39 protein-coding genes are annotated in these 52016 nt (G+C 67.6%); 20 read left to right on the top strand and 19 right to left on the bottom strand.

Features of this window, described 5'->3' with window-relative positions; translation table 11 throughout:
• Positions 1–33: 33 nt before the first annotated feature.
• Entirely contained in the window at positions 34–1221 is a 1188-nt protein-coding gene (locus AAHM44_RS15045; protein WP_342250497.1) for an acetyl-CoA C-acyltransferase, read from the bottom strand.
• A gap of 105 nt (positions 1222–1326) precedes the next feature.
• Here AAHM44_RS15045 and AAHM44_RS15040 point away from each other — a divergent pair, with 105 nt between their 5' ends.
• The 7 genes from AAHM44_RS15040 to AAHM44_RS15010 all read left to right on the top strand — a co-directional run bounded on the left by AAHM44_RS15040 (position 1327) and on the right by AAHM44_RS15010 (position 14678).
• Positions 1327–2139 (top strand): prepilin peptidase, encoded by an 813-nt coding sequence (locus AAHM44_RS15040; protein WP_342250496.1) that lies wholly within the window; start codon positions 1327–1329, stop codon positions 2137–2139.
• Positions 2140–3546 (top strand): coniferyl aldehyde dehydrogenase, encoded by a 1407-nt coding sequence (locus AAHM44_RS15035; RefSeq protein ID WP_342250495.1) that lies wholly within the window; start codon positions 2140–2142, stop codon positions 3544–3546.
• Between the two features lie 416 nt (positions 3547–3962).
• A complete protein-coding gene (locus AAHM44_RS15030) occupies positions 3963–4412 on the top strand; it encodes a MarR family winged helix-turn-helix transcriptional regulator (protein WP_269575519.1) in 450 nt (149 codons plus the stop codon).
• Between the two features lie 79 nt (positions 4413–4491).
• Positions 4492–6525 (top strand): malate synthase G, encoded by a 2034-nt coding sequence (locus AAHM44_RS15025; RefSeq protein ID WP_342250494.1) that lies wholly within the window; start codon positions 4492–4494, stop codon positions 6523–6525.
• A 110-nt stretch (positions 6526–6635) separates the two neighbouring features.
• Positions 6636–8936 (top strand): autotransporter assembly complex protein TamA, encoded by a 2301-nt coding sequence (locus tag AAHM44_RS15020; protein WP_342250493.1) that lies wholly within the window; start codon positions 6636–6638, stop codon positions 8934–8936.
• Positions 8936–13162, top strand: a complete 4227-nt coding sequence (locus AAHM44_RS15015) for a translocation/assembly module TamB domain-containing protein (RefSeq protein ID WP_342250492.1) — start codon at positions 8936–8938, stop codon at positions 13160–13162. The genes AAHM44_RS15020 and AAHM44_RS15015 overlap by 1 nt, the downstream gene beginning before the upstream one ends.
• 52 nt (positions 13163–13214) lie before the next feature.
• Positions 13215–14678 carry a flavin-containing monooxygenase gene (locus AAHM44_RS15010; protein ID WP_342250491.1) on the top strand — a complete coding sequence of 488 codons (1464 nt, stop codon included), beginning with the start codon at positions 13215–13217 and terminating at the stop codon, positions 14676–14678.
• Here the strand turns inward: AAHM44_RS15010 and AAHM44_RS15005 are convergent.
• The 5 genes from AAHM44_RS15005 to AAHM44_RS14985 all read right to left on the bottom strand — a co-directional run bounded on the left by AAHM44_RS15005 (position 14675) and on the right by AAHM44_RS14985 (position 19319).
• On the bottom strand, positions 14675–15886 hold the full coding sequence (locus AAHM44_RS15005) for a flavin monoamine oxidase family protein (protein ID WP_342250490.1): 1212 nt from the start codon (positions 15884–15886) through the stop codon (positions 14675–14677). The two genes, AAHM44_RS15010 and AAHM44_RS15005, sit on opposite strands and share 4 nt — an antisense overlap.
• A complete protein-coding gene (locus tag AAHM44_RS15000; protein ID WP_269575513.1) occupies positions 15883–16338 on the bottom strand; it encodes a MaoC family dehydratase in 456 nt (151 codons plus the stop codon). Before AAHM44_RS15000 ends, AAHM44_RS15005 begins: the two co-directional genes overlap by 4 nt.
• A 113-nt stretch (positions 16339–16451) precedes the next feature.
• Positions 16452–18377: an acetyl/propionyl/methylcrotonyl-CoA carboxylase subunit alpha gene (locus AAHM44_RS14995; protein WP_342250489.1), complete on the bottom strand. Its 1926-nt coding sequence runs from the start codon at positions 18375–18377 to the stop codon at positions 16452–16454.
• Between the two features lie 124 nt (positions 18378–18501).
• Positions 18502–18810 carry a DUF3088 family protein gene (locus AAHM44_RS14990; RefSeq protein WP_269575511.1) on the bottom strand — a complete coding sequence of 103 codons (309 nt, stop codon included), beginning with the start codon at positions 18808–18810 and terminating at the stop codon, positions 18502–18504.
• Positions 18807–19319, bottom strand: a complete 513-nt coding sequence (locus AAHM44_RS14985; protein WP_342250488.1) for a hypothetical protein — start codon at positions 19317–19319, stop codon at positions 18807–18809. The genes AAHM44_RS14990 and AAHM44_RS14985 overlap by 4 nt, the downstream gene beginning before the upstream one ends.
• Positions 19320–19395: 76 nt before the next feature.
• Between AAHM44_RS14985 and AAHM44_RS14980 the strand changes: the two genes are divergently transcribed.
• Entirely contained in the window at positions 19396–19827 is a 432-nt protein-coding gene (locus tag AAHM44_RS14980; RefSeq protein WP_269575509.1) for an endonuclease domain-containing protein, read from the top strand.
• Between the two features lie 20 nt (positions 19828–19847).
• On the opposite strand, the gene AAHM44_RS14975 is transcribed toward AAHM44_RS14980, so the two are convergent.
• A complete protein-coding gene (locus AAHM44_RS14975; RefSeq protein WP_342250487.1) occupies positions 19848–21449 on the bottom strand; it encodes a carboxyl transferase domain-containing protein in 1602 nt (533 codons plus the stop codon).
• Between the two features lie 127 nt (positions 21450–21576).
• Between AAHM44_RS14975 and AAHM44_RS14970 the strand changes: the two genes are divergently transcribed.
• Both AAHM44_RS14970 and AAHM44_RS14965 read left to right on the top strand, forming a co-directional pair.
• Complete coding sequence (locus AAHM44_RS14970) at positions 21577–23646, top strand: M13 family metallopeptidase (RefSeq protein ID WP_342250486.1); 2070 nt, start codon at positions 21577–21579, stop codon at positions 23644–23646.
• A 124-nt stretch (positions 23647–23770) separates the two neighbouring features.
• A complete protein-coding gene (locus AAHM44_RS14965; RefSeq protein ID WP_342250485.1) occupies positions 23771–24475 on the top strand; it encodes an alpha/beta fold hydrolase in 705 nt (234 codons plus the stop codon).
• 35 nt (positions 24476–24510) lie between these two features.
• Here AAHM44_RS14965 and AAHM44_RS14960 read toward each other — a convergent pair whose 3' ends face one another.
• The 4 genes from AAHM44_RS14960 to hmgA all read right to left on the bottom strand — a co-directional run bounded on the left by AAHM44_RS14960 (position 24511) and on the right by hmgA (position 27741).
• On the bottom strand, positions 24511–24879 hold the full coding sequence (locus tag AAHM44_RS14960) for a hypothetical protein (RefSeq protein ID WP_269575505.1): 369 nt from the start codon (positions 24877–24879) through the stop codon (positions 24511–24513).
• Positions 24876–26027: an isovaleryl-CoA dehydrogenase gene (locus AAHM44_RS14955; protein ID WP_342250484.1), complete on the bottom strand. Its 1152-nt coding sequence runs from the start codon at positions 26025–26027 to the stop codon at positions 24876–24878. The genes AAHM44_RS14960 and AAHM44_RS14955 overlap by 4 nt, the downstream gene beginning before the upstream one ends.
• 80 nt (positions 26028–26107) lie before the next feature.
• Positions 26108–26464, bottom strand: a complete 357-nt coding sequence (locus AAHM44_RS14950) for a Rieske (2Fe-2S) protein (RefSeq protein ID WP_269575503.1) — start codon at positions 26462–26464, stop codon at positions 26108–26110.
• The gene (gene hmgA / locus AAHM44_RS14945) at positions 26461–27741 is read right to left on the bottom strand and encodes a homogentisate 1,2-dioxygenase (protein WP_269575502.1); all 1281 of its coding nucleotides are present in this window, start codon (positions 27739–27741) and stop codon (positions 26461–26463) included. Before hmgA ends, AAHM44_RS14950 begins: the two co-directional genes overlap by 4 nt.
• A 161-nt stretch (positions 27742–27902) precedes the next feature.
• Here hmgA and AAHM44_RS14940 point away from each other — a divergent pair, with 161 nt between their 5' ends.
• A complete protein-coding gene (locus tag AAHM44_RS14940) occupies positions 27903–29246 on the top strand; it encodes a dicarboxylate/amino acid:cation symporter (RefSeq protein ID WP_342250483.1) in 1344 nt (447 codons plus the stop codon).
• A 184-nt stretch (positions 29247–29430) separates the two neighbouring features.
• Here AAHM44_RS14940 and hppD read toward each other — a convergent pair whose 3' ends face one another.
• The 3 genes from hppD to AAHM44_RS14925 form a co-directional block, all read right to left on the bottom strand.
• Positions 29431–30468, bottom strand: coding sequence for a 4-hydroxyphenylpyruvate dioxygenase (gene hppD / locus AAHM44_RS14935; RefSeq protein ID WP_184165644.1), 1038 nt, complete (start codon positions 30466–30468; stop codon positions 29431–29433).
• A 170-nt stretch (positions 30469–30638) separates the two neighbouring features.
• Positions 30639–31985 (bottom strand): FAD/NAD(P)-binding protein, encoded by a 1347-nt coding sequence (locus tag AAHM44_RS14930; RefSeq protein WP_269575499.1) that lies wholly within the window; start codon positions 31983–31985, stop codon positions 30639–30641.
• An 18-nt stretch (positions 31986–32003) separates the two neighbouring features.
• Positions 32004–32270, bottom strand: coding sequence for a DUF6356 family protein (locus tag AAHM44_RS14925; RefSeq protein ID WP_184165650.1), 267 nt, complete (start codon positions 32268–32270; stop codon positions 32004–32006).
• Positions 32271–32550: 280 nt separating this feature from the next.
• Between AAHM44_RS14925 and AAHM44_RS14920 the strand changes: the two genes are divergently transcribed.
• Together AAHM44_RS14920 and AAHM44_RS14915 are read left to right on the top strand one after the other, a co-directional pair.
• Positions 32551–34116 (top strand): MFS transporter, encoded by a 1566-nt coding sequence (locus AAHM44_RS14920; RefSeq protein WP_269576465.1) that lies wholly within the window; start codon positions 32551–32553, stop codon positions 34114–34116.
• A complete protein-coding gene (locus tag AAHM44_RS14915; RefSeq protein WP_342250482.1) occupies positions 34113–34577 on the top strand; it encodes a YbaK/EbsC family protein in 465 nt (154 codons plus the stop codon). Before AAHM44_RS14920 ends, AAHM44_RS14915 begins: the two co-directional genes overlap by 4 nt.
• A 154-nt stretch (positions 34578–34731) precedes the next feature.
• Here the strand turns inward: AAHM44_RS14915 and AAHM44_RS14910 are convergent, their stop codons facing one another.
• From AAHM44_RS14910 to AAHM44_RS14900, 3 genes are read right to left on the bottom strand one after another with little or no spacing between them, the layout of a single operon-like run.
• Positions 34732–36210, bottom strand: a complete 1479-nt coding sequence (locus AAHM44_RS14910) for an amidohydrolase (RefSeq protein WP_342250481.1) — start codon at positions 36208–36210, stop codon at positions 34732–34734.
• 16 nt (positions 36211–36226) lie between these two features.
• Complete coding sequence (ggt, locus tag AAHM44_RS14905; RefSeq protein WP_342250480.1) at positions 36227–37960, bottom strand: gamma-glutamyltransferase; 1734 nt, start codon at positions 37958–37960, stop codon at positions 36227–36229.
• Positions 37960–41337, bottom strand: coding sequence for a TonB-dependent receptor (locus AAHM44_RS14900; protein WP_342250479.1), 3378 nt, complete (start codon positions 41335–41337; stop codon positions 37960–37962). The genes ggt and AAHM44_RS14900 overlap by 1 nt, the downstream gene beginning before the upstream one ends.
• Before the next feature lie 211 nt (positions 41338–41548).
• Between AAHM44_RS14900 and AAHM44_RS14895 the strand changes: the two genes are divergently transcribed.
• The 7 genes from AAHM44_RS14895 (at position 41549) to copD (ending at position 49025) form a co-directional block, all read left to right on the top strand.
• On the top strand, positions 41549–42055 hold the full coding sequence (locus AAHM44_RS14895) for an RNA polymerase sigma factor (RefSeq protein ID WP_342250478.1): 507 nt from the start codon (positions 41549–41551) through the stop codon (positions 42053–42055).
• Positions 42052–42972, top strand: coding sequence for a FecR family protein (locus tag AAHM44_RS14890; RefSeq protein WP_269575493.1), 921 nt, complete (start codon positions 42052–42054; stop codon positions 42970–42972). The genes AAHM44_RS14895 and AAHM44_RS14890 overlap by 4 nt, the downstream gene beginning before the upstream one ends.
• Before the next feature lie 41 nt (positions 42973–43013).
• A complete protein-coding gene (locus tag AAHM44_RS14885; RefSeq protein ID WP_342250477.1) occupies positions 43014–43346 on the top strand; it encodes a hypothetical protein in 333 nt (110 codons plus the stop codon).
• Between the two features lie 54 nt (positions 43347–43400).
• Positions 43401–44528 (top strand): efflux RND transporter periplasmic adaptor subunit, encoded by a 1128-nt coding sequence (locus AAHM44_RS14880; RefSeq protein ID WP_342250476.1) that lies wholly within the window; start codon positions 43401–43403, stop codon positions 44526–44528.
• Positions 44529–44530: 2 nt separating this feature from the next.
• Positions 44531–47716, top strand: a complete 3186-nt coding sequence (locus tag AAHM44_RS14875; RefSeq protein ID WP_342250475.1) for an efflux RND transporter permease subunit — start codon at positions 44531–44533, stop codon at positions 47714–47716.
• 66 nt (positions 47717–47782) lie between these two features.
• On the top strand, positions 47783–48157 hold the full coding sequence (copC, locus tag AAHM44_RS14870) for a copper homeostasis periplasmic binding protein CopC (protein ID WP_342250474.1): 375 nt from the start codon (positions 47783–47785) through the stop codon (positions 48155–48157).
• 4 nt (positions 48158–48161) lie between these two features.
• Positions 48162–49025, top strand: a complete 864-nt coding sequence (gene copD / locus AAHM44_RS14865) for a copper homeostasis membrane protein CopD (RefSeq protein ID WP_342250473.1) — start codon at positions 48162–48164, stop codon at positions 49023–49025.
• Positions 49026–49092: 67 nt separating this feature from the next.
• Here the strand turns inward: copD and cueR are convergent, their stop codons facing one another.
• Both cueR and AAHM44_RS14855 read right to left on the bottom strand, forming a co-directional pair.
• Positions 49093–49482, bottom strand: a complete 390-nt coding sequence (gene cueR, locus AAHM44_RS14860; protein ID WP_342250472.1) for a Cu(I)-responsive transcriptional regulator — start codon at positions 49480–49482, stop codon at positions 49093–49095.
• 16 nt (positions 49483–49498) lie between these two features.
• Positions 49499–51859 (bottom strand): heavy metal translocating P-type ATPase, encoded by a 2361-nt coding sequence (locus AAHM44_RS14855; RefSeq protein ID WP_342250471.1) that lies wholly within the window; start codon positions 51857–51859, stop codon positions 49499–49501.
• Positions 51860–52016 lie beyond the last annotated feature (157 nt).

Raw genomic sequence — 52016 nt, 5'->3', positions numbered from 1 at the left:
CCCCCCCCCCCCCCCCCGGGGAGCAGTTCAAGTTCAGTCCAGCAGCTCCACTGCCATCGCGGTGGCTTCGCCGCCGCCGATGCAGAGCGAGGCGAGGCCGCGGCGGGCGCCGCGCGTCTCCAGCGCCGAGAGCAGGGTGGCGAGGACGCGGGCGCCGCTCGCGCCGATCGGATGGCCGAGCGCGCAGGCGCCGCCATTCACGTTGAGCACGGCGTGATCGAGGCTCAGCTCCTTCATCGCGATCATCGCGACCGCCGCGAACGCCTCGTTGACTTCGAACAGGTCGACATCGCTGATCGCCCAGCCGGCCTTTGCCAGCGCCTTCTTCATCGCGAAGACCGGGGCGGTGGTGAAGCGGGCCGGTGCATGGGCATGGGCGGCATGCGCGACGACGCGGGCGACGGGCGTGAGGCCGAGCTTCTCGGCGACGCTCAGCCGGGTCATCACCAGCGCGGCGGCGCCGTCGGAGATTGACGAGGCGTTGGCGGCGGTGATGGTGCCGTCCTTCGAGAAGGCGGGCTTGAGCGTGGGGATCTTGGCCGGATCGCCCTTGGCGGGCTGCTCGTCGGCGGCGACCTGGACCACGCCCTTGCGGGTCTTCACCTCGACCGGCACGATCTCGCGATCGAAGGCGCCGCTCGCCTGGGCGGCCTTGGCGCGCTCGAGGCTGGCGATGGCGAAATCGTCCTGCGCCTGACGGGTGAACTGATATTCCTGCGCCACTTCCTCGGCGAAATTGCCCATCAGCTTGCCGGGTTCATAGGCATCCTCGAGCCCGTCGAGGTACATGTGGTCCTTGAGCACGTCATGGCCGATGCGCGCGCCGGCGCGGTGGCGCAGCGAGAGATAGGGGGCGTTGGTCATGCTCTCCATGCCGCCCGCGATCAGCATGTCGACCGAGCCGGCGGCGAGCGCCTCGGCGGCCATGATCGCCGCCTGCATGCCCGAGCCGCACATCTTGTTCACCGTGGTCGCCTCGATGTGATTGGGCAGGCCGGCCTTGAGCGCGGCCTGGCGCGCCGGAGCCTGGCCGAGGCCGGCGGGGAGGACGCAGCCCATGTAGATCCGCTCGATCGCCTCGCCCTTCAGCCCCGCGCGCTGGACCGCGGCACCCACCGCGGCGGCGCCCAGATCGGTGGCGGAAGCCTCGGTCAGCGCCCCCTGGAAGCTCCCCATCGGGGTGCGGGCATAGGAGGCGATGACGACGTCGTCGGCGGACATTTGGGATCCTCTCATTGGTTTGGGTCCATCTAGTATCGGAAGTGATCGTTTGCAAAAGTGACACGCTGCGGCATGACGGGGCCATGGAGCGGATCGGGGTGGCGAATGACGATTGACCCGGTCTGGGGATGGGCCGTGCTGCTGGGGGTGCTGGGGCTGGTCTTCGGCAGCTTCATCGCGACGCTGGCGATACGCTGGCCCGCCGGAAAAGCGATCACTACCGGACGCTCTGCCTGCGATGTTTGCGCCAAGGGGCTGCGCGCCGGTGAGCTGATCCCGGTCCTGAGCTATCTTCTCCAGCGCGGGCGCTGCCGGGGATGCGGTGCACCGATCCGCGTACAACATGTCCTGACCGAGCTGGTGGGGGGCGCAATCGGCGTTGCCGCGGCCATCGCCTCGCCCGATCCGGCGGGAGCCGCCGGTGCCGTGTTCGGCTGGCTGCTGCTGACGCTGGCGGCGCTCGACATCGAGGCATTGTGGCTGCCCAACAAGCTGACCGCGACCCTCGCCATCGCCGGATTGGCTACGGGATTCATGGGGTTACAGCCGGCGTTACAGGACCGGCTGATCGGCGGCGCAGCGGGCTTCGGGGTGCTGTGGATCGTCGCCTGGAGCTACCGGAGACTGCGCGGACGCCAGGGACTGGGCGGCGGCGACCCCAAATTGTTCGGCGGCATCGGGCTGTGGCTCGGATGGCAGGCGCTACCTTTGGTGTTGCTTGCAGCCTGTTTGATCGGACTGGCGGGCGTGCTGGGGCTGATGCTGGGCGGACGCAGGATCACCGCGACCGACCGGCTGCCCTTCGGCGTGATGCTCGCGGCGGCCGCATTCGCGGTGTGGCTGGGGCAGGCGATCAACCCGCCGCCACCATCCGCCGTTAGTGTCATACTGCAACACGATAAAGGGGAGGATCGATAGATGCGCGACCTGCTTGACGCCCAGCGTGCGGCCTTCATGGCCGAACTGCCCGTTTCGCTCGACAGCCGCCGCGACCGGCTGAAGCGCGCGATCGCGATGGTCTCCGACAATGCCGACAAGCTCTGCGACGCGCTGAGCGAGGATTTCGGGCATCGCAGCCGCGAGCAATCGATGATCACCGACATTGCCGCCTCGGTCGGGCCGCTCAAGCATGCGCTCAAGCATCTGGCGCGCTGGGCGAAACCGCAGCGCAAACCAGTGCTGTTCCCGCTCGGGCTGCTCGGCGGGCGCGGGCATATCGAGTACCAGCCCAAGGGCGTTGTGGGGATCATCGCGCCGTGGAACTTCCCGGTGCAGCTGGTGGTGAGCCCGCTGGCCGGCGTGTTCGCCGCGGGCAACCGGGCGATGGTGAAGACCAGCGAATACACGCCGGTGACCAGCGAAGTGATGGCCGAGCTGGCGGGGCGCTATTTCGACGCGACCGAGCTGGCCTTTGTCAGCGGTGGGCCCGAGGCGGGCAAGGCCTTTGCCGAGCTGCCGTTCGACCACCTGCTGTTCACCGGCGCGACCGGGATCGCCAAGCACATCCTGCACGCGGCGGCGGATAACCTCGTGCCGGTGACGCTCGAGCTGGGCGGCAAGTCGCCGGTGGTGGTGAGCCGCTCCGCCGACATCGCACAGACGACCGAGCGGGTGGCGCTGGGCAAGATGCTCAACGCCGGCCAGATCTGCCTGGCGCCCGACTATATGCTGGTGCCCGAGGAGAAGGAGGCCGAGGTGGTCGACGGCCTCGTCGCCGCGGCCACGCGCATGTATCCGACTTTGCTCTCCAATCCAGACTATACCGCCGTCATCAACGACCGGCATTATGAGCGGCTGACCGGCTGGATCGAGGACGCCCGGGCCAAGGGCGCCGAGGTGATCGCGGTCAATCCGGCGAACGAGGATCTGGGAAGCTCCAATTCGCGCAAGCTGCCGCTCCACATCATCCGCAACCCGACCGACGACATGACGGTGATGCAGGAGGAGATCTTCGGGCCGGTGCTGCCGGTGCGGCGCTACGTGAAGGTCGAGGACGCGATCGGGGAGGTCAACCGGCGCGACCGGCCGCTGGCGCTCTATTATTTCGGCAAGGATGAGGGCGAGAAGCGCCAGGTGCTCGACCGGACGATCTCGGGCGGGGCGACGATCAACGACGTGATCTTCCATGTCAGCCAGGAAGAGCTGCCCTTCGGCGGCATCGGCCCGTCGGGGATGGGTGCCTATCACGGCGAGATCGGCTTCCGGACGTTCAGCCACGCCAAGGCGGTGTACAGCCAGCCGAAGCTGGACGTGGCCGGGCTGGCGGGGCTCAAGCCGCCTTATGGCAAGAAGACGCGGGCGGCGATCGCGCGACAGATGAAGTAGGCGAATCCAATCCTCCCCCGGAGGGGGAGGGGACCAGCCGCAGGCTGGTGGAGGGGTATTCTCCACGGGCCATGTCGCTTGAGGCGCGCTACCCCTCCACCACCAGCTGACGCTGGCGGTCCCCCTCCGGGGAAGGATGGGGAATGGTCCACTTCGCCGCGAACTGAAGCGAGAGAGTGCCTTGTGCTATCGATCGGCGCGGGGATGTTGATCCGCCCGCCCGTTACGCGCAAAAAAAAGGCCGCCCCGAAGGACGGCCGTGAAAGTCTTAGGAGAGGATGCCTGAAAGGCCCGATCTTTGTGCATCGCAGCGGTTCATATCGCAAGTGCGTAATGTTACCGGTAGCATTGCAAAAAATGCAATTGGCCAACGTTGTCAGTTGCGAAAGCAGAAATACGATAAATGAGTGTGCGCCATGACCGTGCTTAAGCTGGACGACTTTCTGCCCTATCGCCTGTCGATCGCTTCGAACGCGGTGTCGGACGCAGTGGCCAGCGCCTATCGCGCGCTGTTCGGGCTCAAGATTCCCGAGTGGCGACTCGTGACGATCCTGGCCGAGGGCGGGGCGATGAGCCAGCAGGCGCTGTGCGGGCGGACGCGGATGGACAAGGTGACCGTAAGCCGGGCGGCGATCGCGCTGTCCGAGCGCGGGCTGATCAGCCGGGCGAGCAATCCGGGCGACCAGCGTTCCCATCTGCTGACGCTGAGCAAGGCAGGCTGGGAACTGTACGAGGAAGTGGCGCCCAAGGCGATCGAGCTGGAGAAGCAGGTGTTCGCCGGGTTCACCCCGGAGGAGCGCGTACTGCTGCGCGCGATGCTGGACCGGATCGAGGGCGCGGTGCAGGATCTGGAGCATAAGGCTTGATCCGGGGGACAGCTATCGCCTAAGCCGGGCGGGCCCTCCCCAGGCGAACACTTGAGTATCGTGTCGCAGGAGGATTTTCATGACCGTCATTCGTTCCGGCCTGTCCGTCGCCGAGCCGCTCGCGCGCTTCGTCGAGGAGCAGGTGCTGCCCGGGCTCGACATCGCGGCCGAGGGGTGGTGGGCCGGCGTGGCGGAGATCTTCGCCCGGTTCGCGCCGGAGAACCGGGCGCTGCTGGCCAAGCGCGATGCGCTGCAGGCGATGATCGACGTGAATCCGGGGCTGTCGGGCGACGAGAAGTTCCTGCGCGAGATCGGCTATCTGGTCGACGAACCGGCGCCGTTCGAGATCGGCACGCGCAACGTCGATCCCGAGATCGCGACCATGGCCGGGCCGCAGCTGGTGGTGCCGGCGCTCAATGCGCGCTTCGTGCTCAATGCGGCCAATGCGCGCTGGGGCAGCCTGTATGACGCGCTGTACGGGACGGATGCGCTGCCGGGCGCGGCGAAGCCGGGCGGCTATGATGCGGCGCGCGGGAGCGAGGTGATCGCCTATGCCAAGGCGTTTCTCGACAAGGCGGTGCCGCTGGCGAACGGGAGCTGGGCGGAACTGAGCGGAGAGCCGGTACTGGCCGATCCGCTGCAGCAGGTCGGGCCCTGGCTGTTCCGGCACAATGGCCTGCACATCGAAGTGGTGATCGACCGGGAGCATCCGATCGGGCGTGACGATCCCGCCGGCATCGCCGATGTCGTGCTGGAAAGTGCGCTGACCGCGATCGTCGACCTGGAGGACTCGATCGCCGCGGTCGATGCCGAGGACAAGGCTGCCGCCTATGCCAATTGGCTGGGGCTGATGCGCGGCGACCTGGAGGAAAGCTTCGACAAGGGGGGGCGGACGCTGACCCGGCGGCTCAATCCCGATCGCGGCGCGCTGCCCGGCCGGGCGCTGCTGTTCGTCCGCAATGTCGGGCATCTGATGACTACGCCGGCGCTGCATCTTGCCGATGGCAGCCAGGCGCCCGAGGGCGTGCTCGACGCGATCCTGACCAGCACGATCGCGCTCTACGACATTCGCGGCATGGGCCGGTATCGCAACAGCCGGACGGGCTCGATCTACATCGTGAAGCCCAAGATGCACGGGCCCGAGGAATGCGGCTTCACCAACGATCTGTTCGATGCGGTCGAGGACCTGCTCGTGCTGCCGCGCCACACGATCAAGGTGGGCGTGATGGATGAGGAGCGGCGGACCTCGGCCAATCTTGCGGCGTGCATCCATGCGGTGAAGGACCGAATCGTCTTCATCAACACCGGCTTCCTCGATCGCACCGGCGACGAGATCCATACCAGCATGCGCGCCGGGCCGATGATCCCCAAGGGCGAGATGAAGGGGGCGGACTGGATCAAGGCCTATGAGGACCGCAATGTCCGCATCGGGCTGGCGTGTGGGCTGAGCGGCAAGGCGCAGATCGGCAAGGGGATGTGGGCGGCGCCGGACCGGATGGCCGACATGCTCGCCCAGAAGATCGCGCATCCGATGAGCGGAGCCAACACCGCCTGGGTGCCGAGCCCGACCGCGGCTACGCTGCATGCGCTCCACTATCACCAGGTCGATGTCTTCGCCCGGCAGGAGGCGATTGCCGGCGAGGCGATCCCGCCGCTGGCGCCGCTGCTCAGCGTGCCGCTGGCCGAGGGGCGCAACTGGCAGGCCGAGGAGGTGACGCAGGAGCTCGACAACAACGCCCAGGGCATCCTTGGCTATGTCGTGCGCTGGATCGATCAGGGGGTGGGGTGCTCCAAGGTGCCCGACATCCATGACATCGGGCTGATGGAGGACCGGGCGACGCTGCGCATCTCCTCGCAGCACATGGCCAACTGGCTGCTCCACGGGGTGGCGCAGGCGGCGGATGTCGATGCGGCGCTCAGCCGGATGGCGGCCAAGGTCGACGCGCAGAATGCGGGCGATCCGCTCTACCTGCCGATGGCGGGGAACGAGGATACGAGCCTTGCCTTCCAGGCGGCGCGAGCGCTGGTCTTCGAGGGGCTGGAGCAGCCGAACGGCTATACCGAACCACTTCTCCACAGGTTTCGCGCCGAAGCGAAGGCTGTAGCGCGCTGAAATCGCTCGCTATTCGCAAAAAGGGGGACCCAAAGCGCATTTGGGTCGTTACGCTTGCGAGAGGGCCGGGGTAGGAACGCGGCTCGAAAGGGAGCGCGTTGCGTAGAGGGGTGAAGCGGATTTGGCTGGCGGCGCTCGCCGGTACGGCATTCGTGCCGGGGCTTGCGCATGCGCAGATCTCCGATCCGAAGCCGGGCCAGGGTGCACCGCCCTCCGGCCCCGCACCTGCGCCTTCGGCAAGCCCGACGCCTGCGCCGACTCCCGGGCAGAGCGGAACGGTCGTCGTCGCGCCGGTGGACGAGAGCCCGATCGTGCCCGATGCCGATTTCGAGGCGGCGATGCCCAAGATCGGGGGCGACATCAACGCGCCGCTGGAAGCGATGCCGTCGCCGACGGGTGGAGAGGCCAAGCCCGTGCCGACGACGCAGGGCCAGGCTACCCAGCAGATCCAGCAGCAGGCCGAGGAGACGTTCGCGGCGGCGCCGGCGGAAGATCCCGAATTCGCCAAACCGCTGCCGCCGCTTGCCGAGTTCAAGGTCGAGCCCGCGCCCGAGGACAAGGTCGCCGACAAGAAGTCGGTGACGATCCGCTATGTGACGCGCGAGGAAGGGCTGTCGGCGGTCGGGCTCGAGGGGCTGTTCGAGGATCTGTCGGCGCTGGAGAATGGCGGCGGGAAGGCGGCGAACACCGCGATGGTCGCGGCGCGGGCGCGCGAGGACGAAAGGCTGGCGATACGGCTGCTCAATTCGCGCGGCTATTATGACGCGACCGCGCTCTCGACGATCGACCAGAACCCGAAGACCCCGGGCACCGTGACCGCGACGATCAGCGTGACGCCGGGGCCGCTCTACCGGCTGGGCGATGTGAAGGTGCAGAGCGATCCGACCATCCCGCCGGGACTGCTGCTGCGCGAGCTCAACCTCAATCCGGGCGATCCGATCGAGGCGGAGCGTGTGCAGGGCGCCGAGGCGAATGTGGCGCTGCGGCTGCCGCAACAGGGCTATCCCTTCGTCAAGGTCGGGCAGCGCGACATCCTGCTCGATGAGGAAAGCCATATCGGCGACTATACGCTGCCGGTGTCGCTGGGGCCGCGGGCGGTGTTCGGCGATATCCGCACCGAAGTGGGCACCGGCACGCTGGCCGAGCAGGCGGAGCGGCGGGCGCAGCGCGGCGAGGGCAGCGGGGCGAATGGCGAGCGGCGGCAGCGGCGCCAGCGCCGGGCGCGCAAGGTGGTGTTCGACACCAAGCACATCGAGGTGCTGCGCCGCTACAGGCCGGGCGACCTGTACGACGTGCGCGCGGTGGACGACCTGCGCGAGGCGATGATCGCGACCAGCCTGTTCTCCACCGTCTCGGTCGAGCCGGTGCGGACCGACAAGGCGGGGCCGGACGGGACCGAGGTGGTCGACCTGCTGGTGCGCCAGAACCCCGGCCCGGCGCGGACGCTGGCGGCGGAGCTGGGCTATTCGACCGGGCAGGGCATCCGCCTGACCGGCAGCTGGACGCACCGCAACCTGTTCCCACCCGAAGGCGCGCTGATCGTCGCGGGTGTGCTCGGCACGCAGGAACAGGGGCTGACCACCACCTTCCGCCGATCGAACGCCGGGCAGCGCGACAGGACCTTCCAGATAGCCGCGCAGCTCAACCACCAGGATTATGACGCGTACGAGAGCTACACCGGCACGCTCTCGTTCCGCTATTCGCGCGATTCCACGCCGATCTGGCAGAAGCGCTGGACCTATTATTACGGGGCCGAGCTGGTCGGATCGAACGAGGATCGCTGGAACTACAACAGCAACCAGCGCGACCGCGGCACCTGGCTGATCGCCGCCGCGCCGCTGTTCCTCGGCTATGACAGCTCGGACAATCTGCTGAACCCGACGCGAGGCTTCCGGATCAAGGGGAATGCCAGCCCCGAGACCTCGGTGCGCGGTGCGGCGCGGCCCTATGCGCGGTTCATGCTGGAAGGGACCTATTACCAGCCGGTTTCGACCAACATCGTGGTTGCCGGGCGGGCGCGCGTCGGCTCGATCGTGGGCATCGCACGCGACGACCTGCCGCCCTCGCGGCGCTATTATGCAGGCGGCGGCGGATCGGTGCGCGGCTTCGGCTACCAGGAGCTTGGCCCGCGATCGCCCGACGGCAAGCCGGTGGGCGGGCGCAGCTTCAACGAGTTCGCGATCGAAGCGCGGTACCGCTTCGGCAATTACGGCATCGTGCCGTTCATCGATGCCGGCCAAGTCTATGAGGGCATCTACCCGACGGGGCAGAATATCCGCTTCGGCGCGGGTATCGGTGGGCGGCTCTACACCAATTTCGGCCCGATCCGCGTTGATGTCGCCACGCCGATCAAGCGCAAGCCGGGTGAATCGAAGATCTCGCTCTACATCTCGATCGGGCAGGCCTTCTGATGGCGGAGGATACGCCCGAGGCTGTGGTGACGGCTGAGCCCGAGGTCTTGGTGGTTCGGCGGCCGCTGTGGCAGCGCGTGGTGAAATGGACTGGGATCGCGCTCGCCGGGCTGGCATTGGCTGTGGGCGCGCTCGTGCTGGGGATCAACACCCAGCCGGGCCGGCGCTTCGTCGCCGACCAGATCGCCAGGCTGACCCTGGGATCGGGGCTCAATTTCCGGATCGGGCGGATCGACGGATCGCTGTATGGCGCGATGATTCTGCGCGACGTGCAGGTGCGCGACATCAAGGGCGTGTTCGCTACCACCCGCGAGATCCGGATGGACTGGCGGCCGTTCGCCTATCTCAATAACCGCGTGGATATCCGCAGCCTCACCAGCCCCGAGCTGAAGCTGCTGCGCATGCCGGCGCTCAAGGCCTCGGGCGACCCCAACGCGCCCCTGCTGCCTGACCTCAACATCGATATCGGCCGGCTCGACGTGGCGCGGATCGACATCGCCAAGGAAGTCGACGGGCGTGCCCGCTATCTCGGGCGGCTGGCGGGCAAGGCGCATCTGGCCGATGGCCGCGCACAGCTGGTGCTCGACGGCGCGACGCTGACCGCGCCGGGCGTGGCCGGCGGCGACAAGCTGGCGCTCCGGCTCGACGCGACGCCGGACAAGAACCGGTTCGACATCGACATGAAGCTCGATGCGCCGGCCAAGGGGCTGGTCGCCGGGCTGGCGGGGCTTGAGGCGCCGCTGGGGCTGACGGTGAACGGCAAGGGCGACTGGGCGCGCTGGCAGGGCAAGGCACTGGGCACGCTGGGTGGCGCACAGCTCGCCAATCTCGACCTGATCGCGACCAATGGCCGCTTCCAGCTGCGCGGGCCGCTGCATCCGGGCGTGTGGCTGAAGGGGCCGGTCGAACGGCTGGCCTCGCCGCAGCTCGATCTCGACATCGACGCCAAATGGGCAGACCGCATCGCGGACGGCGTGGTCAAGCTCCACTCCGATGCGCTGTCGGTGGAGGCCAAGGGCAAGATCGACCTGGGGCATAACCAGTTCGATGACTTCAAGGTGGATGCGATCCTGCTCAAGGCCGGGGCGATCGCGCCGAACCTGGTCGGGCGATCGGTGCGTGCGTCGCTCGCGCTGGACGGCGCGTTCAATCGGCCGGTGGTCGACTACAAACTGAGCGCGGGTGCGATCGGCTTTGGCGAGACGTTGGCCGAGCAGCTCTATGCCGAGGGCCGGGCGCAGGTGGATGCCAATCGCATCCTCGTGCCGGTGCGGGCGCGGGCGAAGCGGGTCTCCGGACTGAACGCCGCGGCGGGCGGGCTGGTGACCAACCTGACGGTGAATGGCGATCTCGCGATCTCCGGCCAGCAGGTGCTGTCCGACAATCTCCGCATCCGATCGGACAAGATCGATGCGACCGCGATCATCGCCGCCGATGTCGGCAAGGGCCGCTATACCGGTGCGCTCAAGGGGCGAGTGAACGACTATCAGATCGACGGCGTCGGTATCGTCGACCTGAAGACCGATGCCGAACTCTATGCCGCGCCGGGCGGCGGCTGGGGCATCAAGGGCCATATCGCCGGCAATTCCCGCAAGATCTTCAACGATGGCGCGCGCGAGTTCCTGGGCGGCAACGCCGTCGCCTCGGCGCGGCTGGTGCTCGATCCCAAGGGCGTGATCAGCATCAGCGACGTGAAGATGAAGGCGCCCAAGTTCCGCGTGCTGCGTGGCTCCGGGCGCTATGATCCGGCGGGGCCGATCCTGATCAATGCCGATGCGGTTTCCGACGATTACGGTCCGCTGACCGCGCGGGTTACCGGCACCCTGAACGCACCGGTGGTGCTGTTGAAGGCGGCCAAGCCGGGGCTGGGCATCGGGCTCGCCAATCTCGAGGCGCAGGTGCGCGGGCGCGGCAATGCCTGGGCGGTGCTGGCCAGGGGCGACACCGATTACGGGCCGTTCAACGCCGATGTGTTGGTGCGCACCGGCAACCGGCTGGCGATCGACATCAATTCGGGCCGCTTCGCCGGCATGGATATCACCGGCAAGATCGCGCAGACCGCCGCCGGGCCGTTCGAGGGCGCGCTGGCGTTCAACGGATCGGGCGTGGTCGGCCGCGCGGCGCTGTCCGCGCAAGGCAAGCTGCAGCGGGCGGACGTGAAGGCGACGGCGTCCAACGCGAAGATACCGGGGGCTGCCGGGCTGACGATCGGGCGCGCCCTGATCGACGGCAATATCGTGCTGGCCGATACGCCGGAGATCAACGGCGACGTGCAGGTGGCGAATCTGCGCCAGGGCAATTTCGTGCTCAAGACCGGGCGGGCCAAGATCGCCTATGCCGGCGGCAACGGCACCGCGCAGCTCTTCGCCAATGGTTCGACCGGCGTGCCGTTCCAGATCGCCGCGAACGCGAAGCTGGCGCCGGATGACTGGCTGGTGGCGGTGCAGGGGCAGGGCAGCGGGATCGGCTTCAAGACCGCCCAGCCGGCGCGGATCGAGCGGCGCGACGGCGTGTATCACCTGCTGCCGACCAAGCTGGATTTCGACAAGGGCAGCGCGCGCATCGCCGGCAGCTATGGCAAGGGCATGGTGCTGCAGGCGCGGCTCGACAGTCTCGATATTTCGGTGGTCAATGCCTTCGTTCCCGATCTGGGTATCGGCGGCACCGCGACCGGCAGCCTGGATTTCGCCCAGACTTCGCCCGAGGCCTTCCCGAGCGCTGATGCGCGGCTGGAGATCAGCGACTTCACCCGGGCGAGCCTGGCCAGCGTGTCAACGCCGGTGAACGTCAGCTTCGTCGGCAAGCTGCTGCCCAATGGCGGGGACGCGCGGGCGCTGATCCGCCGGGGCAACACGACGATCGGCCGCGTGATCGCGACGCTGAGCCCGCTCGGGCCCGACGCGGGCAGCTGGACCGAGCGGATGTTCGCCGCGCCGCTCTCGGGCGGCATCCGGTATAACGGGCCTGCGGCAGTGCCTTTCTCGCTGGCGGGGCTTTCGGGCCAGCAGCTCGACGGGCCGATCGGGATCGCGGCGGACTTCTCGGGCAAGGTCGAGGCGCCGCAGCTGGCCGGTGTCGTGCGGGCCAGCAACCTCACCTACGAGAACGAGAATTTCGGCACCCGGCTTACGGGCATGCAGATCGACGGCACCTTCTCGAACGACGAGTTCCTCCTCAATTCGCTGACCGCCAGGGCCGGTGAGGGGACGGTGAAGGCGCAGGGCAAGGTGAGCCTGTCTTCGGCGAACGGCTATCCGATCGCGATCACCGCCGATCTCGATAATGCCCGGCTGGCGCGCAGCGATGCGCTGGGAGCGACCGCGACGGGCCGGATCACGATCACCAAGAACCCGCAGGTCTCGCGGATCGACGGACGGCTGACCGTGCCCGAGGCGCATTACCAGATCATCCGCCAGGGCGCCGCCGAAGTGCCCGAGCTGACCGGCGTGCGCCGCAAGAACCCCAATGGCCAGGAGGATACGCCGGCACAGGTGATCCGCCGCTCCTTCGGCGATTTCGACCTCAACCTGCGCATCAACGCCGACAACCGGCTGTTCGTGAACGGCATGGGGCTGGAGAGCGAGTGGCGGGCACAGGTGACGGTGCGCGGCACGACGCTGGCGCCCGATGTGCGCGGCACGATGGAGATTGTGCGCGGCACCTACAGTTTCGCCAGCCGGCGCTTCGACATCAGCCGCGGCACGATCCGCTTCCAGGGATCGACGCTGACCAATCCCTCGGTCGATATCCAGGCGAGCACGACGGCGGAGGGGATCACCGCGATCCTGACCGTGTCGGGCACCGCGCAGCAGCCGCAGATCGCATTCAGCTCGACGCCGACGCTGCCGCAGGAGGAAGTGCTGGCGCGGCTGTTCTTCGGGACGAACGTGACGAACCTGTCGGCGACCGAGGCGATCCAGCTGGCGGCGGCGCTCCAGTCGCTGAGCAGCACCGGCGGCGGGCTTAATCCGCTCGGCCAGCTCAAATCGGCCACGGGCATCGACCGGCTGCGAATCCTGGGCGCTGATGATGTGACCGGACGCGGCATGGCACTGGCGGCGGGCAAGTATCTGACCGATGACATCTATGTGGAGATCATCACCGACGCGCGGGGCTTCACCGCCACGCAGCTGGAGATCTCGCTGAGCCGCACGCTGAGCCTGCTCTCGCAGGCCGGGTCGTTCGGCGGATCGAGCGTCAGCCTCAAATATTCGCGGGATTATTGAGCCTGCCCGTTTCTCTGCTTACAGTGATGTAAACAGAAGATCGGGAGAGGACATGGCCGAGCATTTCGACGTGGTGATCGTAGGCGCCGGAATCTCCGGCGTCGGCGCGGCCTGGCACCTGCAGAAGAACAGCCCGGACCGCTCCTATGTCGTGCTCGAGGGGCGCGAGCGGCTGGGCGGGACCTGGGACCTGTTCCGCTATCCGGGCATCCGATCGGACTCGGACATGTTCACGCTCGGCTTCTCCTTCCGGCCCTGGACCGAGAGCAAGGCGATCGCCGACGGTCCCTCGATCCTCAACTATCTCGACGAGGCCGTGAAGGACTACGGCATCGACGAGCATATCCGCTATTCGACGCGGGTGACGGGGGCGAGCTGGTCTTCAGCCGACGCATTATGGACCGTCACCGCCGAACGGGGCGGGGAAGCGGTGACCTTCACCTGCGCCTTCCTGTTCCTGTGCACCGGCTATTATAATTACGCGCGGGGCTACACGCCCGATTTCGCCGGCGTGGCAGACTTCAAGGGGCGGGTGGTCCATCCGCAATTCTGGACGCCGGAGATCGACTACAAGGACAAGCGCGTCGTCGTGATCGGCAGCGGCGCGACCGCGGTGACCCTGGTGCCCGAGCTGGCCAAGCAGGCGGCGCATGTGACGATGCTGCAGCGCTCGCCGACCTACATCGTCTCGCGGCCCTCGCAGGACGCGGTGGCGAACTGGATGCGCAGCTGGATGCCGGCGAAGACCGCCTATGGCATCACGCGGTGGAAGAATGTGCTGCTCCAGCAATTCTTCTACGGGCTGGCGCGCAAGAACCCGGACAAGGCCAGGGAACGGATCGTCCAGATGGTCCAGGACGAGCTGGGACCGGACTATGACGTGGGGACGCACTTCACCCCGCGCTACAATCCCTGGGACCAGCGCGTATGCCTGGTGCCCGATGCGGACCTGTTCGCTTCGATCAAGACCGGCAAGGCCGAGGTGGTGACCGACACGATCGATCACTTCACGGCGGACGGGCTCAAGCTCGGCTCGGGCAAGGAGATCGCGGCCGACCTGGTGGTGACCGCGACGGGGCTGGAGATCCAGCTGTTCAGCGGGATGCCGATCCGTGTCGATGGCACGGCCTTCGATCCCGGCAAGGCGATGACCTACAAGGGCATGATGTTCGCGGACGTGCCCAATTTCGCGATCTCGTTCGGCTATACCAATGCGAGCTGGACGCTGAAGAGCGACCTGACCGCGAACTATGTGACGCGGCTGCTCAATGCGATGAAGAAGCGCGGGATGCGCCAGGTGACCCCGCGGATCGCGGCGCCGGTGGAGGAAGTCCCGTTCCTCGACTTCACCTCGGGCTATGTCCAGCGCGCCAACGACAAGCTGCCGCGCCAGGGCTCGCGCAAGCCGTGGCGGCTGAACCAGAATTACGCGCGCGACGTGATGGCGCTCAAGTTCGGCGGGATCGACCAGGAGATGGAGTTTTCCAATCCTGTGGCGCGGGGGAAGGCGGCCTAGAGCAGCGCCTTCGCTGCCGCGACGCCGGTATTGTAGGCGCCGTGGGCGGTGGAGAATTCGCCGTCCGAGGTCGCTTCGCCGGCGAAGCGGATGCGCGGGTCGGCGCCGGCGCGCAGCACCGCGCGCGCGGCGTGCTGGTCGGGGCGGGCGTGGCTGTAGCCGCCCAGGACATAGGTCTCGCGGCCCCAGGCCGAGCCGGCGACGAACCGGAGCTTCCTGCGCCAGTCGCTGCCGAGCAGGTGGACCAGCTCGCCGATCGCGAAATCGGCGGCGCCGTTCAACCCTTCCTTCTCCATCGCCCGCGCGCCTTCGCCGCCGAGCATGCACTCGACCAGCGGCCGGCCGAGCGGCTTGAGCGTATAGGTGCCGGTCAGCGCGCTGCGTGGATTGCCGAGGAGATGGGCGTTGTCGTCGACATCATCCGCGTCCTCCAGCGTGAAGAACAGCTTGTCGGCCAGGCCGAGCGGGAGCTGGGCGGCGGCGTGGAGGATCGCGTCGTGCCCCGGCAGGCGGATCGCGCCGCTGGCGAGGACGTTGCTCGAGACGGTGATGATCGCGGAATTCGCGGTGATGCTCCCGCGCGGGGTCTCGATGCGGAGCTGCCGGCCCGAGGTGTCGATCGCGGTGACCGGAGTGCCGAGCACTACCGGTAGCCAGGCGGCGTGCGAGGAGACCAGCGCGCCATAGCCCTGCTCGACGCGCCAGTTCACGTCGATCGATTCGTTCTCATAGGCCTGCCAGTCGATCGCCGACATCTCGCGCATCGGGGCGCCGTTGATATAGCCGGAGAGCGCGTCGAGCGCGGGGTTCCATTCGCCGTTCGGAGGCAGGAGATCGGCGGCGCAGTCGCTGGGCGGTGGGGTGCGCATCGCCTCCATGAAGGCTTCGAATGCGTGCCACAGCGCCTGCTGCTCGGCCTTGGTCGCGCCGATTTCGCGCCATTGCTCGCCCCAGCGGGCCGGGGCGCGATAGACGGTGAAGCCGCGCGCCTCCGCAATGCCTACCCACGGGTTCTTCGGCGCCGAATGGAGCCAGCCCGCGCCCATGTCGATCGGCATGCCGGCGATATGGACGGTATGGGCGCGGCCGCCGAGCCGGTCCTGCGCCTCGAGCAGCAGCACGTCTCTTCCGGCATCGGCGAGGGTGCGCAGCGCGCCGACGCCCGCCGCACCGCCGCCGATCACGACGATGTCGGCATGGTCCGTCATGCCGCCGGCCGGCTCTTGAGCAGGGCCGAGCGCAGGCATTCGCAGACCAGTTCGCCGCGCTGGTTGAGCATGCGGTGCTGCCAGGTGACGATGCCCTGGCCGGGGCGCGACTTGCTGGGGCGCAGCTCGACCACTTCGCTCTCGGCGTGCAGCGTGTCGCCGATGAAGACGGGCTTGGGCATGCGTAGCTGGTCATAGCCGAGATTGGCGACCAGCGTGCCGGCGGTGGTGTCGCCTACGGTGATGCCGACCATCAGGCTGAAGGTGAAGGTGCCGTTGACGAGGATCTGGCCGAACTCGCTCGCCTTCGCCGCCTCAGCATCGAGATGGAGCGGCTGGGTGTTGTGGGTCATCGTCGAGAACAGCAGGTTGTCCGTCTCCGTCACCGTGCGGCGGAGTTCGTGGGCGACGGTGTCGCCAACCTGCCATTCGTCGTAGAACCTGCCTGCCATTCGATCCGCCTTCTTCTTCGTCATGCTGAACTTGTTTCAGCATCCAAGGCACCACAAGCGGTATCGCCCGTGGAAGGTTGGACCCTGAAACAAGTTCAGGGTGACGGTTGGGGTTAGTCCGCCTTCTCGACCTTCACCAGCAGCGTACCTTCGCTCACCTGGCTGCCTTGCGCCACGGTGAGCTCGGTGACGATGCCATCGAATGGGGCAGTGAGGCCATGTTCCATCTTCATCGCCTCCAGCGTGACCAGGCGCTGGCCCTTGGTGACGCTGTCGCCCTTCACGACCTCGACCGAGGTCACGCGGCCCGGCATCGGGGCGAGGATCGCGCCGTCGCCGGCGGTGCCGCCGGAGCGCCCTTCGTGCCGTACCGGTGTGAACAGAAAATTCTGGGCGTCGTCCCAGATGACGAAACCACCCGCAACCGGCTCGGCGAAGACCGGGAAGCGATTTTGCCAGTTGGGCGGCAGCTCGCGCTCATAGATGGTGCCGCCGTGCATCACGCGAATCTTGCGCTCGGGCTGCCGATTCAGCCGGAAACCGGTGATATCGCGCGACGGTTTGCCCGATGGCGCCGCGAAGGGCTGGGCACCGTTGCTCGAGAACCAGTGATCCTCCTGCTCATAGGCGGCAAGGGTGGTGATCGCGTCCATAATCACGGTCTCGCGCAGGTCGGCCGGGGGCAGGAGCGCGTCGAGATGCTTCTCGATAAAGCCGGTGTCGATCTGTCCGGCCTGGAAATCCTCATGGTCGAGCGCGCGCCGCAGAAAGGCGGCGTTGGTTCTGACCGGATAGATGTCCGTGGAATGGCAGGCGTCGCTCAACTGCTCGATGGCCTCCTGGCGGGTCTCGGCATGTGCGATCAGCTTGGCGATCATCGGATCGTAGAAAGGCGAGATCGTGTCGCCTTCCTCGACGCCGGCGTCCTCGCGAATATCCTCGAACGCGCGGTAGATTTCGAGCGTGCCTGTCGAGGGCAGAAAGCCCTTGGCCGGGTCCTCCGCATAGAGCCGCGCTTCCATGGCGTGGCCGTTGATCTCAAGCTCGTCCTGGCGGAGCGGCAGCGGCTCGCCCGAGGCGACGCGCAGCTGCCATTCGACCAAGTCCTGGCCGGTGATCTCCTCGGTCACCGGATGCTCGACCTGGAGGCGGGTGTTCATCTCCATGAACCAGATACGGTCGGCGCGCAGGCCTTCGCTGGCGTCGGCGATGAACTCGATCGTGCCGGCGCCGACATAGTCGACCGCCTGCGCGGCGCGGACGGCGGCAGCGCAGATCGTTTCGCGCGTTTCTTCGTCCATGCCCGGCGCGGGGGCTTCCTCGATCACCTTCTGGTGGCGGCGCTGGAGCGAGCAGTCGCGCTCGAACAGGTGGACCACATTGCCGTGCGTGTCGCCGAACACCTGCACTTCGATATGGCGCGGTGAGAGAATGTACTTCTCGAGCAGCACCCGGTCGTCGCCGAACGAGCTGGCGGCCTCGCGCTTGCAGGAAGCGAGGGCGTCGAGGAACTCCCCCGCAGCCTCGACCAGCCGCATGCCCTTGCCGCCGCCGCCGGCCACGGCCTTGATAAGCACGGGATAGCCGATCGCGTCCGCCTCTGCCTGGAGCCGGTCGGGAGACTGGTCCTCGCCGAGATAGCCGGGGGTGACGGGCACGCCGGCGGCGATCATCCGTGCCTTGGCGGCATCCTTCAGGCCCATGGCGCGGATGCTGTCGGGCTTGGGGCCGACCCAGACCAGCCCGGCGGCGATCACCGCTTCGGCGAAGTCGGCATTCTCCGACAGGAAGCCATAGCCGGGATGGATCGCCTCGGCGCCGGTCGCCTTGGCAGCTGCGATGATCTTGTCGCCGACCAGATAGCTCTCGCGGGCAGGCGAGGGGCCGATATGCACGGCTTCATCGGCCTGGCGAACATGGAGCGCCTTCGCGTCGGCATCGGAGAAGACCGCGACGGTGCGGATGCCCATCTCGCGCGCGGTGCGGATGATGCGGCAGGCGATCTCGCCGCGATTGGCGATAAGCAGGGACTGGATCATCGATATTCAACCATCTGGTTGTGCATTATCTTGAATCCCTTGAATCCCCACGCATGTGCGAGCGGCCGACATTGGGGCGCTCCAGAATCTCGTTTCAACATGGAAAATCCTACATTTCCAGTGCTCAAGGGTGGCGCTCCGGGAAACCATGACGTTCGGCGAGAGCCGCCAGCAACGCTTCGATGTCGTTGGCGAAGCCACCGTCCCAAACCAGGGCCGGCAGGTTCTGGTTGTCCGCGCCGATTGCCTCCACCACCGCCGCGCGGGGGCGCGGCCAGGCGACGCGGACGACGTCGATGTCCTTCGCGCGCTCGGGGAAGGTGGCGAGCAGGCCTTCCACGATCATGCATTCCTTGCAGTAGAAATGCCGCTCGCCGCCATGGGCCGGATCGGCCCAGTCGGGGTCGAGCAGGAAGAGGGTGTCGCGGCTCATTGCACGGTGCACCCGGTGGTGCGCTGCGACCAGGTGACGTTGAGCACCTTCCAGCTGCCATGCTCGCGAAGCAGGTCGAAATGGTTGATGCCGCAATGGTGCGCCTTGCCGTCGATCAGGAAGACATAGGGCGCCCAGACCATGGCGATGTCGCCATCGACTTCGATCGCGGGGGTGGAGATGCGCTCCTCCAGCTTCTCCGGGCCGGGCTTGATGCCGCCGGCGAAATCGGCCCAGCTGAGGTGGCGGATCGCGCGGCTGCCGTCGGGCTTCTCGACCGCGACGGTGGCACCGCCCTCGGGGCGCGTCTGGGCAAGGATCGCGGCGCCGTCATGCGCGGCGAGGCCGGCGAACATCGCGTTGATCGGGGCCAGCACGGCGGCGGCTTCGGCATCCTCATAGGGGAGCGGATTGGCCGGGGGGAGCTTGGCGGCGGGCGTGACGGGGCCGGACTGGGCCAGCGCTGGGAGCGGGGCGAGGAGGAGGGCGGCTGCGACAACAAGCTTCATAGCGGACCTTTCAATTCCTCCCCGAGCTAGTCTCGGGGAGGGGGACCATGCGAAGCATGGTGGAGGGGCAGGTGCGATGTTCAAGGATTATGCGCCGAAAGGGAGCAAGCGCGCCGTGCAGCGGGCGCGAGCGCGGCGACGTGAGATGAGTTTGCCGGAGGGCCTGTTGTGGCGGGAGCTGCGCAAGCGACCGGCCGGGCTCAAGTTTCGTCACGAGCATGCGACGGGTGCGTTCAGTCTCGACTTCTATTGCAGCGACGCGCGGCTTGCGATCGAGGTGGATGGCGAGGCGCATGGATTTGGCGAGCGGCCTGCCCGGGATACTCAGCGGGATGCCTGGCTGGCCGAATGCGGGATAGCGACGCTGCGGATTCCGGTGGCCGAGGTTTTGCGGGATCTGGATGCTGTATTGCGCGGGGTCGTTGCCGAGGCGCGGTCGCGATTGCCCCTCCACCACCCGGCTGCGCCGGGCGGTCCCCCTCCCCGAGGCAAGCTCGGGGAGGAATGAAGAGAAGGCGTTAGGCCTCATCACATCCGGAACACGCCGAACGCGGGCCGCTCCGGGATCGGCGCGTTGAGCGTTGCGGCCAGCGCGATGCCGAGGACGTCACGGGTCTGGGCGGGGTCGATGATGCCGTCGTCCCATAGCCGCGCGGTGGCGTGCCAGGGGTTGCCTTCGTCCTCGTAGCGCTGGCGGATCGGGGCCTTGAAGGCTTCCGTCTCCTCCGGCGTCCATTTGTCGGCATCGCGGTGGACCGTCGCCAGCACGCTCGCCGCCTGCTCTCCGCCCATCACCGAGATGCGGCTGTTGGGCCAGGTGAACAGGAAGCGGGGCGAATAGGCGCGGCCGCACATGCCGTAATTGCCGGCGCCGAAGCTGCCGCCGATCAGCACGGTGATCTTGGGTACGGTCGCGGTGGCGACAGCGGTGACCAGCTTTGCGCCATGTTTTGCAATGCCTTCCGCCTCATACTTGCCGCCGACCATGAAGCCGGAGATGTTCTGGAGGAAGAGCAGGGGGATGCGGCGCTGACAGCATAGCTCGATGAAATGCGCGCCCTTCTGGGCGCTCTCGCTGAACAGCACGCCGTTATTGGCGATGATGCCGACCGGCATGCCCCAGATATGCGCGAAGCCGCAGACCAGCGAGCTGCCGTAGAGCGCCTTGAACTCGTGGAATTCGCTGTTGTCGGTGATCCGGGCGATCACCTCGTGCACGTCATAGGGTGCGCGGACGTCTTCGGGGATGATCCCGTAAAGCTCTTCGGCTTCGTATTTCGGCGCGCGGGGATCGAGCAGCTTGAGGTCCGGCTCGCGATCGGCGGGGAGGTGGCTGATAATGTCGCGGACGATGGTCAGCGCATGCTCGTCATTCTCGGCGAGATGATCGACCACGCCCGACTTGCGCGCATGCAGGTCGCCGCCGCCCAGGTCCTCGGCGCTGATCACTTCGCCGGTGGCGGCCTTCACCAGCGGCGGGCCGGCGAGGAAGATCGTGCCCTGCTCGCGGACGATCACCGTCTCGTCGGACATGGCGGGGACATAGGCGCCGCCCGCCGTGCAGCTGCCCATCACACAGGCGATCTGCGGGATGCCCTTGGCCGACATGTTCGCCTGGTTGAAGAAGATCCGGCCGAAATGATCGCGATCGGGGAAGACCTCGGCCTGGTGGGGCAGATTGGCGCCGCCCGAATCGACCAGGTAGATGCAGGGCAGGCGGTTCTGCTCGGCGATCTCCTGGGCGCGGAGATGCTTCTTCACCGTCATCGGATAATAGGTGCCGCCCTTCACCGTGGCGTCGTTGCAGACGATCATCACGGTGCGGCCGGAGACGCGGCCGACTCCGGCGATCATGCCGGCGCCGGGGACTTCGCCCTCGTACATGTCGCAGGCGGCGAGCTGGCCGATTTCGAGGAACGGCGCGCCCGGATCGAGCAGCCGCTCGACGCGTTCGCGGGGCAGCAGCTTGCCGCGACTGGTGTGGCGGGTGCGCGAAGCCTCAGAGCCGCCGAGCGCTGCCTGGGCGACATCGGCGCGGAGCTGATCGACCAGCGCGCGGTTATGGGCGGCACGCGCGCGGAATTCCGCGCTGTCGGCCGCAACCCTCGAATCGAGCACCGGGGCGCTCATAGATAGGGCATCCTTCCTGTCCTAGTTTTCTTCTCCCTACACCGCCGGAGCGGGCATGGGAAGGTGCTGGCGAAAAGGGAAACGCAGGAGTAGCACCCCTGCCATACAGCAATACAGGAGAGTCGCCTTGAAGACCCATGCACTCCTCGTCGCGGCACTGCTCGCGACCACCGCATGCACGCCCTCCGGCAATGGCGCGGGCACCAGCGTTTCGGCCGGCACCGGCGTCGGCGTCGACCTGGTCGGGCTCGACAAGCAGGTGAAGCCGGGCGACGATTTCGAGGAATATGCGAATGGCGGCTGGCGCGCCAAGACCGAGATCCCGGCCGACCGCACCGCGACCGGCATGTTCCTCGACGTGTTCAACAAGTCCGAGGCGAACAACAAGGCGATCATCGACGCCGCGCTGAAGGCCAATGCAGCGGCGGGCACTGACACGCGGCGGATCGCCGACTGGTACAATGCCTATACCGATACCGGCGCGATCGAGGCGCGGGGGATCACGCCGCTCAAGCCGACCCTGGATGCGATCGCGGCGATCAAGGACAAGAAGGCGCTTTCGGCGATGCTCGGCGGCAATGTCCGCGCCGACGTCGATCCGCTCAACGCGACCAACTTCCACACCGAGAATCTGTTCGGCCTGTGGGTGAGCCAGGCGCTCGACAAGCCTGACGTGACCGTGCCCTATGTGCTGCAGGGCGGGCTGGGGCTCGAGGACCGCGACTATTATCTCTCGCAGACCGAGGAGATGAAGAAGGCGCGCGAGGGCTACAAGGCGTATCTGGTCAAGATCTTCACGCTGGCCGGAATGAGCGATCCGGCGGCGCGTGCCGGGCGGGTGTTCGACCTGGAGACGAAGATCGCGACCGCGCATACCGACCTGGTCGCCAGCCAGGACGTGAAGAAGGCGGATAACTGGTGGAAGAAGGCCGACTTCGCCGCCAAGGCGCCGGGGATCGACTGGGACGGCTTCTGGGCCGCGGCGGGCCTCGGCTCGCAGCAGGAATTCATCGTCTGGCAGCCCGATACCGCGGTGAAGCTGGCCAAGCTGGTCGAGAGTGAGCCGGTCGAGGCGTGGCAGGACTGGCTGGCCTTCCACCAGATCAACCAGGTCACCTCGGTGCTGCCGAGCCGGTTCGACCAGGCGAGCTTCGACTTCTTCGCGAAGCAACTGCGCGGCCAGCAGGCGATGCGTCCGCGTGACAAGCGCGCGATCGCCAGCGTGAACAACAATCTGGGTGATGCGGTCGGCCAGCTTTATGTGAAGGACTATTTCCCGGCCTCATCCAAGGCCGACATCCAGAACATGGTGGCCAACATCAAGGCGGCGTTCGACAAGCGCGTCGCCGGGCTCAGCTGGATGGACGAGGCGACCAAGGCCGAGGCGCGCAAGAAGATCGAGACGATGCGCGTCGGTGTCGGCTATCCCGAGACGTGGCGCAGCTATGCGTCGCTCGACGTGAAGGCGAACGATCCGGTCGGCAACCTGATCCGCGCGGACAAGGCAGAGACGGCGCACCAGCTCGCCAAGATCGGCAAGCCGGTTGACAAGGGCGAGTGGTGGATGACGCCGCAGACCGTCAACGCGGTCAACCTGCCGTTGCAGAACGCGCTCAACTTCCCGGCGGCGATCCTGCAGGCACCGTTCTACGATCCCAAGTCCGATGCGGCGGCGAACTATGGCTCGATCGGCGCGACGATCGGACATGAGATCAGCCACAGCTTCGACAATACCGGTTCGAGTTTCGACAGCGCGGGCAAGCTGCGCAACTGGTGGACGCCCGAGGATCTCAAGCATTTCGAGCAGGCGAGCGCGGCGCTGGCGGCGCAGTATAGCGCCTATGAGGTGCTGCCCGGGCTGTTCCTCAACGGCAAGCAGGTGCTGGCCGAGAACATTGCCGACGTGGCGGGGCTGACCGCGGCCTATGAGGCGTATCACGCTTCGCTCAAGGGCAAGGAAGCGCCGGTAATCAACGGGCTGACCGGCGACCAGCGCTTCTTCCTCGCCTTTGCCCAGAGCTGGCGCGAGAAGCAGCGCGACCAGGCGCTGCGGGCCGAAGTGGCGACCGATGCGCACGCGCCGGGTCGCTGGCGTGCCTTCACCGTGCGCAATCTCGACGCATGGTATCCGGCGTTCAATGTCCAGCCGAACGAGAAGCTGTACCTGACGCCCGACAAGCGCGTGAAGATCTGGTGAAATTGGCGTCGTGCTCACTCCTTTGAGTGGGCACGACACCCCAAGGCCAGATTGATCGAACCGCCGATCCGCCTCCAGGCTGGCACCGTCGCCAATCCGGTGACGCCTGCCTGGAGTGAAGATCATGGATAGCAAAGCCGACACGCCAACGGTCGTTCTGGTGCACGGCGCCTGGGCGGACGGATCGAGCTGGCAGCGGGTGATCCCGTTGCTGCAGGCTGAAGGGCTGAGCGTGGTCGCGGTGCAGAACCCCACCAATTCGCTGGCCGACGATGTCGCGGCGACGCGGCGCGCGCTGGATGCCGTGGCCGGGCCGGTGGTGCTGGCCGGCCATAGCTGGGGCGGAGCGGTCATCACCGAGGCCGGGGCGCACGACAAGGTGAAGGCGCTGGTCTATGTCGCCGCCTTCGCGCCCAAGGCGGGCGAGACGCTTGGCGCGCTGGTCGGCGCGTACCCCGCACCGCCGGCGCTGGGCCGGATCAGCGACGACGGCAACGGCTATCTCAAGATCAGCGAGCAGGGTTGGATCGAGGATGTCGCCAATGACCTGCCCGAAGCCGAGGCGCGGGTGCTGGCGGCCGTCCAGCCGCCGCTCGCCGCCAGCACCTTCGGCGACACGGCGACTATCGCCGCCTGGGAAAGCCTTCCGTGCTGGTATCTGGTCTCTGCCGAGGACCGGGTGGTGAACGTCGATCTCGAGCGCCAGTTCGCGGCGCAGATGAACGCCAGGACCACCGAGCTGAAGGCCGGGCATCTTTCGCTGCTGTCGCAGCCCGAGGCCGTCGCGGCGGCGATCCTCGAGGCGGTGGAGACCGTGAAGGCAGGGTGACCGGATGCGCCTCCCCGGGCAACGCTCGGGGAGGTTTATCGGTGCGGGCCGGGCAGCACGATGCTCGCCACCAGCCCGCCGATCGCGATGACGAAGGCGGCGCCGACCAGCCAGGTCAGCAGGCCGATCGAGAAATTGCCCGGGTTGCTGTTCGCCGGATCGTAGAGCTTCCCGAAGAAGCTGCCGTAGAGCATGCCGACCGCCACGCCCCAGCTTGCCGCGAAGAAGCTGCGGGTGGCGAAACTCTGGCGGCCGATGAGAATCGCGGCGGCGATCATCATCGCGCCGGCGAGCATGTCGTCCATCCAGAACACCGCCGGGCGGCCCGCACCCCAAGAGCGATAACCTTCGCCCGCCATCAGCAGGATCGCGCCGATCACGCCCAGGATGCGCAGCGCCTTCAAGCGCCGATCAGCTCCCGGCCGATCAGCATGCGGCGGATTTCGTTGGTGCCCGCGCCGATGTCGAGCAGCTTGGCGTCGCGAGCGAAGCGCTCGACCGGCCAGTCCTTGGTATAGCCGGCACCGCCCAGCGCCTGGATCGCCTCGAGCGAGACTTTCACCGCGCTCTCGGACGCGAGCAGGATCGCGCCGGCCGCGTCGAAGCGGGTGGTCTTGCCCGCGTCGCAGCTCTTCGCCACGGCATAGACGTACGCACGCGCGCTGTTGAGCGCGACGTACATGTCCGCCACCTTGGCCTGCATCAGCTGGAAATGGCCGATCGCCTGGCCGAACTGCTTGCGCTCGCGGATATAGGGCAGGACCACGTCGAGACAGGCCTGCATGATGCCGAGCTGGATGCCCGAGAGCACGGTGCGCTCATAATCGAGGCCGGACATCAGCACGCCGACGCCGCCGTTGAGCGGGCCCATGACGTTTTCCTCGGGCACTTCGCAATCGTTGAACACCAGCTCGGCAGTGGGCGAGCCGCGCATGCCCATCTTGTCGATCTTCTGGCCGATCGAGAAGCCGGGCATGTCCTTCTCGATCAGGAAGGTGGTGATGCCGCGCGAGCCCTCGCCGGTCTTGGCGTAGACCACCAGCGTGTCCGCATAGGCCGCGTTGGTGATCCAGAACTTGGTGCCGTTGAGGACGTAGCCCCGATCGGTCTTCTCGGCGCGCAGCTTCATCGAGACGACGTCCGAGCCGGCGCCGGCCTCCGACATGGCGAGGCTGCCGACATGCTCGCCCGAGATCAGCTTGGGAAGGTACTTCGCCTTCTGCTCCGGGTTGGCCCAGCGGCGGATCTGGTTGACGCAAAGGTTTGAATGGGCGCCGTAAGAGAGGCCAATCGAGGCCGAAGCCCGGGCGATTTCTTCCTGCGCGATGACATGCTCGAGATAGCCGAGGCCCAGGCCGCCAAACTCTTCCTCGACGGTGATGCCGTGCAGGCCGAGCTCGCCCATGGCGGGCCAGAGCTCGTCGCGCGGGAACCAGTCCTCGGCATCGATCTTCGCGGCAAGCGGCTCGATACGCTCCTTGGCGAAGCGCTGCGTCGTCTCGCGGATCATGTCTGCGGTTTCGCCCAGGCCGAAATCGAAATCGGGGGTCATGGCCACTCTCCAAAGATGGTCAGTATTGCTGACTTATTATCGCCTCTAATCCCGCATTTCGCGAGCCCGCGCAAGGACGATCAGGCAGTGACGATCTTGCCGTCGATCACCGTCACCGGCCAGGGGCGGAGCTTCGCGCCAGTGCACGGGCCGCCGACGCAGACGCCATCCTCGATCCGGTAAAGCGCGCCGTGCCAGCTGCACTGGATATGGCTGCCATCGGGGGTGAGGTAGTCGTCGAGCTTGTTCGACAGCGGCAGCGCCATGTGTGCGCAAAGGTCGAGATAGCCGCGCACGGTTTCGCCCCGGCGGACGACGAAGCCGTGGAAGCGGCCGGCGCGCATTTCGAGGACGAAGTTGCGCGCCTTGCCGTCGGCGATCAGGTCGAGCGGGCCGAGGGTGACGTTGGGAGGCGTTTCGGTGAGGCGTTCACTCACTTGGGCAACTGCGCCTTTGGGAACCCCTCCCACGCCGCGTCATAGTCGGGCTGGGCGCGGTCGAGGGCGTAGCGGGTCGGTTTATAGGGCCAGCAGGTCTCGACCATGAAGGCCATGGTACCGGCGATCTTGTGCGGCTTGAGGTCCGCGTTGGTCGCACCCTGCCAGCTCGTCACGTCGGGGCCGTGGCCGGCCATCAGGTTGTGCAGCGACAGGCCGCCGGGCGCGAAGCCTTCGGCCTTGGCGTCATAGGCGCCGGTGATCAGCCCCATCGCCTCGGACATGATGTTGCGGTGGAACCAGGGCGGGCGGAACGTGTCCTCGGCGACCATCCAGCGCGGCGGGAAGATCACGAAGTCCGCATTGGCGCGGCCCGGCACGTCCGAGGGCGAGGTCAGTACCGTGAAGATCGAGGGATCAGGGTGGTCGAAGCTCACCGTGTTCATCGTGTTGAACCGGGAGAGGTCATAGCGCCAGGGCGCGAGATTGCCGTGCCAGGCGACCACGTCGAGCGGGCTGTGGGGCAGGGTGGTGGTCCACAGGTGGCCCAGGTGCTTCTGGATCACTTCGAAGGGCTCGTCCCGATCCTCGAACCAGGCGGCGGGCGTCTCGAAGTCGCGTGGATTGGCGAGGCCGTTCGCGCCGATCGGGCCGAGATCGGGCAGGCGGAACAGCGCGCCGTGGTTCTCCGCGACATAGCCGGTCGCGCTGCCATCGGGCAGCAGCGCGCGGAAACGGACGCCGCGCGGGATCAGGGCGACCTGGCCAGGGGCGACATCGATGCGGCCGAGCTCGGTCAGCAGGGCCAGCCGGCCCGCCTGCGGGATGAAGAGCAGCTCGCCATCCGCGTCGAAGAAGACGCGGGCCTCCATGTCCTTGTTGGCGGCATAGACATGCACCGCCACGCCCTCGAGATCGGCGGGATCGCGGTTGGCTAGCATCGTGACCATGCCATCGACCAGGTCGGTGCCCGGGGCGGGTGCCTCTACCGGGTTCCAGCGCAGGCGATTGGGGGGCAGGGGCTCGCCGGGCAGGTCAGCCGCGAAATGCGGCGCGCCCTGATAGCGGGTGAAGGGCGGATGCTCGGCGGTTGGGCGCAGGCGATAGAGCCAGGACCGGCGGTTCTCATGGCGCGGCGCGGTGAAGGCCGTGCCCGAAAGCTGCTCGGCATAGAGGCCATAGGCCGGCTTTTGCGGGCTGTTGCGCCCAACCGGCAGGGCGCCGGGGACCGCCTCGGTCGAAACATGGTTGCCGAAGCCGGGGAAATAGTCGGTCATCGCATCCTCTCCATGCCGGACTCTCTGTAGCGGCGCACATAAAGTGTCAAATGTTACTATCTGGCGACGGGCCAGCTTTAGGGGCGCGAACCTAAACTTTGTTGGGCGGCAGCGGGTTAATTCCTACTTCTTTAGTAGGTTTAATTCCGGAGTCGTAACCAATGGCCACCACCAGCGCAGCCGCACCCCCGCGGCGCCTACCGAGCTTCGGCGTGCAGGTTGCGATCGGCATGGTTGCCGGGCTGGCGCTCGGGCTGGCGGCGCGCTCGATCGGCGGCGACGCCGAGACGGCCAATGGCCTGGCTCAGGCGCTGCAGACGATCGGGCAGATTTTCGTGCAGCTGCTCAAGGTGCTGGTGCCGCCGCTGGTGTTCACCGCCATCGTCGCGTCGATCGCGGCGCTGCGTGATCTCAACAATGCCGCGCGGCTGGTGGTGCGAACCTTGCTGTGGTTCGCGATCACCGCGGGCATCGCGGTGGCGATCGGCATCACCTTGGGGTTGGTGCTCCAGCCAGGGCATCATAGCGCGGTGGCGGCTGCCGCTGCCGTCGCGCCTTCGAGCACGGGCAGCTGGCTGGACTTCCTCAAGGGGCTGGTGCCGGCCAATTTCCTGGGGATCGCCGCTTCGACCAAGCTGAATGACGGCGGCGCGACCACCGGGCTTTCGTTCAACGTGCTCCAGATCATCGTGCTGGCGGTCGCGATCGGCGCGGCGGCGGTGAAGGCGGGCGAGGCGGGGCATCGCTTCCTCGACTTCAACGCCTCGGCGCTCTCCGTGTTCAGGCTGCTGCTGCGCTGGGTGATCCGGCTGACCCCGATCGGCACCGCCGCGCTGATCGGCGACGCGGTGGTCCGCTATGGCTGGGAGTCGCTGGCGGCGCTCGGCACCTATGCGGGCGCGGTCTATCTCGGTCTCGCGCTGGTGCTGCTGGTCGTCTACCCGGTGCTGCTGTTCGCGCATGGCCTGAGCCCGCTGCGCTTCTTCGCCTCGGCCTGGCCGGCGATCCAGCTCGGCTTCGTCTCGCGCTCCTCTGTCGGCACCCTGCCGGTTACCGAGGAGATCACCGAGCGCGCGCTGGGCGTGCCGCGGGCCTATGCCGCCTTCGCCGTGCCGCTGGGTGCCACCACCAAGATGGACGGCTGCGCGGCGATCTATCCGGCGATCTCGGCGATCTTCGTCGCGCAATTCTACGGCATCCCGCTTGGGCTGGAGCATTATGCGCTGATCGCGATCGTATCGGTGCTGGGCTCGGCCGCGACCGCGGGCCTGACCGGCGCGACGGTGATGCTGACGCTGACCCTGTCGACGCTCGGCCTGCCGCTGGACGGGGTGGGGCTGTTGCTCGCCATCGACCCGATCCTCGACATGGGCCGGACCGCGACCAATGTGGCGGGGCAGATGCTGGTGCCGGTGATCGTCGCCAAGCGCGAAGGACTGCTCGACGAAGCGCGGTTCCGGGAAGGGGCCGGGGACGAAGTGCGGGGCGAGCCCGCCTTTGCCTGAAGGTTGTGGCCGGGGTGGAGCAGCGCGTTACGCTACAAGCGTCGCTCCCCCCGGTCTCCCTCTCCAAACTTCCGTCCACCCTAACGCGGGTGGCATGAAATGGTTCACTCAGGCCGGCGCATTACGCTACGGAATGCGGCTACGCAATCGCGGCCGTTTTCGCGTGCCTGTGTGAAGAAAGCGTTCAGGCGTCGACCTTGATTACGCCGCGGCGGATCTGGTCTAGCTCGATGGATTCGAACAGCGCCTGGAAGTTGCCGTTGCCGAAGCCTTCATTGCCCTTTCTTTGAATAATTTCGAAGAAGATCGGGCCGAACATGTTCTCGGTGAAGATCTGGAGCAGGATGCCCTCGTCGCCGACATTGCCGTCGATCAGGATGCGGTTCTTGCGCAGGCGCTCAAGGTCCTCGCCATGGCCGGGGACGCGCTTGTCGACCAGCTCGTAATAGGTCTCGATCGTGTCCTGCAGCTTGACGCCGCGGGCGCGCAGCCGCTCGACCGTGTCGAAGATGTCCGGGGTGGTCAGCGCGAGGTGCTGGATGCCTTCGCCCTTATACTCGCGGATGAACTCCTCGATCTGGCTCTTGTCGTCCTGGCTCTCGTTGAGCGGGATGCGGATCGCCTTGTCGGGGGCGATCATCGCCTGGCTGAACAGGCCGGTCGCCTGACCCTTGATGTCGAAATACTTCTGCTCCTCGAAGGCGAAGAGCGTCTTGTAGAACTCCGACCACACCCGCATCTGGCCGCGGCGGACATTGTGGGTGAGGTGATCGAGCAGGTCGAGCCCGACATTGTTCTCGGCCTCGGCGGCTTCCCAGCCATCGAACGCCGCCCAGTCAGCATAGAGATCGGTGCCGTCCTGGATGAAATAGAGGTACGAGCCGCCGATGCCCTGGATGACGGTGTCGTCTTCCTCGGTCGGCTTGGCGCCGTGCGCGAGCGCCCACTCCATCGCCTTGGCCGGATCGGCGACGCGGAAGGCCATCGCGCTGGCCGAGGGGCCGTGCTCGCCGCGGAACGCCGCCACGCGGCCGGCCTCGTCGCGGTTGAGCATCAGGTTGATGCGGCCCTGCTTGTAGCGGGTGATGTTCTTGGTCGGGTGCCGATGCGTCGGCACGAAGCCGAGCTGCTCGAACTGCTTCCCCATCGCCTCGGGATCGGGCGAGGTGAATTCGACGAATTCGAAGCCGTTGAGGCCGAGCGGATTTGCAGGATCGGTCATGGGGCACGCTCCAAGATTATGGGCGTGCGCTAGTCCGATGTGGAGGTAGTGTCAATTGATACTAGTTGCTCGGTGCAAACAGCCGTCATCCCGGCGAAAGCCGGGATCTCAGGCGAAGTCACAGGAAAAGAGCCGCACGAGATCCCGGCTTTCGCCGGGATGACGGAGTGTTACAGCCCTTCGCCGCCGACCCAGTGTGCGTTGGAGAGCCGCCGGGCGACGCTCCAGGTCTGGGTGCGGATATCGGGCACCGCGACGATTTCCCAGAAGGCGCCGCGGGTCATCGGGCCGAGCGCGTAGAGATTGCCGTTGGGGCCCCCAGCGGCGTTGATCGTCTGGCCCTGGTTGTCGACATCGATGCCGAGATGCGCCGCATCCGGGCGGATCATGCCGCGCGCCGCGAGCTTCTGGAGCAGCGGCTCCTCGGTGCGGTTGAGATCGCCCAGCGGGCCGGTGCAGTTGATGATGCGCTGGACCGTCATGGTCTCGGCCGCATCGGCACCGCGGCGGCGCAGCGTGACCTCGATGCCTTCGGGCTTCTCCTCGAAGCCGAGCGTCTTGCCGGCGATCACCTCGAGCTGGCCGCGCTCGATCACTGCCATCAGCCGGGCATAGACCTCGGGCGCGAGACGGTGGCGATGCACGTCCCACCAGGGGCGGAGATGGCGCAGGAAGCGGCCGCGCTCGGCTTCGCTGGCATTGCCCCACATCGCCTGGGTGAAGGGGCGCAGCTCATCGACCGCGTTGCGCCAGCCGATCTCCTCGCCGCGGTTGCGGACGGCCTGGAGCAGGCGCGAGGCGGTGGTGGCGGGGCGTTCCTGCAGCTTCTTCCAATCGCTGCCCGGGGCATGGCTGCGCGGGAGCAGGCCGCGGCGGGAGAGGGCGACGATCTTGCCCTGGAAGCCGCGCGCATCGAGCAGCAGGACGACGTCGATCATCGTCAGGCCGGTGCCGATCACCAGCACGGTATCGTCGGGGCCGAGACCCTCCGGCACGCTCGCGTCCCAAGGATCGCCCTTGTAGCGGCTGCCCGACAGCGCTTCGGGATCGAGGCCGGGCGGATCGTGCGGGGGCAGGTTGCCGACCGCGAGCACGGCGGCATCGGCTTCGATCGTCTGGCCCTTGAGGCGCACGGTCACGCCATCGGCGAATTCCAGGTCGTCGACCTCATCGCGCACCAGCCTGAGCCGGTCGGGATGGTCGAGCAGCGCGGCATCGAGCAGCTCGCGCAGATATTCGCCATAGGTGACGCGGGGGATGAAGGCGGTCGCCGCATTCTCGACGCCGCGCGCTTCGAGCCAGCGGACGAAGTGCGAGGGATCGTCCGGAAAGGCGCTCATATTGGCGGCGCGGACGTTCAGCACATGGCTGGGATGCGCGGCGCCATAGGCGAGGCCGAGGCCGGCCACCGGTGCGCGTTCGATCAGGGTTGCGCGGGGGCCTTCGTGGCGGAGCAGGTTGATCGCCTGCAACGTACCCGAAAAGCCCGCGCCGATAATGGCGACGTGCTCGATCATGTCAGGCGGTCCCCCCGCTCAGATTTCGTATTCGATCTGCCACTCGGGCTGCTGATGCGCGAGCGGCTTGGCGTTCATGCCCGGCTGGCGCGCCATCATCTGCGCATAGAGCCGCTTCACGGCGTCGCTGGCGGTACGGGCGAACAGCGACGGGAAGATCGAATGGACGACGCAGGCAGCGCCACCGACGATCATGGTGAAGCCGAATCGTGCAGCGGTTGCGGCATGCTCGCCATAGGTCTCGCCGACGGCGCGCGGGTGGGAGAGGAAAAAGCGCTCGAACATGGGCGGACTCTACCGCGCTGCGGCGAAGCTGTGAAGTACAGCTTTTGCGATCACAAGCTGGGCTATCCACGGAAAAAAGCTTGCCCCTGAGAGGCGCTTCGCCGAACCTGTCTGTCAGGCGTGCCAAAGAGCGCGCGAAGCGACGGGGGTTCCAACCACGGCAGGACTGTGGTTGGTTAGCGCTAACAAATAAGGGGAAGATAGCTTGAGCCAGGATCTGACGTCCGACACCCCGTCGGCGCCCGAGGGCGATCATCACACAGCCACGAAGAACGAGAAGATGGTGATCGCGGCATCGTCGCTGGGCACCGTGTTCGAGTGGTACGACTTCTACCTCTACGGCCTGCTGGCGACGACGATCTCGGCGCAGTTCTTCGCCGGGGTGAACGATACCACCGCCTTCATCTTCGCGCTTGCCGCCTTTGCTGCAGGCTTCGCGGTGCGGCCGTTCGGCGCGCTGGTTTTCGGGCGGATCGGCGACCTGGTCGGGCGCAAGAATACCTTCCTCGTCACCATGGGAATCATGGGCGGATCGACCTTCGCGGTGGGCCTGCTTCCCAATTTCGCGACCGCCGGCGTGGCCGCGCCGATCCTGCTGGTGACGCTGCGCGTGCTGCAGGGCCTGGCGCTGGGCGGCCAATATGGCGGTGCCGCCACCTATGTCGCCGAGCATGCACCCAACCATAAGCGCGGCCTCTATACCAGCTGGATCCAAACCACGGCGACGCTCGGCCTGTTCGCCTCGCTGCTGGTGGTGATCGGCACGCGTTCCTGGCTGGGCGAGGAAGCCTTTGCGAGCTGGGGCTGGCGTGTGCCGTTCCTCGCTTCGATCCTGCTGCTCGGCGTGTCGCTCTGGGTGCGGCTGCAGCTCAACGAGAGCCCGGTCTATGCCCGGATGAAGGCGACCGGCAACGTCTCCAAGGCGCCGCTGACCGAGGCGTTCCTGCGCTGGGGCAATTTGCGCATCGTCCTCATCGCGCTGTTCGGCGCGGTCGTCGGCCAGGCGGTGGTCTGGTACACGGGGCAGTTCTACGCGCTGTTCTTCCTCGAGAAGACGCTCAAGGTCGACGGGATGACGGCGAACGTGCTGATCGCCGTGGCGCTGGCGCTGGGTACGCCGTTCTTCGTGTTCTTCGGCTGGCTCTCGGACAAGATCGGGCGCAAGCCGATCATCCTGGCGGGCTGCCTGCTCGCCTCGATCAGCTATTTCCCGCTGTTCCACGCGCTGACCCAGGCGGCGAACCCGGCGCTGGCGGAAGCGCAGGCCAAGGCGCCGGTGACGGTCTATGCCGATCTCGCGACCTGCTCGGTACAGTTCGATCCGATCGGCAAGAACAAGTTCGACAAGACCGGCTGCGACATCGCCAAGTCGACGCTTGCCAAGGCCGGTGTTCCCTATAGCACTGAGGCTTATGGCTCGGGCGAAGTCAGCATCGGTGGAGCGACGACAGCGGCGGGCGACCTGAAGACCTATTCCGCGCGGCTCAGCGCGGCACTGAAGGCCGCTGGCTATCCGGCCAAGGCGGATGACGCCCGGATCAACAAGCCGATGGTGATCGCGATCCTGTTCGCGCTCGTGCTGCTGGTGACGATGGTCTACGGCCCGATCGCCGGCATGCTGGTCGAGCTGTTCCCCAGCCGGATCCGCTACACTTCGATGTCGCTGCCCTATCACCTGGGCAATGGCTGGTTCGGCGGCTTCCTGCCGGCGACGGCCTTCGCGATGGTCGCGGCGACCGGGGACATCTATTACGGGCTCTGGTACCCGGTGGTGGCTGCGGCCTGCACCTTCATCCTCGGCCTGTTGCTGCTCCCCGAGACGTTCAGGAAGAAGATCGAGGATTGACCGTAGAAACCGTACGCACGTGGCTTGCCGAGCATGCGCCCGATCTCAGCCTGATCGAGCAATCGGCAAGCACCGCAACGGTGGCGGAAGCGGCGGCGACGCTCGGGGTGGAGCCCGGGCGCATCGCCAAGACGCTGGCGCTGCGGGTGGGTGAGGGCGTGCTGCTCGTCGTCGCCCGCGGCGACGCCCGGCTCGACAATCCGAAGACCAAGGCCGAGTTCGGCGGCAGGGCCTCGATGCTTGGCGCCGAAGAGGCGGAGGTGTTGACCGGGCATCCGGTGGGCGGCGTCTGCCCCTTCGGACTGGCGACGCCGCTGCCGGTCTATTGCGACGTGTCGATCCGCGGGTTCGACACGGTGTTCCCGGCTGCCGGATCGCGCACCGCGTCGGTGGAAGTCGAGCCCGAGCGGCTGGCCGGGCTGGTCTCGCAGCGCTGGGTGGATGTCTGCAAGTTGGCCTGAGGCCGGTTCAGAGTTTGTGAGACAAGGCGTCGCTGTTCCCCGGCGAAGGCAGGGGCCCAGTCTCGGCGAACCTGGTTTGGCTCAGGAATCTCTCGGACGGCATTGCAACTGGGGCCCGGCCTTCGCCGGGGAACAGCTTTCTTGAAGCGCGCCGCTATTTCGACTTGGTCGACCCCTCCCAGGCCGGGGTCGGCTTGCGATAGTCGAGCGCGGGCGTACGCGTGCCGAGCAGCGCGTTGTACTTGAAGTCCGGGCCGCGCGCCTTGTCGAGCTCTGCCCGGGCTTCCTTCAGAACCTCGGGCGACAGGAACAGGTCCGCGCCGGTGAGCGCGATCGTCTTGGCGGCGACGGTGGCGCCCTTGATGCCGATCGACGAGCCCGAGGCGGCGACCGCCTGCCAGCTGTGCGCCGGGGTGCCGGGCACCCAGGTCGCGGTGCTGAGGCCGATCGTCGGCACGGTCCAGCTGATGTCGGACACGTCGGTCGAGCCGCCGCCGTCCGGGCCGCGCTCGCGCGAGCTGGTCTGCTTCACCGAGTCGAGCGACTTCTGCGTCGGCAGGCTCTTCTGCAGCTCGGTCGCCCAGGCGATCTCCTCGGGTGTCCAGGTCTCGCCGCCGACCGCGTTGAGGTTGCTGCTCATCACCTTGGCGAGCGTCTCGCTCGCGAGCATCGAATAGACACCGCCGGTGATCTCGTAATCGACCGTGGTGCCGGTCGCCATCGCCGAGCCCTCGGCGGCCTTGACCACGCGGCCCCACACGTCGCGGACGATCAGCGGATCGACGTTGCGGACATAATAATAGCTCTCGGCGAAGTCGGGGACGACGTTCGGGGCTTCGCCGCCGGCGGTGATGATGTTGTGGATGCGCGTGGACGAGGGGATGTGCTCGCGCATGAAGTTCACCGCGACGTCCATCACCTCGACGCCGTCGAGCGCGGAGCGGCCCTTGTCGGGCGAGGCGGCGGCATGGGCGCTGACCCCGTGGAAGCGGAACTTGCCCGAGATGTTGGCCATGCTCTTGCCGGTCGACACCCCATTGGCGTCGCCGGGGTGCCAGTGGAGCACCGCCGAGACATCGTCGAACAGGCCGGCGCGGACCAGATAGACCTTGCCCGAGCCGCCTTCCTCGGCCGGCGAGCCATAGACGCGCAGTTCGCCCTGGACCTTGTTGGCGATCATCCATTCCCGGATCGCGATCGCCGCCTCGACGCTGGCGGCGCCGAACAGATTGTGGCCGCAGCCATGGCCGGCGGCCTTGCCGGCAATCGAGGTCTTGGTGGGGGCATTGGTCTGGGCGAGGCCGGGCAGCGCGTCATATTCGGCGAGGATGCCGATCACCGGGCCGCTGCCCTGCTTGAAGCTGGCGACGAACGCGGTCGGCATGCCGGCGACGCCGGGGGTGACGGTGAAGCCCGCCTTTTTCAGCCGTGCCTGGAGCAGGGCGGAGGACTTGGTTTCCTGGTAGCCGACTTCGGACCAGCCCCAGATCGCCCTGGCGGTGCTCTCGAGATCGGGCGCGCGCTTGTCGATGCCCGACAGGATCGCGCCGCGCTGCGCCTCGGGTACGGCCTGGGCTTGGGCGGAAAGCGGCGCGAACATGCTCGCCAGCAGCAGCGCGGTCCTGATCTTCATGTCCTGCATTCTCCCCTTATTTCGCGCCAACAGCCGCGGCGTCGGGACGGCGCGTGTCGGCCGACCCCAGGAACTTGTCGCCTTCGACCATGATCGACTGGACCGATCCCATGGTGTTCGAGCTGCGCACCTTGTGCCCCTTTGCCTCGAGCAGGGGAATGATGTCCGGCGAGAAGCCTTCCTCCAGCTCGATCGGGCCGTCGCCGCCCGACTGGTTGATGCGCGGACGCTCGGCGGCTTCGGCGACGTTGAGGCGGTGATCGATGACGTTGGAGAGCATCTGCACCATCGTCGCGATGATGTAGCCGCCGCCCGGCGTGCCGGTGACCAGCCAGGGCCTGTCGTCCTTGAACACGATCATCGGGGTGATCGTGGAGCCGACGCGCTTGCCCGGCACCGGCTGGGTCGCCTTGCTGTCCGGGCCATTGCGGCCCCAGGCGAGGTTGCCGAGCGAGTTGTTTAGCAGGATGCCGGTGCCGGGTGCCACGACATGCGCGCCATAGGAGGCGGAGAGGGTGTAGGTGTTGCTCACCGCGTTGCCGCCGGCGTCGACCACCGAGAAGTGCGTCGTGTCCTTGCTCTCGAACGGATAGGGATTGCCGTCCGGCAATGTCTTCGCGTCGAGCGACGCGCCCGGCTGGATCAGCCTGGCGCGCTCGGCGGCATATTCCTTGCTCGCCAGGCCCCTGGCCGGCGTACGCCAGTCCGGGCCGCCGCCGATCAGCTTGCGGTCCGCCCAGACGATCTTGAGCGTCTCGGCGAGGAGATGGAGGTTCGCGACGCTGCCCCAGCGCTGCTCGCGCACCGGGAAGCGCTCGAGGATGTTCATCGCCTCGGCGACGCTCACGCCCGAGGCAGTGGGTGGCATGTACGCGATCGGCATGCCGCGATAGCTCGACCAGATCGGCTCGGAGATCACCGGCTGATAGGCGGCGAGGTCCTGTTCGTCGATCACGCCGCCGCCGGCCTTCATGCCCGCGGCGATCTTCCGGGCGATGGCGCCGGTGTAGAAGCCGTCGCGGCCCCTGGCGGCGATCAGCTGCAGCGTCGCGGCGAGCTCGGGCTGCTTCCAGCGCTCGCCGGGGGCATAGGCGCTGCCGTCGGGCTTGAAGAAGACGGCGAGGGCGGCCGCGTCGTCATGCATCGCCTTCTTCTGGTCGGCGTTTGCTTGCGCTTCGTCGTCGGACAGGATCACGCCGTCGCGGGCCATGGCGATCGCCGGGGCGATCAGCGTGCCCCAGGGCAGTGAACCGAAGCGCTTATGCGCTTCCCACAGGCCCGCGACGGTGCCGGGGATCGCGACCCCCTTCATCGAATAGCCCTTGGCGGCATCGAACTTGCCGTTCGCGCCGAGCAGCAGGTCGGGCGTCGTGTTGCGCGATGCCTGGCCATAATAGTCGATCGCGATCGTCTGGGCGGGCTTGCCGTCCTTCGCCGCCATGTGGATCAGCATATAGCCGCCGCCGCCGACATTGCCGGCGCGCGGCAGGGTGACGGCGAGCGCGAAGGCAGTGGCGATCGCGGCATCCACCGCATTGCCGCCCTTGCGCAGGATCGCCGCGCCGACATCGGCAGCGATCCGGTTCTGGCTGACGACCATGCCGCCGCGCCCGATCACCGGCTTGTGGATCTGGTCATAGGCGACGATGTCGCCGCCAGAGACGCGCTGCGTGGCGGGCGCCTCCGGGGCTTCCTGGGCGAAGGCCGGCGTCGCGAGCGACGCCAGCGCGAGGATCAGGGCGATCCGCATCAGAAGCTCGCCCGCATGTTGGCGTACCAGTAGCGGCCATAGGGGCTGTAGAGCGAGCCGAGGAAGCCGCCCGAGCTGAGCGGCGGCGCCTCGTTGGTGAGGTTGCGCACGCCGATGCGCAGCCGGTAGCGGCCGCCATCGCTGCGCTTGCCCACCGTGACCTGGCCGTAGAGGTTGAAGGTCATCCGGTCCTCGATCAGCCAGGCGGCGCCGGCGGAATCGAGCAGGCCGGTATCATCGACGTCGCTGGTGTACTGGGTGAAGCCGCCGATCTGGAACGGACCCTTCTCCCAGGTAATCGAGCCGGTGACCTTCCAGCGCGGCTTGCCGTTCTGGCGGACGAGATCGCCGGCATCGGCGATGTTGGTGCCGGCGTTGATCGTCCCCGCGGTACGCGCGGCGATCAGGTTCTGGATCGGCGGCGAAGGCTCGAGGAAGAACTTGTCGAGATAGGCGGCATTGGCGTTGAGGCTGATCTTGCCCGCGCCGAAGTCCGGCAGGCGCCAGTTGAAGCCCAGGTCGACGCCGGCGACTTCCTGCGGCAGCAGGTTGACGTACTTGTCGTTGACATAGAGCACGCGGCCGACGGGGGCGAGGCCCGAACCGGCGAACAGCGCATTGTCCTCCGCCGTGGGCGCGGCGCGGATCACGTTCGGATCGCTCGAGCCCTGCACGCGCAGAAGATAGTCGTTGATCAGCGCATTGCCCTCGCCGAACAGGCCGACGATCCCCTTCTGGTCGACATGCCAGTAATCGGCGGTGAAGGTCATCCGGCCGATCGCGGAATCGAGGAAATGCGGCTCCAGCACCACGCCGACGGTCCAGGTCTTGGACTGTTCGGGCTTCAGGTCCGGATTGCCCGAGCGCCGCGCGGTGGTGGCGAAGCCCTGCGAGCAATTGGCGAAGCTGGAGATCGCACCGGTGCGCAGCTGCGCCTCGCAGCGGACATAGTCGGTGCGGGTATTCGAGCGGGTGACCAGGGTGGCGTTGATCTGCTCGAGGTTCGGCGCTTTGAAGCCCTCGGCATAGGAGCCGCGCACGCGGATGCCGCGGACGATGTCCCAGGCTGCGGCGATCTTGGGCTTGGCGACCGAGCCGACATCCGAATAATGCTCGAAGCGGCCGGCGAGCTGGAGCTCGATGTTGCGGATCAGCGGGATGTGCATGTCCGGCGAGATCACCGGCACCGCCAGTTCCATATAGGCCGCGGCGACGGTGCGGCGGCCGCTCGTGTCTGGCGAGGGGCTGGTGCCGATCAGGTCGGAGCCGTTGACCGCGCCGGTGATCGAGTCGGTGAACTGGATCGTGCCGTCGACACGCCCGTCGCGGTCGTCATTCTGGGTCTCGCGGCGCACTTCGCCGCCGATCGCCATGCCGACATTGCCGCCGGGCAAGCTGATCAGGTTGGTGGTCGAGCCCTTGATGTCCCACATCGCCAGCGTCGACTTGCTGATGCGGGTAGTCTTCACCTTGACCGCGTTGATCGCGGCCAGGCTGCTCGGCACATTGTCCGAACCGCTCGGCGGGGTGAGGCCGCTGCCGTTGAACGGGTTGTACGCGTCCGGCGTGGTCAGGTTGATCTGGCGCTGGAGCAGGGTCTGGCTGATGCCGTCGGAGGTATCCCGTACCCGCGCTTCCGAATAGACCGCCGCGCTTTCCCACTGCAGGCCCAGCACGTCGAAGCGCACGCCGCCGAGCAGGCGGAACTGGGTATTGAGCACGTCGACATGGTTCGGGCCGACATCGGCGAAATTGTAGCTCGACAGGGTGATCGCCTGGCCTGCGGCTGCGGCGTTGATGCCGGGCAGGCGGTTCGCGCTGCCGGTGGGGCCGAAGGGATTGTAATAGGCATTGGCGGCGATGGTCAGCGGGCCGGAGGACAGCGTGCCGGTCGAGGCCTGGGTGCTGTTGCTCTTGCCGTTGTAATAGCCAGCCTCGCCGAACAGCTCGACGCCGCCGCCCAGCTCGTAATGCCCGTTAATGAACAGGTTGATGCGGCGGATGTTCGGCGTGACGTTGGTGTTGAAGGCAAGCGGCGCGTCGAAGCGCAGTTCGCGGATGCCGGCCGTCGAGCTGGTGCCGGTGGCGACGCAGTTGGTGCCGTTGATGATGCCGGCATTGCCCGCCGGGCAGCCGGTGAAGCTGGTCGGCTGGATGTGGAACTGACCCGAGGTGTTGGTGAGCGCGGTCGTGCCCTGGCGGACGACGACGTTGCCGACGGTCTGGAACGAGCCCCAGGGCGTGATCGTCGAGCGGCCGTCGAGCGAGGTCGATCCGGCGAAGCGCGTATCGGCGAACAGCGCGCGCAGGTCGTTGGTGCGGGTATAGTCGAAGTCGTTCGCCATCACGCCCTGGCGCTTGTCGTAGCTGGCGAACAGGGTGATGTTGCCGCGATCGCCGAGGTTGCGCCCGGCGAGCAGATGGGTGTTGGTCTCGAACAGCTGCGAGCCTTCTCCCCAGCCGACCTGGCCTTCGAGTTCGACGCCGTTGTAGTCGGTCTTGAGCACGGTGTTGACCACGCCGGCGACCGCGTCCGATCCGTAGATGGCTGCGGCGCCGTCGCGCAGCACTTCCATCCGCTCGAGGCCGAAGACTGGGATGGCATTGGTGTTGACGGTGAGCACCGGCACGAGATTGTCGTCGGCACGGCTGGTCGGGTGGTTCACGACGCGGCGGCCGTTGAGCAGCACCAGCGTGTTGCCGACGCCGAGGTTGCGCAGGTTGATCGAGCCGACATCGCCGCGCGCCGAGTTCGAGCTGTTCGGCAGGTAGGAGCTGTTGAAGCTGACATCGCCGAGCTGCGGGATCGAGCGGAACAGCTCGTCGCCCGAGGTGGCGCCCGTCGCGCCGATCTGGGCTTCGTCAACCACGGTGACGGGCAGGGCGGCGGTCACCTTGCTGCCGCGGATCTGCGAGCCGACCACGACGATCTCGGCTGGGGGCGGACCGTCGCCATTGACGGCCTGCTCGACCGCGCTGGTCTCGGCCGAGGCCTGCTGGTCCCCGCTCGGCGTGGGCGTGGGCGCGTCCTGATACAGCGCGACCGGCCGGGCAGTGGCGGGCACGTCGCTGCGCGGCATCACGCGCACGCTGTTCGGGCCGGTGAAGCGATAGGTGTAGCGGCTGTTGGCGAGCAGCAGCTCGAGTGCGTCACCCACCGTGTAGCGGCCATCGAGGCGCGGCGCCTTGAGGCGCGCGATGGCGGGATCGGTGAAGACCAGCTGCACGCCGGTCTGCTGCGCGACCTGCATCAGCGCGGTATCGAGGCGACCGCCGGCGAAATGGATTTCGTGGCGCAGCGTCTCGCGGGCCTGGGCGCCGGCGGGAACCGCGGCGAAAACGGCAACGGTGGCGAGAAGCAACTGGCGTGTGTTCATGATTATCGACCCCCCTGAATCGATGCCTGGACGCGGCAATCACGGTTTATGACGCTGGTGCGACACACACGCGAACCAGAACGGATCAATTTTTTTCGAGTGTTGCGCACTTGGACGGTTCGCCTTTGCGATAATGGCGCGTCATGGCAGGAGGAAAGCGCGCATTCGCGCAAATGGGGGAGGCGCGGAATTGTCCGCCGGACGATCGGAAATGCAGCGGGTCCCGCAGGGCGAGGAAGGCGCGTTCGACGCCTATCGTGCCGCGCTGCGGGCATTCGTCGCGCGTCGGATCGACAATCCCTCCGAGGTCGAAGACCTGGTGCAGGAAGCCTGCGCCCGGCTGGTCGCCAGCGCGCGCGAGCGGACGGTTGACGAGCCGCAGGCCTATCTGTTCCGCATCGCCGCGAACCTGATCGCCGATCGCCACCGCCGCGCGCTGCCGGTGGTGCCGCTGGGGCCGGAGATCCACCCGCCGGTGCGTCCGGTGCAGGAGGATCGCCGCCGGGTGGCCGATCTCCAGTCCGCGCTCGAGGGGGCGCTGGCGGAATTGTCGCCGCGCTGCCGCGAGGTGTTCGTGATGCGCCGCTTCGACGAGCGCGGCACCGGCGAGATCGCGCGCGAGCTCGGCATCTCGCCGCGCATGGTGCAGAAGCACCTCAATCACGCGGTCGCGCATCTCTACGATCGGCTTGCGCATCTTATGGAGCGCGGAGCATGAGCGAGCGCGATCTCGGCAAGCGCGCCCCCGCGGTCTTCGAGGCGTTCCTGGATGGGCGCGAAGGTGATCTCCATCCGGCGGACCGCGCGGAGGCATCCGAGTTCTGGAACTGGCTCGGCGATTTCGAGCGGCCCGGCCCCGTGCCGGTGCCGGTGCGCCAGCGGCCGGTGTGGATCGGCCGGGCGATCGCGGCGAGCGTCGCGGTGCTGCTCGCGTTCGGCGGAACGCTCTGGATGACGCATCCGCAGCCCACCCACGAGACGGTGCAGAGCATCGCGACCGGCCATGCCGAGCGTCGCCGCATCGCGTTCAGCGACGGGTCGGTGGTGACGCTCGCGGCCGACAGCCGGGTAGACGTCGCCTATATCGCGAAGGAACGCCGCTTGCGGCTGGTTGCGGGCGAGGCGCTGTTCAAGGTCGCGCATGACAAGAGCCGCCCTTTCGTGGTCGAGACACGACACGGCGAGGTGATCGCGGTCGGCACGATGTTCGATGTCAGTGTCGGCAGGCGCGAAGCCGAGGTGACGGTGGTCGAGGGCGTGGTGCGGGTCGCCCTGTCCGAGCCTGGCCGGCCGGGCGCCGCCGAGCCGATCGAGAAACTGGCGCACAAGGGTGAGCGGCTGTCCTTCGGCATTGCCAAGGGGACGAGCGGCGATACCGGCTTCATCCGCCAGGCAGCCGACATCGACGCGGACAGCGCGGTTGCCTGGACGCGGGGCCGGCTGGTCTTCCAGGGCGAGCCGCTGCGCGAAGTGATCGAGGAAGTGAACCGCTATTCGCGCGACCGGCTGGTGCTGACCGATCCCAGGGCTGGATCGGTGCGCGTCTATGGCGTGATCAACCAGGGCGACACTGCGGCGATCCGCGACCTGGTCGCCAATCCCGGCGCAGTCGCGGTCGAGCCGCGCGAGCCCTGATCGGGCCTTACGCCGGCGCGTCGATGTGATATGGGGCGGCGATGCGCGCGTTGCTGCCCTTCCTGGCCTGTCTGATGCTGGTGCTCACCAGCCTGACGTCGATTGCGCATGCGACCGAGGCGCGGGACGGGGGAGTGTCGACGGCGGAAATGGCGGCCTGGCACGCGCCGGGCGATGCCGATGAAGTGCAGAGCGATCCGGACAAGGATACGCCGCACCACCATTCGATCTGCCACGGCCATGATCTTGCGGCCTCCGCGAAGATGCCCGCGGCACCGGTTGCATACCGCCCATTGGGCATGCTGCGCCCGGCTGTGACCGCCGTGCTGGTCGCGCGGATGACCGATACGCCGCTTCGGCCACCCATCGCCTGACAGCGACTGCCCGCGCCCGTGCGGCGCGTCTGTCCCTGTCAGGAGTTTTCGAGAATGAACCGAATTGCAGCGGCGCTTTGCGTCGCGACGCTCGTTGCCGGCTGCGGCAAGCCCGCGCCCGAGCCCGAGAAGGAAGCCGCCGAGGCGCATGCCGACGGCGCAATAACGCTTACCGCCGAACAGATCGCGGCGGCCAACATCACCCTTGCCCGGCCCGATCGCGCCGGCGCTGGCGCGGCGATCGAGGCGCCCGCGCTGATCGAGAGCGATCCCGATGCCACCCGCGTTGTGGCGGCGCCGCTCGAGGGGCGCGTCGTCTCGCTCACCCGCAACATCGGCGATCCGGTGCGGCGCGGCGACGTGCTGGCGGTGATCGAGAGCCGCGAGGCGGCGAACCTGCAGGCCGAGGTAGAGAAGGCGCGCAGCCGCCTGACCCTTGCCAGCGCCACGCTGGCACGCGACGAGGCGCTCTATGCGCGGGGCTTCCGCCCGCTGCGCGAAGTCGAGATATCGAAGGCCGCGCATGAACAGGCGGCGACCGACCTGCGGCTTGCCCGTCAGCGGGTTGCCGCCTCGGGCGTGCGAGGCGGTTCGCTCAACCGCATCGTCATCACCGCTCCGATCTCGGGGCGGGTGGTGGCTCGCACCGCGTCGCTGGGCCAGGTCTTCGCCGCCGACGCGGCCGAGACCGAGCTGTTCCGCATCGCGGCGCTCGATCGCCTGAATGTGGCCCTGTCGATCGCCGCCGCCGATGCCGCGCGCGTTCGTCCCGGTGAGACGATGGAAGTGACCGGCGCGGGGCGGATGGCGGTGGCGCGGGTGCGCCTGGTCTCGCCGGCGCTCGATCCGCAGACGCGGCTGGTGCGCGTGGTCGCCGATCTCGACAACCGGCGCGGCCAGTGGCGTGTCGGCGAGCCGGTGCAGGCGCGGATCGCTGTCGGTGGGGCGGGCAATGCGCCGCTGATGGTCCCTGCCACTGCGGTGCAGACGCTCGAGAACCGGCCTGTGCTGTTCGTCCGGACCGCGCAGGGTTTCCGGGTGGTGCCGGTCACGCTGGGCGCCCGCGACGGGGCGATGGTCGCGATCCTTTCGGGGATCTCCGGCGACGACCGGGTCGCGACGACCAATACCTTCACGCTCAAGGCCGAACTCGGCAAGGGCGAAGCGAGCCACGAGGACTGAGCATGATCGCCCGCATCACCAGCTGGGCGGTCGACAAGCGCTGGCTTGTCGTCCTGCTCACCGCCATCGCCGCGATCGTCGGCGCCTCCGCTTTGTACCGCTTGCCGATCGACGCGGTGCCGGACATCACCAACAACCAGGTCCAGATCAACGTTCGCGCGCCGGCGCTCTCCACCGAGCTGGTCGAGAAGCAGGTTGCCTTTCCGATCGAGACCGCGCTCGCAGGCATTCCCGGCCTCGAATATACCCGCTCGCTCAACCGCAACGGCTTTGCCCAGGTCACCGCGGTCTTCTCCGACGCGACCGACATCTATTTCGCCCGCGCCCAGGTGAACGAGCGGCTGGGCGGTATCGACGATGCCTTGCCGCCCGGCGTGCGGCCCGAGATGGGGCCGATCGCGACCGGGCTGGGCGAGGTCTATATGTGGACCGTCCGGCTCGATCACCGCAAGGAAGATACCCACAAGCCCGGCGAGCCCGGCATGCAGCCCGACGGCAGTTACATCACCCCGGAGGGCGAGCGGCTGGCCAGCGAGACCGAGAAGGCGACCTATCTGCGGACCGCGCAGGACTGGATCGTGGCGCCCTTGCTCAAGAACGTGCCGGGCCTTGCCGGGATCGACTCGATCGGCGGCTATGCCCGGCAATATCTGGTCGTGCCGGACGTGGCGAAGCTTGCCTCGCTCGGGCTGACGCTGACCGACCTCGCGACCGCGATCGAGCGCAACAACCTCAGCAGCGGCGGCGGCTCGATCGACCGGAACGGCGAGGGGCTGGCGGTGCGCGCCGATGCCCGGATCCGCAATGCCGCGGAACTCGCCCGGGTCGTGGTCGCGAGCCGTAGCGGCGTACCGATCACGCTCGAACAGGTCGCGAGCGTGCGGACCGGGCAGGCGGTGCGGATGGGATCGGCGTCGGAGAACGGCACCGAGGTCGTGGTCGGCACCGCGATCATGCGGATCGGCGAGAACAGCCGGACCGTGGCGACTGCGGTGTCGGACAAGCTCGGGGCGATCAATGCCTCGCTGCCGCCCGACGTCGTCGTCCAGCCGGTGCTGGATCGCACCGCGCTGGTCAACGCGACGATCCAGACGGTGGGACGCAACCTGGGCGAGGGCGCGCTGCTGGTGATCGCGGTGCTGTTCCTGCTGCTGGGCAATTTCCGCGCGGCGCTGATCGCGGCGGCGGTGATCCCGGTGACGATGATGCTGACAGGCTTCGGCATGCTGCGCGTCGGTGTGTCGGCGAACCTGATGAGCCTGGGGGCGCTCGACTTCGGCCTGATAGTCGATGGCGCGGTGATCATCGTCGAGAATACGTTGCGCCGGCTGGCCGAGCGCCAGCATGATGCCGGGCGGCCGCTGCTGGAGAGCGAGCGGCTCGAGACCGTCTCCGAGGCGGCACGCGAGATGATCCGCCCCTCGGTCTATGGTCAGGCGATCATCATGCTCGTCTATGTGCCGTTGCTCACCCTGAGCGGGGTGGAGGGCAAGACCTTCGTCCCGATGGCGCTGACCGTGCTGATCGCGCTCGCCTGCGCCTTCATCCTATCGCTCACCTTCGTGCCGGCTGCGATTGCGATCTGGCTGTCGAAGCGGGTGGAGGAGAAGGAAGGTCGGATCCTTGGCTGGCTGCGCCGACGCTATCAGCCGGGGCTGGGCCGGGCGATGGCACATCCCCGCATCACCATCGGTGCGGCGCTGGCCAGTCTGGGCGTGGCGGCGCTGGCCTTTATTTCACTCGGCCAGGTGTTCCTGCCGCAGCTGGATGAAGGCGATCTGCTGATCCAGGCGCTGCGCATCCCGGCGACTTCGGTGCAGCAGAGCCAGGCTATGCAGGTGCCGATCGAGCGGCTGGTCGCGCGCCAGCCGGAAGTGAAGTTCGCCTTCTCCAAGACCGGCACGGCGGAGCTCGCCTCCGATCCGATGCCGCCCAACGCCACCGACATGTTCGTGATCCTCAAGCCGCGTGACCAATGGCCCGATCCTGGCCTCTCCAAGGAGGCGCTGGTCGAGCGGCTGGAGGGGCAGCTCGCGAAGATCCCGGGCAATGCCTATGAGATCACCCAGCCGATCCAGATGCGCTTCAACGAGTTGATCGCCGGGGTCCGCGGCGACATCGCGGTGAAGGTATTCGGCGACGATTTCCCGGCGATGAACGCGACCGCCGAGCGCATCGCGGCGATCCTGCGCCAGACCCGGGGAGCGACCGATGTGAAGGTGGAGCAGACCGGCGGGCTGCCGATGCTCGACATCAGGGTCAATCGCGATGCGATGGCGCGGCTCGGCGTCACCGCGCAGGATGTGCAGGACACGATCGAGGTGACGCTGGGCGGGCGCGAGGCGGGGATGATCTTCGAGGGCGATCGCCGCTTCCCGGTGGTGCTGCGCCTGTCCGAGGAACAGCGCGGCGACTTCGAGGCGCTGCGGCAGGTGCCTGTGCCGGTGGCCGCAGGCGGGTTCGTGCCGCTGTCCAGCGTTGCCGAACTCGCGGTGGTCGACGGGCCCAACCAGATCAGCCGCGAGAATGGCAAGCGCCGGGTGGTGGTGCAGGCCAATGTGCGCGGGCGCGATGTCGGCGGCGTGGTGGCCGATGCCCAGGCAGAAGTGGCGCGCGAAGTGCGGTTGCCCCCCGGCAACTATCTGGAATGGGGCGGGCAATTCGAGAACCTGGCTGCCGCGAGCCAGAGGCTGGCGCTGGTCGTGCCGGCCTGTTTCGCGCTGATCCTGCTGTTGCTCTACGGCGCGCTGGGATCGATCCGGGATGCGGGAATCGTGTTCACCGGCGTGCCGCTGGCGCTGGTCGGCGGTGCGCTGGCGTTGGCGCTGCGGGGCATGGACTTCTCGATCTCGGCGGCGGTGGGGTTCATCGCACTGTCCGGCATCGCGGTGCTCAACGGGCTGGTGATGGTCTCCTCGATCCAGGACCTGGTCCGCTCCGGCATGGACCGGGTCGAGGCGGCACGGGCCGGGGCGATGCAGCGGCTGCGGCCGGTGGTGATGACCGCACTGGTCGCCAGCCTGGGCTTCGTGCCGATGGCGCTGGGGCATGGCGCGGGGGCGGAGGTGCAGAAGCCGGTGGCGACGGTGGTGATCGGCGGGTTGATCTCGGCGACCTTGCTCACCCTGTTCGTGCTGCCGACGCTCTATGCGCGCTTCGGACGGCCAAGGGCGAGCGAGGCGACATGAGGGGGCGGCGGCCGGGCTGCGTAAGGGATCGTGGCGGCGCTGGTGCCGCTGGCTGGAGACCCCTAGATGCGTAGCCTGATTTCCGCCCTTGCCGCCACCATCCTGATCGTCGCGGCGCCGGCGCTTGCCCATCCCAAGCTGCTCGCCTCGACCCCGGCGGCCAACGCCACCGTCAAGCCGCTGGCCAAGGTGGAGCTGTCCTTCTCCGAGGTGCTGGTCGCCCGGCTCTCGACCGCGCAGCTGGCAATGACCGCGATGCCTGGCATGGCCGACCACCCGGCGATGCCGATGCAGGGCCGGGTGGCGATCGGGCCGGACGGCAAGAGCCTGATCGTCACCTTTGCCCGGCCGCTGGCGGCGGGGAGCTACAGGCTGAGCTATCAGGTCGTTTCCGCCGACACCCACAAGGTGGAAGGCGCGATCGAATTCAAGGTCCGCTAAGCCCTTGGAAGCGCTCGCCATCTCGGTTCGCTTCCTGCTCTATCTCGACCTGATGGCGCTGTTCGGGCTGGGGGCCTTCGCCCTCCACGCCCTGCGCCGGGACGAGTGGGTTTCGGGGGCGGTGGTGCCGTTCCGGACGCTGTTCCGGCTGACCGCGGGGCTGGGGCTGGGGCTCTCCCTGCTGGGGCTGGGGGTGCTGGTGGCGAGCCTTGGAGGGACCGGGTTGCTGGCTCCGGACCGCGAGGTGCTGGGGGCGGTGCTGTTCGGGATGAGCGGGGGGACGGCGTGGCTGGTGCGGGTGGCTGCGCTGGCCGTGGTCCTGCTGCATGGGCGGGGAGGCTTGCCCTTGGGCGGGGTCGCGCTGGCGAGCCTGGCCTGGGGCGGGCACGGGGCGGCGGGGAGCTGGTTGCAGCTCGGGGCCGACATCGCGCATCTGCTGGCTGCCGGCATCTGGATCGGCGCGCTGATCGCCATGGTCTGGCTTGCGTGGCGGCCCAGGGAAGCGGCGGATTTATGGCGCCTGCACAGGGTGTTGCGGGGTTTCTCCGGCATCGGAACGGCGGTGGTCGGAGTGCTGATCGTGACCGGGATCGTCAACCTGATCGGGGTTACCGGAGGGGCGCTTCCGGGCGTTCTCTATGGAAGCCTGATATTGGCTAAGGTTGCGCTGTTCGGCCTTATGCTGGGGCTGGCCGCCGCCAACCGCTGGCGGCTGGTGCCGGGGTTCGAGAGGGCCATGGCAGAGGGGGATGCAGGGAGGGCATTGGGGCGCTTGCGGGCCAGCCTGGCGGTTGAGGCCGGGATCGGGGCGAGCATACTCCTGATCGTCGGCTGGGTTGGCACTCTTGATCCCTTTGGTCTCGGATAGTTGCACAAGGGTGCAACGACATTCGCCTTTTCAGTTCCCCGGCGAAGCCGGGGAACCGCTAAGAAGCCTAGCCCCGTGCCAGCGACTCCAGGATCGGGCAATCGGGCCGGGCGTCGCCGTGGCAGCGGCCGGCCAGGTCGAGCAATGTGCGGCGCATCGCCTCGAGCGCCTCGGCCTTGCGGCGCAGCTCTTCCGCCCGGGCAGTGGCCAGCGCCTTGACCTCGGCGCTGGAGCGGGCGCGGTCGTTCCACAGATCGAGCAGCTTTCCGATCTCGTCGATCGGGAAGCCGAGATCACGGGCATTGGCGATGAAACGGAGCCTGTGAACATCGGCGTCCGAATAGTCCCGATAGCCGCTTTCCCGGCGCGAAGCCGCCGGGATCAGGCCGATCTTCTCATAGTGGCGGATCATCCGCTGGGAGACGCCGCTGGCCTGCGCGGCCTGGCCGATGTTCATCGTGCACTCCTTCGCGTTACAAATGGACCAGACGGAGACGGAGCGCGTTGCTGATGACGCTCACGGAAGAGAGCGCCATCGCCAGCGCCGCGATCGCCGGCGAGAGCAGGATGCCGGTGAACGGATAGAGCAGCCCCGCCGCGATCGGCACGCCCGCGACATTGTACGCGAAGGCGAACACGAGGTTCTGGCGGATGTTGCGCATCACCGCGCGCGACAGGCGGCGGGCGCGGACCAGACCGTTCAGGTCGCCCTGAAGCAGGGTAACCCCCGCGCTCTCGATCGCGACGTCCGAACCTGCGCCCATCGCCACGCCGACTTCGGCGGCGGCGAGCGCGGGGGCGTCGTTCACGCCGTCGCCGGCCATCGCGACGGCGCGGCCTTCCGCCCGCAGCTTCTGGACGACTGCCGCCTTGTCCTCGGGCAGGACTTCGGCCTCGACCTCGTCGATGCCGATCCTTGCCGCTACCGCCAGCGCGGTGGTGCGGTTGTCGCCGGTCAGCATGACGACGCGGATGCCCTCGGCCTTGAGGGCGCGGACCGCTTCGGGGGTGCTGGCCTTGATCGGATCGGAGACGCCGATGAGGCCGGCGAGCGCTCCGTCGATCACCACGAAGATCGCGGTGCCGCCTTCGCCGCGCAGCGCTTCGGCCGGATCGGCGAGGGTGGCGAGGTCGACGCCATTCTCGCGCATCAGGCGCGGGCCGCCGAGCAGGAGCGCGCGGCCCTCGATCGTGCCGGTTACGCCGCGACCGATCGGGGCGTCGAAATCGGTGACTTCGGCGAGCGCCAGCCCGCGATCGGCGGCGGCGCGAACGATCGCTTCGCCGAGCGGATGCTGGCTGGCGCGCTCGACGCTGGCGGCGAGGCGGAGCAGCTCGGCTTCGTCCTGGCCGGGGGCGGGGCGGACCAGCGTGACTGCCGGGCGGCCTTCGGTGAGGGTGCCGGTCTTGTCGACGATCAGCGTGTCGATCTTCTCGAACCGCTCCAGCGCTTCGGCATTCTTGATGAGTACGCCGGCCTGGGCGCCGCGACCGACGCCGACCATGATCGACATCGGGGTGGCGAGACCGAGCGCGCAGGGGCAGGCGATGATGAGGACCGAGACGGCGGCGACCAGCGCATAGGCGAAGCGCGGCTCGGGGCCGACCAGCGCCCAGGCGAGCGCGGCGGCGAGGGCTACGGCGATGACGGTGGGGACGAACCAGGCCGAGACCTTGTCGGCCATGCGCTGGATCGGCGCGCGGCTGCGCTGCGCCTCGGCGACCATCTGGACGATGCGGGCGAGGAGGGTGTCGGCACCCACCTTGTCGGCGCGCATGACGAAGGCGCCGGTGGTGTTGAGCGAGCCTGCGATAATCTGGGCGCCGGGCTCCTTGGTGACGGGCATCGACTCGCCGGTGACCAGCGATTCATCGATCGCGACGCGGCCTTCGAGCAGTTCGCCATCGACCGGCACCTTCTCGCCGGGGCGGACGCGGAGCCGGTCGCCGACCTGGATCAGGTCGAGCGTGACTTCCTCGTCGCTGCCATCGTCGCGGAGGCGGCGCGCGGTGCGCGGGGCGAGATCGAGCAAAGCCTTGATCGCGCCCGAGGTGCGGTCGCGGGCGCGCAGTTCCAGCACCTGGCCGAGCAGGACGAGGACGGTGATGACCGCGGCGGCCTCGAAATAGACCGGGACGGCGCCATCATGCCCGCGGAACGCGTCGGGGAAGATGCCGGGGGCCAGCACCGCCACGACGCTATAGGCATAGGCGACGCTCACCCCCATCGCGATCAGGGTGAACATGTTGAGGTTGCGCGTGCGGAGCGAGGCCCAGCCGCGCTCGAAGAAGGGCCAGCCCGCCCAGAGCACGACCGGAGTGGCGAGGGCGAACTGGATCCAGTTGGACAGCTGCTGGCCGATCGCCATGGTCAGGCCGAACAAATGGCCGCCCATTTCGAGGACGAAGACGGGGAGGGCGAGCGCGAGGCCGAACCAGAAGCGCCGGGTCATGTCGGCCAGCTCGGGATTGGGGCCGCTGTCGAGCGTGATCGTCTCCGGCTCGAGCGCCATGCCGCAGATCGGGCAGGAGCCGGGGCCGACCTGGCGGATCTCGGGGTGCATCGGGCAGGTGTAGATCGTGCCGGCCGGGGCTTCCGGTTGCGGTTGGGGAGAAAGGTAGCGCTCGGGATCGGCGAGGAACTTCGAGCGGCAGCCGGCGCTGCAGAAATGGAATTCCGCGTCGTGGTGGAAAGCGTGGTGCGGGGTGGTTTCGGGATCGACGGTCATGCCGCAGACCGGGTCCTTCACGGTGTCGGCCTGGGCGTGGGCGCTGCCGCAACAGGCGTGGTGCTGATGGTCGTGGCTGGCATCGTGGTGGGTGTGGCTTGGCATGACGATCCTCCGATGCCGGGCTATGTAGAGGTTGACATCATGTCAGGGTCAAGGGGTGGTTTTGGGGGAGTCATGCGACGCGTACTTCGCTTCCCCGGGGGGGGGGGGGGGGGGCCGGGGGGGAGGCCGGCGGGGGGGTGGGAGAGCGGGGGCGGGG

This window comes from Sphingomonas sp. OTU376 (assembly GCF_038440415.1).
Classification (GTDB): domain Bacteria; phylum Pseudomonadota; class Alphaproteobacteria; order Sphingomonadales; family Sphingomonadaceae; genus Sphingomonas; species Sphingomonas kyeonggiensis_A.
This window is presented reverse-complemented; position numbering and strand designations above follow the sequence as displayed.

Excerpts from the sequence above, each read along its gene's own strand:
- AAHM44_RS15035 (WP_342250495.1), top strand. The coding sequence starts at position 2,140 with ATGCGCGACCTGCTTGACGCCCAGCGTGCGGCCTTCATGGCCGAACTG.
- AAHM44_RS14855 (WP_342250471.1), bottom strand. The coding sequence starts at position 51,859 with ATGCCAAGCCACACCCACCACGATGCCAGCCACGACCATCAGCACCAC.
- AAHM44_RS14965 (WP_342250485.1), top strand. The coding sequence starts at position 23,771 with ATGGATAGCAAAGCCGACACGCCAACGGTCGTTCTGGTGCACGGCGCC.
- AAHM44_RS14900 (WP_342250479.1), bottom strand. The coding sequence starts at position 41,337 with ATGAACACACGCCAGTTGCTTCTCGCCACCGTTGCCGTTTTCGCCGCG.
- AAHM44_RS14920 (WP_269576465.1), top strand. The coding sequence starts at position 32,551 with ATGGTGATCGCGGCATCGTCGCTGGGCACCGTGTTCGAGTGGTACGAC.
- AAHM44_RS15030 (WP_269575519.1), top strand. The coding sequence starts at position 3,963 with ATGACCGTGCTTAAGCTGGACGACTTTCTGCCCTATCGCCTGTCGATC.
- AAHM44_RS14895 (WP_342250478.1), top strand. The coding sequence starts at position 41,549 with ATGCAGCGGGTCCCGCAGGGCGAGGAAGGCGCGTTCGACGCCTATCGT.
- AAHM44_RS14925 (WP_184165650.1), bottom strand. The coding sequence starts at position 32,270 with ATGTTCGAGCGCTTTTTCCTCTCCCACCCGCGCGCCGTCGGCGAGACC.
- AAHM44_RS14975 (WP_342250487.1), bottom strand. The coding sequence starts at position 21,449 with ATGAGCGCCCCGGTGCTCGATTCGAGGGTTGCGGCCGACAGCGCGGAA.
- AAHM44_RS14885 (WP_342250477.1), top strand. The coding sequence starts at position 43,014 with ATGCGCGCGTTGCTGCCCTTCCTGGCCTGTCTGATGCTGGTGCTCACC.
- hppD (WP_184165644.1), bottom strand. The coding sequence starts at position 30,468 with ATGACCGATCCTGCAAATCCGCTCGGCCTCAACGGCTTCGAATTCGTC.
- cueR (WP_342250472.1), bottom strand. The coding sequence starts at position 49,482 with ATGAACATCGGCCAGGCCGCGCAGGCCAGCGGCGTCTCCCAGCGGATG.
- copC (WP_342250474.1), top strand. The coding sequence starts at position 47,783 with ATGCGTAGCCTGATTTCCGCCCTTGCCGCCACCATCCTGATCGTCGCG.
- AAHM44_RS15005 (WP_342250490.1), bottom strand. The coding sequence starts at position 15,886 with ATGACGGACCATGCCGACATCGTCGTGATCGGCGGCGGTGCGGCGGGC.
- AAHM44_RS15045 (WP_342250497.1), bottom strand. The coding sequence starts at position 1,221 with ATGTCCGCCGACGACGTCGTCATCGCCTCCTATGCCCGCACCCCGATG.
- AAHM44_RS14880 (WP_342250476.1), top strand. The coding sequence starts at position 43,401 with ATGAACCGAATTGCAGCGGCGCTTTGCGTCGCGACGCTCGTTGCCGGC.
- AAHM44_RS15000 (WP_269575513.1), bottom strand. The coding sequence starts at position 16,338 with ATGGCAGGCAGGTTCTACGACGAATGGCAGGTTGGCGACACCGTCGCC.
- AAHM44_RS14940 (WP_342250483.1), top strand. The coding sequence starts at position 27,903 with ATGGCCACCACCAGCGCAGCCGCACCCCCGCGGCGCCTACCGAGCTTC.
- AAHM44_RS14995 (WP_342250489.1), bottom strand. The coding sequence starts at position 18,377 with ATGATCCAGTCCCTGCTTATCGCCAATCGCGGCGAGATCGCCTGCCGC.
- AAHM44_RS14985 (WP_342250488.1), bottom strand. The coding sequence starts at position 19,319 with ATGAAGCTTGTTGTCGCAGCCGCCCTCCTCCTCGCCCCGCTCCCAGCG.
- AAHM44_RS15015 (WP_342250492.1), top strand. The coding sequence starts at position 8,936 with ATGGCGGAGGATACGCCCGAGGCTGTGGTGACGGCTGAGCCCGAGGTC.
- hmgA (WP_269575502.1), bottom strand. The coding sequence starts at position 27,741 with ATGACCGACTATTTCCCCGGCTTCGGCAACCATGTTTCGACCGAGGCG.
- AAHM44_RS15010 (WP_342250491.1), top strand. The coding sequence starts at position 13,215 with ATGGCCGAGCATTTCGACGTGGTGATCGTAGGCGCCGGAATCTCCGGC.
- ggt (WP_342250480.1), bottom strand. The coding sequence starts at position 37,960 with ATGCGGATCGCCCTGATCCTCGCGCTGGCGTCGCTCGCGACGCCGGCC.
- AAHM44_RS15040 (WP_342250496.1), top strand. The coding sequence starts at position 1,327 with ATGACGATTGACCCGGTCTGGGGATGGGCCGTGCTGCTGGGGGTGCTG.
- AAHM44_RS15025 (WP_342250494.1), top strand. The coding sequence starts at position 4,492 with ATGACCGTCATTCGTTCCGGCCTGTCCGTCGCCGAGCCGCTCGCGCGC.
- AAHM44_RS14980 (WP_269575509.1), top strand. The coding sequence starts at position 19,396 with ATGTTCAAGGATTATGCGCCGAAAGGGAGCAAGCGCGCCGTGCAGCGG.
- AAHM44_RS14875 (WP_342250475.1), top strand. The coding sequence starts at position 44,531 with ATGATCGCCCGCATCACCAGCTGGGCGGTCGACAAGCGCTGGCTTGTC.
- AAHM44_RS14890 (WP_269575493.1), top strand. The coding sequence starts at position 42,052 with ATGAGCGAGCGCGATCTCGGCAAGCGCGCCCCCGCGGTCTTCGAGGCG.
- AAHM44_RS14930 (WP_269575499.1), bottom strand. The coding sequence starts at position 31,985 with ATGATCGAGCACGTCGCCATTATCGGCGCGGGCTTTTCGGGTACGTTG.
- AAHM44_RS14990 (WP_269575511.1), bottom strand. The coding sequence starts at position 18,810 with ATGAGCCGCGACACCCTCTTCCTGCTCGACCCCGACTGGGCCGATCCG.
- AAHM44_RS14910 (WP_342250481.1), bottom strand. The coding sequence starts at position 36,210 with ATGAAGATCAGGACCGCGCTGCTGCTGGCGAGCATGTTCGCGCCGCTT.
- AAHM44_RS14955 (WP_342250484.1), bottom strand. The coding sequence starts at position 26,027 with ATGACCCCCGATTTCGATTTCGGCCTGGGCGAAACCGCAGACATGATC.